At 56.5% G+C, this 56406-nt stretch carries 59 protein-coding genes and 1 pseudogene (1 of these 60 only partly in view); 38 read left to right on the top strand and 22 right to left on the bottom strand.

All coding sequences use genetic code 11. The features are described 5' to 3' along the window. Positions 1–167: the 5' portion of a GNAT family N-acetyltransferase gene (locus PLU01S_RS11280; protein ID WP_074825509.1), read on the bottom strand. 385 nt of this gene lie to the left of the window's left edge; only the first 167 of its 552 coding nucleotides appear in the window; it begins with the start codon at positions 165–167; its stop codon lies off the left edge, out of view. Positions 168–235: 68 nt separating this feature from the next. Continuing rightward, entirely contained in the window at positions 236–1021 is a 786-nt protein-coding gene (locus PLU01S_RS11275) for an exodeoxyribonuclease III (RefSeq protein WP_010798139.1), read from the bottom strand. Positions 1022–1231: 210 nt separating this feature from the next. Between PLU01S_RS11275 and PLU01S_RS11270 the strand changes: the two genes are divergently transcribed. After that, positions 1232–1927, top strand: a complete 696-nt coding sequence (locus tag PLU01S_RS11270; RefSeq protein WP_074825511.1) for a TerC family protein — start codon at positions 1232–1234, stop codon at positions 1925–1927. 706 nt (positions 1928–2633) lie between these two features. Here the strand turns inward: PLU01S_RS11270 and PLU01S_RS11265 are convergent. Continuing rightward, positions 2634–3215 carry an acyl-homoserine-lactone synthase gene (locus PLU01S_RS11265; RefSeq protein WP_074825513.1) on the bottom strand — a complete coding sequence of 194 codons (582 nt, stop codon included), beginning with the start codon at positions 3213–3215 and terminating at the stop codon, positions 2634–2636. 80 nt (positions 3216–3295) lie between these two features. Beyond that, complete coding sequence (locus PLU01S_RS11260) at positions 3296–3712, bottom strand: DUF4902 domain-containing protein (RefSeq protein WP_083397884.1); 417 nt, start codon at positions 3710–3712, stop codon at positions 3296–3298. Between the two features lie 120 nt (positions 3713–3832). On the opposite strand from PLU01S_RS11260, the gene PLU01S_RS11255 reads away from it, so the two are divergent. Beyond that, positions 3833–4546, top strand: a complete 714-nt coding sequence (locus PLU01S_RS11255; protein ID WP_074825515.1) for a LuxR family transcriptional regulator — start codon at positions 3833–3835, stop codon at positions 4544–4546. 33 nt (positions 4547–4579) lie between these two features. On the opposite strand, the gene PLU01S_RS11250 is transcribed toward PLU01S_RS11255, so the two are convergent. Next, positions 4580–5278: a nucleoside/nucleotide kinase family protein gene (locus tag PLU01S_RS11250; RefSeq protein ID WP_074825517.1), complete on the bottom strand. Its 699-nt coding sequence runs from the start codon at positions 5276–5278 to the stop codon at positions 4580–4582. Between the two features lie 231 nt (positions 5279–5509). On the opposite strand from PLU01S_RS11250, the gene PLU01S_RS11245 reads away from it, so the two are divergent. Both PLU01S_RS11245 and PLU01S_RS11240 read left to right on the top strand, forming a co-directional pair. Continuing rightward, positions 5510–6484, top strand: coding sequence for a Gfo/Idh/MocA family protein (locus PLU01S_RS11245; protein WP_074825519.1), 975 nt, complete (start codon positions 5510–5512; stop codon positions 6482–6484). 136 nt (positions 6485–6620) lie between these two features. Next, the gene (locus tag PLU01S_RS11240) at positions 6621–8582 is read left to right on the top strand and encodes a glycoside hydrolase family 3 protein (RefSeq protein ID WP_074825522.1); all 1962 of its coding nucleotides are present in this window, start codon (positions 6621–6623) and stop codon (positions 8580–8582) included. A gap of 133 nt (positions 8583–8715) precedes the next feature. Here the strand turns inward: PLU01S_RS11240 and pip are convergent, their stop codons facing one another. The 8 genes from pip to PLU01S_RS11200 all read right to left on the bottom strand — a co-directional run bounded on the left by pip (position 8716) and on the right by PLU01S_RS11200 (position 18192). Beyond that, on the bottom strand, positions 8716–9702 hold the full coding sequence (gene pip, locus PLU01S_RS11235) for a prolyl aminopeptidase (protein WP_074825524.1): 987 nt from the start codon (positions 9700–9702) through the stop codon (positions 8716–8718). A gap of 245 nt (positions 9703–9947) precedes the next feature. After that, positions 9948–11912, bottom strand: coding sequence for a hybrid sensor histidine kinase/response regulator (locus PLU01S_RS11230; RefSeq protein WP_074825526.1), 1965 nt, complete (start codon positions 11910–11912; stop codon positions 9948–9950). Between the two features lie 220 nt (positions 11913–12132). Then, positions 12133–13416: a TRAP transporter large permease gene (locus PLU01S_RS11225; RefSeq protein ID WP_010798151.1), complete on the bottom strand. Its 1284-nt coding sequence runs from the start codon at positions 13414–13416 to the stop codon at positions 12133–12135. Position 13417: 1 nt separating this feature from the next. Further along, complete coding sequence (locus PLU01S_RS11220; protein WP_074825528.1) at positions 13418–13948, bottom strand: TRAP transporter small permease; 531 nt, start codon at positions 13946–13948, stop codon at positions 13418–13420. Positions 13949–14037: 89 nt separating this feature from the next. Continuing rightward, a complete protein-coding gene (locus tag PLU01S_RS11215; protein WP_074825531.1) occupies positions 14038–15021 on the bottom strand; it encodes a TRAP transporter substrate-binding protein in 984 nt (327 codons plus the stop codon). 65 nt (positions 15022–15086) lie between these two features. Then, positions 15087–15989, bottom strand: coding sequence for an SMP-30/gluconolactonase/LRE family protein (locus PLU01S_RS11210; protein ID WP_074825603.1), 903 nt, complete (start codon positions 15987–15989; stop codon positions 15087–15089). 58 nt (positions 15990–16047) lie between these two features. Next, positions 16048–16869 carry an NAD-dependent epimerase/dehydratase family protein gene (locus PLU01S_RS11205; protein WP_010798155.1) on the bottom strand — a complete coding sequence of 274 codons (822 nt, stop codon included), beginning with the start codon at positions 16867–16869 and terminating at the stop codon, positions 16048–16050. 399 nt (positions 16870–17268) lie between these two features. Further along, positions 17269–18192, bottom strand: a complete 924-nt coding sequence (locus tag PLU01S_RS11200; protein WP_010798156.1) for an AraC family transcriptional regulator — start codon at positions 18190–18192, stop codon at positions 17269–17271. A 363-nt stretch (positions 18193–18555) separates the two neighbouring features. On the opposite strand from PLU01S_RS11200, the gene PLU01S_RS11195 reads away from it, so the two are divergent. Then, on the top strand, positions 18556–19293 hold the full coding sequence (locus tag PLU01S_RS11195) for an SDR family oxidoreductase (protein ID WP_074825534.1): 738 nt from the start codon (positions 18556–18558) through the stop codon (positions 19291–19293). Between the two features lie 47 nt (positions 19294–19340). Next, positions 19341–19703: a putative quinol monooxygenase gene (locus PLU01S_RS11190; protein ID WP_074825536.1), complete on the top strand. Its 363-nt coding sequence runs from the start codon at positions 19341–19343 to the stop codon at positions 19701–19703. Positions 19704–19741: 38 nt separating this feature from the next. On the opposite strand, the gene PLU01S_RS11185 is transcribed toward PLU01S_RS11190, so the two are convergent. After that, positions 19742–21049 (bottom strand): alpha/beta fold hydrolase, encoded by a 1308-nt coding sequence (locus tag PLU01S_RS11185; RefSeq protein ID WP_074825538.1) that lies wholly within the window; start codon positions 21047–21049, stop codon positions 19742–19744. 710 nt (positions 21050–21759) lie between these two features. On the opposite strand from PLU01S_RS11185, the gene PLU01S_RS11180 reads away from it, so the two are divergent. The 8 genes from PLU01S_RS11180 (at position 21760) to PLU01S_RS11150 (ending at position 29163) form a co-directional block, all read left to right on the top strand. Further along, positions 21760–22728, top strand: a complete 969-nt coding sequence (locus PLU01S_RS11180) for a DNA replication terminus site-binding protein (RefSeq protein ID WP_074825541.1) — start codon at positions 21760–21762, stop codon at positions 22726–22728. Positions 22729–23309: 581 nt separating this feature from the next. After that, positions 23310–23471, top strand: a complete 162-nt coding sequence (locus tag PLU01S_RS25675; protein ID WP_010798161.1) for a hypothetical protein — start codon at positions 23310–23312, stop codon at positions 23469–23471. Between the two features lie 120 nt (positions 23472–23591). Then, the gene (locus PLU01S_RS11175; RefSeq protein ID WP_159435097.1) at positions 23592–24497 is read left to right on the top strand and encodes a SctD/MshK family protein; all 906 of its coding nucleotides are present in this window, start codon (positions 23592–23594) and stop codon (positions 24495–24497) included. 43 nt (positions 24498–24540) lie between these two features. Then, entirely contained in the window at positions 24541–24915 is a 375-nt protein-coding gene (locus PLU01S_RS11170) for a hypothetical protein (RefSeq protein ID WP_074825545.1), read from the top strand. Further along, complete coding sequence (gene sctY / locus PLU01S_RS11165; RefSeq protein WP_074825548.1) at positions 24912–25259, top strand: type III secretion apparatus assembly chaperone SctY; 348 nt, start codon at positions 24912–24914, stop codon at positions 25257–25259. Before PLU01S_RS11170 ends, sctY begins: the two co-directional genes overlap by 4 nt. Before the next feature lie 14 nt (positions 25260–25273). Beyond that, positions 25274–27373, top strand: coding sequence for a type III secretion system export apparatus subunit SctV (gene sctV, locus PLU01S_RS11160; RefSeq protein WP_074825605.1), 2100 nt, complete (start codon positions 25274–25276; stop codon positions 27371–27373). Positions 27374–27425: 52 nt separating this feature from the next. Further along, on the top strand, positions 27426–28784 hold the full coding sequence (locus PLU01S_RS11155) for a type II and III secretion system protein family protein (RefSeq protein ID WP_376748344.1): 1359 nt from the start codon (positions 27426–27428) through the stop codon (positions 28782–28784). Beyond that, the gene (locus PLU01S_RS11150) at positions 28774–29163 is read left to right on the top strand and encodes a CpaD family pilus assembly lipoprotein (protein WP_074825551.1); all 390 of its coding nucleotides are present in this window, start codon (positions 28774–28776) and stop codon (positions 29161–29163) included. The genes PLU01S_RS11155 and PLU01S_RS11150 overlap by 11 nt, the downstream gene beginning before the upstream one ends. Before the next feature lie 33 nt (positions 29164–29196). On the opposite strand, the gene PLU01S_RS11145 is transcribed toward PLU01S_RS11150, so the two are convergent. Beyond that, positions 29197–29985 carry a tetratricopeptide repeat protein gene (locus PLU01S_RS11145; protein ID WP_159435098.1) on the bottom strand — a complete coding sequence of 263 codons (789 nt, stop codon included), beginning with the start codon at positions 29983–29985 and terminating at the stop codon, positions 29197–29199. A gap of 244 nt (positions 29986–30229) precedes the next feature. Between PLU01S_RS11145 and PLU01S_RS11140 the strand changes: the two genes are divergently transcribed. Genes PLU01S_RS11140 through PLU01S_RS11080 form a run of 13 tightly spaced genes read left to right on the top strand, consistent with a single transcriptional unit; the run spans position 30230 to position 39355 of the window. Continuing rightward, the gene (locus PLU01S_RS11140) at positions 30230–30934 is read left to right on the top strand and encodes a type III secretion protein (protein WP_139208767.1); all 705 of its coding nucleotides are present in this window, start codon (positions 30230–30232) and stop codon (positions 30932–30934) included. A gap of 39 nt (positions 30935–30973) precedes the next feature. Continuing rightward, positions 30974–31183, top strand: coding sequence for a hypothetical protein (locus PLU01S_RS11135; protein WP_010798170.1), 210 nt, complete (start codon positions 30974–30976; stop codon positions 31181–31183). A 44-nt stretch (positions 31184–31227) separates the two neighbouring features. Beyond that, complete coding sequence (locus tag PLU01S_RS11130; RefSeq protein ID WP_074825553.1) at positions 31228–31629, top strand: hypothetical protein; 402 nt, start codon at positions 31228–31230, stop codon at positions 31627–31629. Position 31630: 1 nt separating this feature from the next. Next, complete coding sequence (gene sctJ / locus PLU01S_RS11125; RefSeq protein WP_074825556.1) at positions 31631–32413, top strand: type III secretion system inner membrane ring lipoprotein SctJ; 783 nt, start codon at positions 31631–31633, stop codon at positions 32411–32413. After that, complete coding sequence (locus PLU01S_RS11120) at positions 32410–33081, top strand: hypothetical protein (protein WP_074825558.1); 672 nt, start codon at positions 32410–32412, stop codon at positions 33079–33081. Before sctJ ends, PLU01S_RS11120 begins: the two co-directional genes overlap by 4 nt. Continuing rightward, on the top strand, positions 33078–33671 hold the full coding sequence (gene sctL / locus PLU01S_RS11115; RefSeq protein ID WP_074825559.1) for a type III secretion system stator protein SctL: 594 nt from the start codon (positions 33078–33080) through the stop codon (positions 33669–33671). Before PLU01S_RS11120 ends, sctL begins: the two co-directional genes overlap by 4 nt. A gap of 14 nt (positions 33672–33685) precedes the next feature. Next, positions 33686–35020: a FliI/YscN family ATPase gene (locus tag PLU01S_RS11110; RefSeq protein WP_376748343.1), complete on the top strand. Its 1335-nt coding sequence runs from the start codon at positions 33686–33688 to the stop codon at positions 35018–35020. Continuing rightward, positions 35017–35499: a hypothetical protein gene (locus tag PLU01S_RS11105; protein WP_074825564.1), complete on the top strand. Its 483-nt coding sequence runs from the start codon at positions 35017–35019 to the stop codon at positions 35497–35499. The genes PLU01S_RS11110 and PLU01S_RS11105 overlap by 4 nt, the downstream gene beginning before the upstream one ends. Then, positions 35499–36536, top strand: coding sequence for a type III secretion system cytoplasmic ring protein SctQ (sctQ, locus tag PLU01S_RS11100; RefSeq protein WP_074825565.1), 1038 nt, complete (start codon positions 35499–35501; stop codon positions 36534–36536). The genes PLU01S_RS11105 and sctQ overlap by 1 nt, the downstream gene beginning before the upstream one ends. Beyond that, positions 36529–37185, top strand: coding sequence for a type III secretion system export apparatus subunit SctR (gene sctR, locus PLU01S_RS11095; RefSeq protein WP_010798178.1), 657 nt, complete (start codon positions 36529–36531; stop codon positions 37183–37185). The genes sctQ and sctR overlap by 8 nt, the downstream gene beginning before the upstream one ends. A gap of 1 nt (position 37186) precedes the next feature. After that, positions 37187–37456, top strand: a complete 270-nt coding sequence (locus PLU01S_RS11090) for an EscS/YscS/HrcS family type III secretion system export apparatus protein (protein WP_010798179.1) — start codon at positions 37187–37189, stop codon at positions 37454–37456. A gap of 9 nt (positions 37457–37465) precedes the next feature. Continuing rightward, positions 37466–38278 carry a type III secretion system export apparatus subunit SctT gene (gene sctT, locus PLU01S_RS11085; protein WP_074825566.1) on the top strand — a complete coding sequence of 271 codons (813 nt, stop codon included), beginning with the start codon at positions 37466–37468 and terminating at the stop codon, positions 38276–38278. 33 nt (positions 38279–38311) lie between these two features. Next, positions 38312–39355 (top strand): EscU/YscU/HrcU family type III secretion system export apparatus switch protein, encoded by a 1044-nt coding sequence (locus PLU01S_RS11080; RefSeq protein ID WP_074825567.1) that lies wholly within the window; start codon positions 38312–38314, stop codon positions 39353–39355. Between the two features lie 128 nt (positions 39356–39483). Here PLU01S_RS11080 and PLU01S_RS11075 read toward each other — a convergent pair whose 3' ends face one another. Further along, complete coding sequence (locus tag PLU01S_RS11075; protein ID WP_010798182.1) at positions 39484–39861, bottom strand: RcnB family protein; 378 nt, start codon at positions 39859–39861, stop codon at positions 39484–39486. Positions 39862–39950: 89 nt separating this feature from the next. Then, a complete protein-coding gene (locus tag PLU01S_RS11070; protein ID WP_074825609.1) occupies positions 39951–40889 on the bottom strand; it encodes an AEC family transporter in 939 nt (312 codons plus the stop codon). Positions 40890–41078: 189 nt separating this feature from the next. Between PLU01S_RS11070 and PLU01S_RS11065 the strand changes: the two genes are divergently transcribed. The 5 genes from PLU01S_RS11065 to PLU01S_RS11045 all read left to right on the top strand — a co-directional run bounded on the left by PLU01S_RS11065 (position 41079) and on the right by PLU01S_RS11045 (position 44533). Beyond that, complete coding sequence (locus tag PLU01S_RS11065; protein WP_083397887.1) at positions 41079–41459, top strand: hypothetical protein; 381 nt, start codon at positions 41079–41081, stop codon at positions 41457–41459. A 144-nt stretch (positions 41460–41603) separates the two neighbouring features. Next, positions 41604–42068: a DUF2243 domain-containing protein gene (locus PLU01S_RS11060; RefSeq protein WP_010798185.1), complete on the top strand. Its 465-nt coding sequence runs from the start codon at positions 41604–41606 to the stop codon at positions 42066–42068. Positions 42069–42089: 21 nt separating this feature from the next. Beyond that, positions 42090–42911 carry a cytochrome c oxidase assembly protein gene (locus tag PLU01S_RS11055; RefSeq protein WP_074825570.1) on the top strand — a complete coding sequence of 274 codons (822 nt, stop codon included), beginning with the start codon at positions 42090–42092 and terminating at the stop codon, positions 42909–42911. Between the two features lie 79 nt (positions 42912–42990). Then, positions 42991–43305: a hypothetical protein gene (locus tag PLU01S_RS11050; RefSeq protein ID WP_083397888.1), complete on the top strand. Its 315-nt coding sequence runs from the start codon at positions 42991–42993 to the stop codon at positions 43303–43305. A 151-nt stretch (positions 43306–43456) separates the two neighbouring features. Then, a complete protein-coding gene (locus PLU01S_RS11045) occupies positions 43457–44533 on the top strand; it encodes an alpha/beta fold hydrolase (RefSeq protein WP_083397889.1) in 1077 nt (358 codons plus the stop codon). Between the two features lies 1 nt (position 44534). Here the strand turns inward: PLU01S_RS11045 and PLU01S_RS11040 are convergent, their stop codons facing one another. Then, entirely contained in the window at positions 44535–45314 is a 780-nt protein-coding gene (locus PLU01S_RS11040) for an IclR family transcriptional regulator (protein WP_010798190.1), read from the bottom strand. Between the two features lie 97 nt (positions 45315–45411). On the opposite strand from PLU01S_RS11040, the gene PLU01S_RS11035 reads away from it, so the two are divergent. The 5 genes and pseudogenes from PLU01S_RS11035 to PLU01S_RS26590 all read left to right on the top strand — a co-directional run bounded on the left by PLU01S_RS11035 (position 45412) and on the right by PLU01S_RS26590 (position 51651). Next, positions 45412–46944, top strand: coding sequence for an MFS transporter (locus PLU01S_RS11035; protein WP_010798191.1), 1533 nt, complete (start codon positions 45412–45414; stop codon positions 46942–46944). Then, positions 46941–47972, top strand: coding sequence for an HlyD family secretion protein (locus PLU01S_RS11030; protein ID WP_074825572.1), 1032 nt, complete (start codon positions 46941–46943; stop codon positions 47970–47972). Before PLU01S_RS11035 ends, PLU01S_RS11030 begins: the two co-directional genes overlap by 4 nt. Continuing rightward, a complete protein-coding gene (locus tag PLU01S_RS11025; protein WP_074825573.1) occupies positions 47972–49402 on the top strand; it encodes an efflux transporter outer membrane subunit in 1431 nt (476 codons plus the stop codon). The genes PLU01S_RS11030 and PLU01S_RS11025 overlap by 1 nt, the downstream gene beginning before the upstream one ends. Before the next feature lie 107 nt (positions 49403–49509). Then, positions 49510–50793 (top strand): annotated as a pseudogene (locus PLU01S_RS26595) (methyl-accepting chemotaxis protein); the annotation flags it as partial. Positions 50794–50895: 102 nt separating this feature from the next. Next, complete coding sequence (locus PLU01S_RS26590; RefSeq protein WP_376748345.1) at positions 50896–51651, top strand: methyl-accepting chemotaxis protein; 756 nt, start codon at positions 50896–50898, stop codon at positions 51649–51651. A gap of 59 nt (positions 51652–51710) precedes the next feature. Here the strand turns inward: PLU01S_RS26590 and PLU01S_RS11015 are convergent, their stop codons facing one another. From PLU01S_RS11015 to PLU01S_RS11000, 4 genes are all read right to left on the bottom strand, one after another. Beyond that, entirely contained in the window at positions 51711–52043 is a 333-nt protein-coding gene (locus tag PLU01S_RS11015) for a GNAT family N-acetyltransferase (protein WP_074825577.1), read from the bottom strand. A 156-nt stretch (positions 52044–52199) separates the two neighbouring features. After that, the gene (locus PLU01S_RS11010) at positions 52200–53381 is read right to left on the bottom strand and encodes an MFS transporter (RefSeq protein WP_074825579.1); all 1182 of its coding nucleotides are present in this window, start codon (positions 53379–53381) and stop codon (positions 52200–52202) included. Between the two features lie 56 nt (positions 53382–53437). Next, the gene (locus tag PLU01S_RS11005; protein WP_074825581.1) at positions 53438–54202 is read right to left on the bottom strand and encodes an SDR family oxidoreductase; all 765 of its coding nucleotides are present in this window, start codon (positions 54200–54202) and stop codon (positions 53438–53440) included. Positions 54203–54233: 31 nt separating this feature from the next. Further along, a complete protein-coding gene (locus tag PLU01S_RS11000; protein WP_074825582.1) occupies positions 54234–55031 on the bottom strand; it encodes an SDR family NAD(P)-dependent oxidoreductase in 798 nt (265 codons plus the stop codon). A 104-nt stretch (positions 55032–55135) separates the two neighbouring features. On the opposite strand from PLU01S_RS11000, the gene PLU01S_RS10995 reads away from it, so the two are divergent. Continuing rightward, positions 55136–56092, top strand: a complete 957-nt coding sequence (locus tag PLU01S_RS10995; protein WP_074825615.1) for a GlxA family transcriptional regulator — start codon at positions 55136–55138, stop codon at positions 56090–56092. The last annotated feature ends 314 nt before the right edge of the window (positions 56093–56406 follow it).

Below are 56406 nucleotides of genomic sequence, written 5' to 3'. Positions count from 1 at the left end.
TGAGTAGCGATCCATGATTCGGCCAATCCATCGGGATACGGATGGGGAATGTGCGCCGTTACATCGGCAATCAAGGGCGAATTGGCCAGCAACTGAATGCGTGGCGCATCACTTGGCAGGAGCGGGCTTAATAGCAAACGGTCCGATAGGAGGGTAGGCTGAGTCACGGTCTGTTTTGCGGCGATGGATAGATCCCGAATGTAGCATGGTGTCCATGACCGGATCGTGTCTTCGACTATGGAGCCTTGAGCGTAATCCAGGTAGGAGCGTGATCACTGGCATGGGGCTGGTCACGTACCCAGCGGTCTACACCGGCATCCAGCAGGCGTGGCGCGAGTGATGCACTGAGCAGGAGATGATCGATACGCATGCCCGAGTTTTTCTGCCAATGCTGGCGGAAATAGTCCCAGAATGTATAGATGCGCTCGTTAGGGTGGCAGGTGCGCAGGGCATCGGTCCAGCCTTGTTCTAGAAGCTGCTCGAAGCAGGCTCGGCTTTCCGGTTGCAATAACGCATCTTTCTGCCAGGAGCGCGTGCTATAGATATCCTCATCTGTAGGAATGACATTGTAGTCGCCCGCAAGAACGACCGGATGACCACTTGCCTGCAGCTGGGCAGCATGAGCATTTAGCTTTTCAAACCAATCCAGCTTGTAGTCAAATTTAGGACCTGGTTGTGGATTGCCATTGGGAAGATACAGGCAACCCACGACGACTCCATGAGCGACCGCTTCCAGATAACGGCTCTGGGGGTCGTTCTCATTACCCGGGAGGCCGCGTCGACTTTCCTGGGGCGTTTCGCCCTTTGCCAGGATAGCCACTCCATTCCAGGACTTCTGGCCCTGCCATAACGCACCGTAACCGGCATTCTGGATCTCATCGACAGGAAAACTGGCATCAGCCATTTTCAATTCCTGCAAACACACAATGTCAGGGGATTCACGGTGTAGCCATTCGAGCAGATGAGCACGTCGTGCCTGCAGGCCATTCACATTGAATGTGGCGATTTTCAGCGGTTCCAAAAGAGCTCCTTGTAGCGGTAATGTCATCCACGATGCGTTGTAGGGATAGGCGTATGACCTCGGCAGCAGGCGTTCTTTCCGGTCGTCTGCACTTCTTCATGAAACCTTTGGATACATTGAGGCTCCACAAGGGGTGTAAATCCTCACCGGCAGACTTCGCGTGTTCTGGCTCGGTACGTTGCGGCTGTCCTTGTTTCAAGGGAGATAATATTGAATGAGCTAATGAATAATCCTGATCTTTGGCTTGCTGTTGGACAGATCATCCTGATCGATATCCTCTTGGGTGGCGACAATGCCGTGGTAATTGCACTGGCCTGTCGAAAACTGCCCGAGGCGCAGCGAAATAAAGCCATTCTGGGTGGCGCGCTCGGTGCCATCCTGCTCAGGATCGTATTGATCTTTTTTGCTCTTGAATTGCTGACGTTGCCTTATCTCAAGCTAGTTGGTGCGCTGCTGCTCGCCTGGATCGGTATAAAACTGATGCTGCCCGAGGGTGAGGACGAACATGCTGATTTAAAGGCAAGCCCGAAACTGCTGGGCGCTATCTGGACCATTATCGTGGCAGATGCGCTTATGAGCCTGGATAACGTTGTGGCGGTGGCAGGGGCGTCCCATGGCCAGCTCGAACTGGTCATTTTTGGAATCGTGGTCAGCATCCCGATCATTATTTGGGGGAGCAAGCTGGTGTTGCGCCTGATGGAGCGTTTTCCAATCATCATCAAATTGGGCGCGGCGCTGTTGGGCTGGATTGCGGGTGGAATGGCGGTGGCCGATACCAGCCTGCCTGCCTTGCCTTCATGGGCGCATTACGCAGCAGGTGTAACAGGCGCGCTGATCGTTGTCGCGATAGGTACGTTGCTGGGGCGCTATCAGCAACATCGTGCGCTACGGTCAGGTGGTGCTTAAGGTGAGGTTAGCCTGGCGCCTGATAAAGCAGGCACCAGAAGTATTCACGAGAACGTGATAAGGCCGGGGATATCAGAGAGTGATAACCAGAGAAATGCAAGACCAGTGGTAAGAATCAAGAGAAAGTAAAAGACGCGCATGGCGAAAGCCTCTGAACATACAGGCACGCAAGGGCGAAGAAGCAAGCAAACATTGCAGCCTGTTAAAGATGACAAGAAGAGAGCAAAGGCAGAATCCAATTATAGATAATGCGGTGCTGTTGTCATCTGCGGTTCGCTTGTTTTTAGAGGGGATGAACGAGGGACGGGGGTACTGGGGTGTAGGGGTAAGCCTTGGGCTGTAACTGAAAAGATCCGGACCCGCCTTTATGGCGGAAGACAGGCCCGGATAAGAGTGCCTATTCGCGTGCTGCTGTCGCTGCGTTATCGGCGATCAATGAAATCAAGGCGTTCTGCTGACGTCCAGGAAGACGGACGACAAATTTGTCTGCTGTACGGCTGGAATAAGATCTGATTGCCTGAGTCATGAGTTTAAGTCATCTAAATGATTGGGAAGCGTATATTCAAGGTCAAGCTGGCTTTCAGGTGTTGAAAGGCAGGGATCACCTGATGTGTTTTTAAAGCCAAACTAGGGCCTTTTTATCAACGTCCTTTTATTGATTGGTCTATCCATCTTTTTATTAAGCACGCATGGCAATCAGGTCGTTTTATTGAAGACCTAATGCATTTCTTGTCTGGTTGTCGATTTCTATCCAGAAAGCGACGACCGGTTTGTTATCAATAAGATGTGGTTTGGAAATACGGTGAATATTCAGGCCGGCACGTTTGAGTAGTCTTTCGTTGCCCACGGCGGAAAAAGCGATCAGGCGGTGCGCTCCCCGAGCACTTGCAGCATCAACTACCTTTGACATCAAAGCGATGTTGTTTTGCCATGATTGCGCAGCGGTTAATACTTTATTTTTGGGGGTGCTCAAGGCAAAGCGAGACAGCTCCCAAATATCGGAAGAATGCGGTAAGGCCGCGCCTTCCATTAGTTCGGGGAAGACTTCACCCAGCAGATACGGTTTATGGGTAGGCAGTAAGCGGGCGCAGCCACAGACTTCGTTGTTGCTGTCATGTGCCACTACATAAAGGGTGTCTTCACGGTCGAACTCATCTTGTTCGTTACCTTCCTGACACTCGAGAGGCCAACCCATCTTTTCAACAAAAATGTTGTATCGATATACCGAAAGGGCCTGTGCCATGGCCGGTTTTAAATCTTTAACCGTCCCTGTTACCATATTAAGCATATCGCATCTCCGTAAGTGTCTTTACTCCATTACAAGAGAGCGACGTTTTTTTGGACAGCTGCCCATCTGGACAGGTCTGCTTATAAGGTGACTGGAATTCCGGACTGCCAGTTTTGTCGAGAGAGCCAGGATATTAGTAGTTCTTCTGTAGCCCGTGGTCCCAGATCGTAACCGGTTGCACATCGCAGCATCAGATTGGTGCTGATTCCACCGGGAGCAAGGTAGGGGCTTCCAATTGAACTTTGTCTGAACCAGGTCCAGCCAATGCTGATGGAGGGTGAATGTGTCGTACTGGCCCATTCGCAAAATCCGGCAGAAGCGGCGTCTATTCCAAGGCTGTGCAGCTCTTCGACGAGATCCATGTCCATCCAGGCCATGTATTGGTAAAAGGTGACGTCGCTGAACTCCTTGTAAGACATGCGGATGAAATGATCTGGTGCTAATAAAGACATGGCAGCGCCCTTGGGATGCGACGAAAGAATACCTAAATCGACCAAGATTCATCACCTTACAAGTTGTTTCGCAATAATTAAGTCATCACCAATAGATGATGGTACGGAGCCTGTTAGAAACAAACCACTGCCCATTTGGGCATCTTTTACAAGGGTTGAAGTAATGTGAAAGACTGGCGTGAGGATTATCTCTCTTTATGCTCCGCGGCTAAATCCGAACATCAATTGTTCAGTGAGCTTGGAAAGATCATTTCAGGTCTGGGGTTTCAATTCTGTTCTTATGGCCTTCAGGCGCCACTTCCTGTTTCTAGCCCAAAAATAGAACTTCTTACAACATTTCCTGATGCCTGGAAAAGTAAGTATGTAGCTAATAATTATTACTGTATCGACCCAACCGTACGGCACGGTATCCGGGAACAGTCCCCTCTGATCTGGTCAGCGGAGCAACCAGCGGTGGAGCATGATTTCTGGGAAGAGGCGATGCAGCATGACATTCGGCATGGCTGGTGCCTGTCGTCGCGAGGGCAGTTTGGGACGATGGGGCTATTGTCGCTGGTTCGTTCTTCGGAAAAACTTACCGTTACAGAACTCGACGAAAAAGAAGCCAAGCTTATATGGCTGACTACGCTTGTTCATTCTTCAATGGTGCGTTTTCTGGCTCCGAAAACCATGCCTGAATGTACGAGTGAACTAACTTGCCGTGAGCGGGAAGTTCTCAAATGGACAGCCGTAGGCAAGACGTATATCGAAGTTGGACTGATTCTTAATATCGACGAGCGTACCGTTAAGTTTCACTTGGTAAATGCCATGCGGAAACTTCATGCATCCAATAAGGCGGAGGCGGCGGTCAAAGCGTCTTTGTTGGGGATGTTATTCTAGTGACTACTGCCTCAAGGGCCTGTCTGAAACGCATCAGCCAGGTCCTTGATTCATTACGCAGCTCACTGACCGGGCCGGTCCATCAGACCAGGGAATCTGAAGATGGGCTCGATCCTTGTACTGGTCGATACGCAGAGCGTTGGGCTCATCGGTCTGCTCAACCCAGGCCTGAGCAGCTTCGCGGCTTCGCCCAAAATGCATATGGCGCTCGATCAGCCGGGTACGGCGCTCATCAGGGTCGACAGCAACGTACCAGCACTCGTCGAACAGTTCGGCCACGGGTTGCCAGGGGCCCTCATCAAGTAGCAGATAGTTTCCCTCACTGATGATCAGCGATACTTCGGATGAGACTGGAATCGATCCGGCAATGGCTTCCTCGATGTCACGATGAAACGAGGGCGCGTAGACCGTTTCGTCTGCCTGCTGGTGCCTGAGACGCTCCAGCAGGGCCCGGTATCCATACACATCGAATGTATCCGGTGCCCCTTTGCGTTTCGCGCGGCCAAGGCGAGCCAACTCCCGATTGGCCAGATGAAAGCCGTCCATGGGTACGACCAATGCTCGCGTGCCCAGCTCAGCCGCCAGCAGATCTGCCACGGTCGACTTGCCAGCACCCGGTGGGCCAGCGATTCCCAGCAGGCGACGACCACCTTGCTGCAAAAGGGCTTCGGCCCGCTCGATAATGGGTTTAGGTAGGGAGAGGCCCGCTACCGGGCGTTGGCTGCTGGTCATCGTGGCTCGCTTCTTGTTGCGGATGGATTGTCTATGCCGAACGTGCTGTATGCCTGGGCAGACGGTTTGTCACCGCGCCGTTACCAACTAACAGTTCGCAGCATAGGATGCAGTGACTACTATTCCGACACACCTGTTTTATACGGTAGTCCTGAGTCTGCGTGGTCGTATCGCACGAAGACAAGAGAAAAAGGTGCCGAACCTATTGATTCCTTGAACGGGAGAGAATTTATGGATGTTGTGCGCTGGGGAATGATTGGCTGTGGGGATGTGACGGAGCGGAAAAGCGGGCCAGCCTTTTACAAGGCGCCTGGCTCTGCGCTGGTAGCGGTGATGGGCCGCCGTGCCGAGGCAGTCACCGATTATGCGGCGCGTCATGGCATTGCGCGGATATACACCGATGCGCAAGCCTTGATCGATGATCCAGACGTGGACGCTGTTTATATCGCAACGCCTCCCGACAGCCATCATGCCTACAGCATGCAGGTGGCCACCGCAGGCAAACATTGCTGTGTCGAAAAGCCGATGGCGCTCAGCAGTACGCAGAGCGAGGAGATGCAGCAGGCATTCGACAAGGCGGGTCGCCATCTTTTCGTATCGTATTACCGTCGGTCACTGCCCCGGTTTCAGCGGGTACGCGAATGGTTGACGCAGGGCCATATTGGCGAGGTCAGGCAGCTGACCTGGAGCCTGATAAAGCCACCTTCGCAAAAAGATCTGGAGCAGCAGGCCAACTGGCGAACCGACCCGGCTGTCGCAGGGGGTGGATACTTTGCCGATCTGGCCAGTCATGGCCTTGACCTTTTCCAGTACCTGTTGGGTGATATCGTGGCCGTAAGCGGTTTCACCGCAAGACAGGCAGGGCTCTATGCGGCGGAAGATGCAGTAGTTGCAAGCTGGCATTTCTCATCCGGCGCGCTCGGCATGGGGTGCTGGAATTTTGTGGCTGACCGCCATGAAGATCGAGTCGAAATCATTGGCAGTCGGGGGCGTATTCTCTTTTCAATATTTGGCGATGAACCGGTCCGGCTGGACGCTGAAGAAACTGTCAGCGAGTACATCCAGCACCCTGAGCATATCCAGTGGTACCACGTGCTGGGTATGAATGCGCATATTCGAGGTGAGCGTGACTACGCTGCGCTGGCGCGGGAAGCCGTCAAGACGGACAGGGTAATGGACCAGATTCTGGGGCGCGCCAAGGCATAGATAAGCTTGTTGAAATACCTGCGCCAGACAAATCGGTGCGGTTAGCAAGCGGATTCGTAAAACCTGCTCTATAGTTCCAGTGCCCTAGATCATTAGTGCGCTACGTTAACCAATAACAAGGAAAAGAGAGGGTTCGATGAAAAAGGCCGCTGCTTTAATCAGCTTAGCCACACTGGCGACAGGAGTCTCGGCGCAAGGTATTTCTTCGCACGGTGTAACACTTGAGCAGAAAGACCTGCCTGTACTAACGGTGGGCGGCTTGCAGTTCAAGGACATGAACCGTAACGGTCGGCTGGATCGTTACGAGGATTGGCGACTGCCTGCCGAGGACCGTGCCCGCAACCTGGTCACCTGGATGACGCTTGAGGAGAAGGCAGGCGCCATGATGCATGGCACCTTTCCGACCGTAGCGGATGCCGGTGGGCTGGGTGGCGGTGCCGTCTATGATCAGGAGGCGATTGCCAAGACGATCGAAACCAAGAAGGTAAACACCTATATCACGCGCCTGGATACAGACCCCGAGAATTTCGCCAAACAGAACAATGCGCTGCAAGTTCTGGCTGAACAATCGCGGCTGGCGATTCCCCTGAGCATCAGCACCGACCCCCGTAACTCTTTCCTCTACACACCAGGCGCCAGCAACCAGTCCGGTTCGTTCTCCAAATGGCCGGAAGCCTTGGGGTTGGGCGCCATTGGGGACGTTAAGGTCGTCAAAACCTTCGCCGAGGTCGTACGCGATGAGTATCGCGCGGTAGGCATCAACGTGGCGCTATCTCCGCAGGCGGATCTCTATACCGAGCCGCGTTGGCCCCGTGGCAGTGGTACCTTCGGACAAGATGCCCAGTTGGCCAAGCGTCTGGTTCGCGCCTATGTTCAAGGCATGCAGAATGGCAATTTCCTAAACCCTGGCAGTGTGGTGACTGTGGTCAAGCACTGGGTAGGCTATGGAGAGGCGAAGGATGGCTGGGACAGCCACAATGCCTATGGCAAATACGCGGACTTCTACGGCAAGGACATTCGCCAGCACATTGTTCCGTTCATAGGGGCATTCGAGGCGAATGTAGGCTCCGTCATGCCGACCTATTCGATTCTGCAGAACGCCTCTCACCAAGGACGGCCGATCGAAGAGCAGGTGGGAGCAGGATTCAATCGCTTCCTGTTGCAGGATCTCCTGCGGGACCGCTATGGCTTTAAGGGCGTCGTGGTGAGCGACTGGCTGATCACCAAAGACTGTAACGAAGCTTGCCAGAACGGCAGCAAGCCGGGTGAGCCGTTCTCGCTGGGAATGCCCTGGGGGGTCGAGTCGCTGACAGAGCTTGAGCGTACCGCCAAGGCTATCAACGCCGGGGTCGACCAGCTTGGCGGAGTGGATGACAGCAGTCTTGTAGTAAGTGCGGTCAAGCAGGGGCTCGTTTCTGAGCGTCGCGTGGACGAGGCGGTCACCCGCATTATGAAGCAAAAGTTCGAGCAGGGGCTCTTCGAAAATCCGTATGTGGATGAAAGCAGGGCCGCCGAGGTTGTAGGCAGTGCAGAGCATCAGCAACTGGCAAATGACGCGCAAAAGAACTCGCTGGTACTGCTGAAGAACAGCAAGTTGCTGCCTATTGGCCAGGGACGAAACGTTTACCTTTATAACGTCGATGCCACGGCGGCGCAAAAAGCCGGCCTCAATGTCGTGGATTCGCTGGACAAGGCTGACGTTGCCATCATGCGTTCCTCAGCGCCTTACGAGCTGTTACATCCGAACTATCTGTTCGGAAGCACGCAGCATGAGGGTTCGTTGGACTACCCGGAGGACAATCCAGACCTTATCCAGATCAAGGCTGCCAGCGCGAAAGGTGTACCGACCGTTGTAAGTGTGTACCTGGATCGTCCGGCCATATTGACCAAGCTTCAGGGAAAGGTAGGCGCCCTTATCGGCAATTTTGGTGTGTCTGACGAGATCCTTCTGGACGCAGTGGTCAATCCGACCCGCTTCAAAGGCAAGCTACCGTTTGATCTGCCGCTTTCCATGGAACAGGTAATCAACCGTCACTCCACCAACCAGGAAGGCAACCGCAAACCTCTGTACCCGATGGGGTATGGATTGATGTTCTAACTGCTCTCTGGAAAGGTCTGCCGTGTGGTTGCCAGTGCGGCAAACCCTGCCAGCAGCCTCGACCACGCCACAGGTCTTGTGTGGCGTGGTCTATTGCAAGCGCTCCAGCGGTATCTGTGTCGTGACAGAGCTATCAAGGCTGGCGGAAGTCGCCGGTCTTCTTGAAGACCTCGAACGCCTGGATCAGCCCACTCAGCGTTCCGGGTTCCATTGGTGAGTGGCCTGCATCAGGCACCATGTTCAGCACGGAGCCTGGCCAGGATTTGTGCAGCCGATAGGCAGCATGAGGCGTTGCGATCATATCGTGCCCACCTTGCACAATGGCGCACGGCAGGTGGTTGATACGGTCAATGTTACGAAGCAACTGGTCATCTTCCAGAAACATGCTGTGCTTGAAGTAATACGGATCCAGGATACCCATGCCCATCATGGTCGTATCGTCAGCGGCTTGCTCTTCAACGCCTTCAGGATCATGGCGCAGCAGCGCACAGCTGCCGGAATACTTTACCCAGTAACGGGCTGCCTCCCTCCGGATGTCTTCGTCTTCGGAAATCACCCGCTTGCTGTAGGCTTCCAGCAGATCACCTTGTTCTTCTTCTGGCAGCCATTTGACGAAGTCTTCATGGACCTTTGGGAAAAACAGGCGCATACCGTAAACGAACCAGTTGATCTCATCGGTTGTGCCCAGAAAGATGCCACGCAGGACAAAGCCTAAGCAACGCTCAGGATGGGCTTCACCATAAGCAAGTGCCAGGGTGGTTCCCCATGAGCCGCCACAGACAAGCCATTTGTCAATGCCGAGCATCTCCCTCAAGGTCTCGATGTCGTCGATCAGATGCTGGGTCGTGTTGTTTTTAACCTCGGCCAGGGGAGTGGAGCGTAACGCGCCACGCTGATCGAAGAGGATGATGCGGTAATAGTCCGGGTCCCAGAATTGGCGCTTGGAGGGCGGGGCCCCTTCGCCAGGCCCGCCGTGCAGATAGACGACGGGTAACCCCTCAGGATTGCCGGACTCCTCCCAATAGAGTTGATGGGTGTCGTCAACCTGAAGCATCCCGCTTCGGTTGGGATTCTCGATTGGAGGGAAAATTGAATAACAAACTTCACACTGAGCATCCATAGATAACTCCGCAAGACAGATTTAATGCTCTATTCGACTGTGCGGCTTCCTGCTGAATGTGAGGCGATACTTGCCATGTCAGGTTAAGGCGAATGAGGTATGAGCTGAGAAGGGGGTGGTAATCCAGATCAGGTTATTGATTCGGATACGTTTTATAGGAGCTGTTTCGCTGGTGTGGAGTTTCTATTGAAAGGTATCGAGCCGATGGAAGGCCGGGTGCGCGATGGCCACCCGGCGTGGGAGCATCAAGCCGAGGCTATGGCGTCCGGACGCATGGCCTGATCAATGGCCCTGGCCAGCTCTTCCAGGCGGAAGGGCTTAGCTAGCTTGTGCAGATCAACCGAAAGCGTCGCTGGCAATTCGGCATAGCCTGATGCGAGCACTATGGGAAGCTCCGCCCAATGAGCCCGTATGGCCTCTGCCAATTGAGTGCCGCTCATGTAAGGCATGGCTTGGTCGGTAATGACCAAGTCCACAAGAGGGTATGCCTTCCTCAATATATCAAGCGCCTGGGCACCACTGGAGGCCTTGTAAACGGTGTTTCCCAGGTCTTCCAGCATGGCAGCGGTACTGGTCAGAACAAGTGGGTCATCGTCTACCACCAGGATATGAAAGGTATTTTCGGGTTTGTCTGTTGAGGGCGTGGGTAGGGAGTCGTCAGTGGTCTGCATGCCTGCATCAGATACGTGTGCGGCGGGTAACCAGATTTCGGCTGTAGTACCTTCGCCCAGCCGGCTTTTGAGAATGAGCCTGCCACCGGATTGTTCGGTAAGGCCGTGCACCATGGACAGTCCAAGCCCCGTTCCCTTGCCGATGCCCTTGGTGGTAAAGAAAGGCTCCATGGCGCGGGACAATGTGTCTTCATCCATTCCCTGGCCGGTGTCCTGTACCGATAGGCAGACGTAGGCCCCCGGTTTCAAGTGGCTGGGATGGCCTTGGGAGATCAGTTCATCACGGGCCGAGATGATGATGGAGCCGCCCTCTGGCATGGCGTCTCGTGCATTCATGGCCAGGTTGAGCAGGGCCAGCTCCAATTGATTGGTGTCGGCGTGGGCGGGTCTGAGAAGCAGCGGAAAGCGGGTTTCGATCTTGATCGACGGGCCCAGAGAGCGCTGAAGCAGTTCGGCCATACCGCGGACCAGAGTAGGCAGTTCAATGGTCTCCGGATTCAGTTCCTGACGGCGTGCGAAGGCCAGCATGCGCTGGGTCAAAGACACGCCTCGCTGTGCGCCCTGGATGGCATTGTCGAGCAGCGGTGTAACCTTGGGATCATCCGGCACACGCTTGCGAACCAGCTCAAGGCAGCCAATGAACACCATGAGCAGGTTGTTGAAGTCGTGGGCAATCCCACCGGTCAGCTGGCCCAGGGCTTCCATCTTCTGTGACTGGAACAGGGCCTCCCGGGCTTGCTCCAGAGCCAGGTGGGTTTCCCGTTTCTCGGTGATGTCACGGGTGACCTTGGCGTAGCCGAGGAGGGTGCCGTTGTCGTCCCTTATTGCATCGATGACAACATTGGCCCAAAAGCGTGTACCGTCCTTGCGGATTCGCCAGCCTTCCTTTTCAAAACGACCCTCACGTTGAGCCGTTTCCAGCCCCTGATGCGGCAGGCCTGCTTCCCGATCTTCAGGGGTGTAGAAGCGTGAGAAATGCTGACCGATGATTTCCTGTGGGGTGTAGCCCTTGATCCTCTCGGCACCGGCATTCCAGCTGGTCACCTGACCGGTCGGGTCCAGCATGTAGAGGGCATAATCGGAGACGCCTTGAACCAGCAGGCGGAACTGCTCTTCACTTTTTCTCAAGGCGTCTTCCGCCGCCTTTCGCTCGGTAAGGTCGCGCGTCACCTTGGCAAAGCCCAACAGCGTGCCTTGTGCGTTACGGATAGGGTCGATTACGACATGCGCCCAGAAGCGTGTGCCATCCTTGCGTACACGCCAGCCTTCCTGCTCGAACCGGCCTTCACAGCGGGCCTGCTCAAGTGCCCGACCGGGCAGGCCGGTCAGCAAGTCCTCAGCGGTATAGAAACACGAAAAGTGATGGCCGAGGATTTCTGCTGTCTCGTACCCTTTGAAGCGGCGAGCGCCGGGATTCCAGCTTGCTACGAAACCGTCCGGATCCAGCATGAAAATCGCGTAGTCAGAAACGGCTTCCACGAGCAGACGATACTGCCCCTCATCGATGAGAGCGGCAGGCAGCCGTTCGGCATGTTGCATCAAGGCATCCTCCAGGTGGGGCTTTATCGTTCTTATAGGTTCAACAGGCTCAGGCCATTAATGCAGGCAGTAACGTACTGAAAGGCTATCAATAATGGCACGTTCACTATAGAAAAAATTGCAGGGAAACGAAGCGAATTGCAGGGGTGATCCGATGAGCTGCCAGTCGGCAGTAGAGAGGGGCTGCTGGTCTCGATGAGACCAGCAGTCATGCGATGGTTCAGTTACCCATCAGGCTGGGCAGGAAGAGAGAGATTGCGGGGATATAGGTTACGGCCATCAGGGCAGCAAACAGGGCTACATAGAACGGCAGCAGCGCCTTTACGGTTTGCTCGATAGTCACCTTGCCTACAGCTGCGCCCACGAACAGCACGCCGCCTACCGGTGGGGTGATCAGACCGATACCCAGGTTGACCAGCATGATCATGCCGAAATGCACGGGATCTACGCCAATGGAGATCATGACCGGTAACAGGATAGGCGTCAGGATCAGGATTAGCGGAGCCATATCCATTACCGTACCCAGGATCAGCAGCATGATGTTTACGCACATCAGGATTACATAACGGTTTTCCGAAATGGTCATGAGGGCGCCGGTGATCTGTGCCGGAATCTGCATGAGCGTCATGATGTAGCCAAAGCTTGAGGCAAAGGCAATCAGGATCATCACCACAGAGACCGTACGTACGGTTCGATGCATGAGCTTGGGCAGTTCATTCCACTTGTAATCGCGGTAGATGAACATTGTCACGAAGAATGCCCACAGTACGGCAACCGCAGCAGATTCCGTTGCTGTAAAGATGCCGGAGATAATGCCACCGAGAATGATCACCATGGTCATCATGCCCCAGAGCGCCTCGACGCAGATCTTCAGCGCCTGCTTCATGGGAATGACTTCACCTTTGGGATAATTGCGCTTCTTGGCGAAGAACAGGCACATCAGCATCATGATGGCGCTGAGCAGAAGCCCCGGTCCAATGCCGGCGATGAACAGCGAGCCGATGGAAACAGTGCCACCCGCAGCCAGCGAGTACAGGACGGAGTTGTGGCTGGGTGGAGTCAGCAGCGCCTGAACCGAGCCGCTGACCGTAACGGCAGTGGCATAGTCACGCGGATAGCCCTTCTTTTCCATTTCCGGAATCAGTACCGAGCCTACCGAGGCGGTATCCGCCAGGGAGGAGCCGGAAATTGCACCAAAGAAGGTCGAAGCCAGGATGTTGACCAGCGACAGCCCGCCGCGAATGAAGCCTACCAGTACGTTGGCACACTCCACCAGCCGCCGCGACATACCTCCTTCGGCCATGATGGCCCCCGCCAGTACGAAGAAGGGAATGGCCAGCAGGGAAAACTTGTTGATACCCCCAGCCACCTGAATCATCAGCGCATCGAACGGAATATCAATCCACCAGGCACCGACGAGCGCCGCTAGGCCCAGTGCGTAGGCAACCGGCATGCCCAGCAGAATCAGCAGTATGAAACTGCCTAATAATACGAACGCGTCCATATCAGGCAGCTCCTTCAGCGGCTTCTTCTACCGTGTCGTATTGCACGACGCGGCGATGGCTTTGATCACCAAAGATGATTCTCTCGAGTACGAACCAGAGCGTCAGCGCGCCTCCGATGGGAATAGGGGAATAAGCAATCCCTACCCGGAGCCAGGCCAGGTCACTGGTGAACTGGTACCAGGTCGCCATGCACAGCTTGATACCCCAGATCGTCATGAAGAGGCTGATGGCAGTCATCAGCAGATTGACCAGAACGGCATCGTATTTCTTGAGCAGTGGCGGAAGACGATCGGTAAACATTGCCACAGCCATGTGCGCACCGGCACGGTAGCTGGGCGCTGCGCCAATGAACGTGAAAATGGACATGAGCAGAATGGCGATAGGCTCCGGCCAGGATGAACCGGTTCCCATTACGTAACGGGTAAAAATACCCCACGGAATGATGAGCGAGATGACAAGAATTGACAGGCCCGCTATCCAGACACAGAGGGTATAGATGACATCGTTGACACGCAGAAGAGCATGTTTCATGAAAAGCTCCGAGCGGCCGCATGCTCGCTGCGAGAAGACCTCGGAGCGAGCAGGGCATGTCAGGTTGTTGTTGTAATGGCCGTCAGGCCTTATTGCACCGCTTCAACACGCTTGACCAGCTCGGCGAATTTGGGTCCGTACTGCTGGCTATATTTTTCACGTACCGGCGCGGTGGCGTCATAGAAAGGCTTGCGGTCAACTTCGATAAACTCAACGTTGGCAGCTTTCAACTTGGCGACACTTTCCGCGTTGTACTTGTCCCACAGCTCACGCTCTTCCATCTGCGCTTCGCGTGCAGTTTTCTTGACCAGCGTCTGTTGATCCGGCGTCAGCTTGTTCCAGGTGGCCTTGGACATGACCAGCATTTCCGGCAGGATCAGGTGACCTGTCTGGGTGTAATACTTGGCTACCTGGAAATGGTTCTGCGTAACCATGGTAGGCGGGTTGTTTTCCGCGCCATCAATCACGCCGGTCTGCAAGGCGCTATAGATCTCACCGGTTGCCATCGCAATACCGCTGCCGCCCATGGCGTTCAGGGTGTCAATGAAGATCGGGTTGCCGATTACACGGATCTTCATGCCGCCAAGGTCTTCTATCTTGCGCACCGGCTTTTTGGTGTACAGATGGCGAGTACCGCCATCCATCCAACCCAGGGCCACGAGATTGAAGTTGGAGTTGGTTACGGTATCCAGCAACTCCTGGCCTACCTCACCATCAATCACTTTGCGCATATGCGCTTCGTCGCGGAAGACGAAGGGCAGGTTGAACACGTTGACTTCCGGCACTACCGGGCCTACCGAGCCGATGGAAATGCGAGCCATCTGAATCGCGCCCAGCTGAACCTGCTCGACTACTTCCTTTTCGCTACCCAGGACGCCGCCGGGGAACATGCGAATGCTGAGTTCGCCGTCGGTCTCCTTCTTGAGTTTCTTGCCCATGTTGTCGACGGCAACGACCGTCGGGTAGCCCGCCGGGTGAACGTCCGAAGACTTCAGGGTGATATCAGCCAGTGCGATCGCGGGAGTCAGAAGCGCACAGCATGCAGCGGCCAACAGGTTACGTTTGAAATTCATGAGATAACTCCTTAGTACATCTTATCTTTGTTATGAGGAGTACAGCGGTAGTAGAAGGCGTTGTTCTATCCTCTGAACGTCGGCTCTTCCAGGCCTTTCACGCCAGGCCTCAAGGCAAACACACCGCCCGCCAGAGGTTGATCAGATAGATCACCGCCAGGTCGGATGGAGGTGACGAACAGCGTATCCAGGCCCGGTCCGCCAAAGGCGCACATGGCCGGTTTTTTTACCGGTACGGTCAGCGAACGATCCAGCTTCCCATCCGGGGTAAAGCGATGGATCTGGCCAGCATCATTACCGCAGATCCAATAGCAACCGTCCTCATCCACCGCGGCGCCGTCAGGGCGGCCTGGATGATTATTCATATCAACGAACAGGCGGCGATTGTGAGGGGTGCCGGTATCCGTGTCGTAGTCGAATGCCCAGATCAGCTGTGCATTGGGATGCGAGTCGGACAGATACATGGTCCGGCCGTCCGGGCTGAAGCCCAAGCCGTTGGGTACGATAAGGTCTTCCAGAATCGGGGTCAGGCCATTGGCTGCGGTCGAGTGTTGCTCAGGGAAGCGGTATAGCTTTCCCGCCGGTGTTGCAGCTGCCATATCCATGACCATGGTTCCCGCCCAGAAGCGACCCTGGCGGTCACAGCGTCCATCATTGAAACGCATGTTTCCGGTCGGGTGCGTCACGTTGGCCAGGGCTGTGGCTTGCAAGGTGTCTCCGTCGGAGATCTCTACCTTGAACAGACCACTCTCAAGGCCTGCCAACCATGCAGTGTCACTGCCGTCATAGCGTGCCACGCAGGCGATCATTTCCGGAGCCAGCCATGCGCGGGTGCTGCCATCGGCAGCACTCCAGCGGTTGAGGGTACGAGCAGGGATATCGACCCAGTAGAGCGCCTGTTCCCGTGGGTTCCAGACCGGGCTTTCTCCCGTACCGTTGCGGGCATCCAGAATCAGTTCAGCTTGCATCATTCTTATCTCTCTTGTTCAGTCCGATCGTCCTGATCCATCGCAAGCAACGGCGTACTTATTCAAACGGACCCGAGGCGACGAAAGCACCGCCCTGATACACCATGGACGGATCATCCGCCGCCGGAGCCGGCTCTGCTTCGACTTTCTCGCGGAACTGCTCGGAGGAGTCCTGTGGCTCCCAGCCCAAGTGAGCGGCCAGGCGGTTATCCCACCATACGTCACGGTTCTTGGAGGCTCCAAACACGACGGTGTGGCCAACATTGGGCGTGAACAGGGAGCGGGCGATCAGATTGGTCAGATCGTTGTAGCTCAGCCAGGTAGCCAGCATGCGGCGGTTCTGCGGCTCGGGGAAGGAGGAGCCGATACGGATGCTGACGGTTTCGATGCCATAGCGATCAAAATAGAAGCTGGCGACGTCTTCACCATAGGATTTGGACAGCCCGTAGTAGCTGTCTGGGCGGCGCGGCGAGCTGGCATCGATACGTTCGGTCTGCTTGTAAAAGCCGATGACGTGGTTCGAGCTGGCGAAGATGACACGCTTGACGCCATGGCGGCGTGCCGCTTCGTAAATGTGGAAGACGCCTTTGATGTTGGCTTCCAGGATTTCCTCGAAAGGACGCTCAACCGAAACCCCGCCAAAATGCAGAATCGCATCTACACCTTTGACGAGTTCATCGACGGCGGCTTTGTCAGAAAGGTCGCATGGAACGACTTCTTCATGGGGGCCTTCGGCGGGTGCCATGTTGGCGATATCGGAAAGCCGAATCACTTCAGCGTAAGGGCGGAGGGCTTCGCGGAGTACCTTCCCGAGACCGCCTGCGGCGCCGGTGAGAAGGATACGGTTCAAACGCTGATTCTCTACAGAACTGGTCGCCATGTCAGTTTCCTAGTTATTAGTATTATTTTGAGTCGTAAGACATCATACGACTAGATGGCGAAATTTTTAACAGTGCTTACCTGCGATGTCAACGACGCCTTTTTCTTGGAGGCGGTAAGTTGTCGTATCTTACGAGTTTCGCCAAGACTCCTGTAAGGAAACCCTTCGCTGGAAACATTCTCTTACAAGCTTTTAAGGGTGTCGATTAAGCTCAAAGCCAGGGTACAAGCGCCCTATAGTGGCGTAATGACCTGATTGATAAGAGCGGAGCAGAGAAATGCTGGGTTTGACCGATAGGTCATTGCTGTTGGTTAGACAAAGGTCTAATCCCGCCGGGGTAGTCTGCCGTGCTATGTGCGCGCAAGGTTCTAAGTGCGGGCGGTAGGACGTCAGGTGTTACTACGCGCTCGCTCTTAAGCGGGCCATATCTTTCATGGGTGGTGCTCCAAATAACCGGCTGTATTCGCGGCTGAATTGGGAGGGGCTTTCATAACCCACCCGGTGCGCTGCCGACGAGCAATCGATGCCCTCATGGAGCATCAGGCGCTTGGCTTCCTGAAGGCGTAGCTGCTTCTGATATTGCAGTGGGCTCATCGCAGTCACCGCCTTGAAGCGATGATGCAGCGTTGAAGGGCTCAGATTGACGCGCCGGGCAAGCTCATCGATCTTCAACGGTTCGATGTAGTTCTGATTCAACCAGTTGATGGCGCGATTCACACGGTGGGTTTGGCTGTTCGTTATTGCCATTTCGTACAGTCGATATCCCTGGGGGCTACGCAGTAACCGATAATAGATCTCTCGTAGCACCAGAGGGGCCAGCATTGCCGCGTCACGCGGGGTGTGCAAGAGACGAACCAGTCGAGTCACGGCATCGAGCATGGCATTATCCACGCGCTCGACGTACAGGCCCCGGTGGGCTGGTACGACGGGGACACCTGTCGGGCCGGCGTCGGCTATCAGGCGGGTAATTTCTGCCGGGTCCAGGTTGATCCGAATACAGAGATAGGGGCGCTCGGGGGTAGCCTCGATAATCTGGCCAGTTACAGGAAGCGAGACGGAGCCCACCAGGTAATACAGCGGGTCATAGGTAAAGCATTCATCGCCAAGCGTAACCTGCTTGCGACCTTGTGCGATGACACAAAAGCTGGGGTTGCTGATCCCATGCACAGGGTCTGAGGGCTGGCTTGCACGCATCAGGCAGAGACCGTCGATCCGGGTGGTATGAGCGCCATCTGTCAACGTAAGCTGATCGATCAGCGCTGCCAGTTCCTGCTGCAGAAGCGTGTCTCGACTATGAGTGGATTCATGCGTTACACAGTCCATGCTGATCCCCTGAAGCTTGCGGTTCCCATTGTATCGGCGTGCACAGGCGTACCGATCAAGTCAGGCGTCACGATAACCAAAAATGGCAATGCAGGGTTATATCAATTCTGCTGACTTCTTGCCTGATCCTGTCATGGTATGCCCGCGGTCCGCAGGATTGTGAAAGCCAGCGTAGTCCAACCTTGCCTGCAGAGCGCGAATAATCGTGTTGGACAGGCGCTCCCTGGCCCACTGCATTCTTCTCCGTGCAGGATCAGGCAAGAAGCGAGCAGGATCCGTCTAACGTCTGAATGCCTTTCGGCTCTAGCCTTGTCACTAACGCGGCAACACCGGCCGCCCTCACTGACAGGCAAGGAGATTCGTATGAAAGGTCTAGAAGGCAAGGTCATCGCAATTACCGGCGCAAGCAGTGGCATTGGCGAAGCAACCGCACGGTATCTGGCGGCACAGGGCTGCTTCGTCATTCTAGGGGCGCGTCGTACAGAGCGGCTTGAGACCCTGGTAGCTGAAATCAGGGCGCAGGGCGGCAAGGCTGACTACCGCCGGCTCGACGTTACCGCATTGGAGGATATGGAGTCGTTTGTGCAGTTCGCTCAGCAGCAGGGCGGACGTCTGGATGTATTGGTCAACAATGCGGGTGTAATGCCGCTTTCCAAGCTTGAAGCGCTCAAGGTTGACGAATGGAATCGCATGATCGATGTAAACATTCGGGGCGTGCTCCACGGGATTGCGGCGGGCTTGCCGGTCATGCAACAGCAGCGTAGCGGACAGTTCATCAATCTGTCTTCGATTGGCGGGCATGCTGTCAGTCCTACTGCCGCGGTTTACTGTGCAACCAAGTTTGCCGTCAGGGCCATTTCCGAAGGGTTGCGTCAGGAGGTAGGAGCCGATATCCGCGTCACTGTAATCTCGCCCGGGGTAACGGAGTCTGAGCTGGCTGACACCATCACCGATCCAACCGCTCAGGCAGCCATGGACGCGTTTCGCCGAGGGGCTATTTCACCGGAGTCCATCGCGCGCGCCATTGCGTTTGCAATTGAACAGCCTGCTGAAGTGGACGTAAGCGAGATTATCGTCAGGCCGACCGCGAGCCCTTATTAAGGGGCTTCTGGTTTCATCCCATGGCACTTCATCTCGGAGGAGGACTCATGTCCGCATCGCCTTATATATCGTTGCTCTTGATCCATGCCCGTACCGGGCGCTCCGCAGCCCTCAGGGCATGTCTCAGGGAATTGCCTTATCCAGGGCAGACGTGTCTCACCTTTACCGTCATGCCATCGCCAGAAGAGGAAAACTGCTGGTTGGTGTATGGCCAATGGCAGTCGCAGTCGGATATGGACAGCTACTTCAACACGCTTCCAGCCGAGCTGTGGATGCGCCTGGTAAATGGCTCCCTTGCGGCCCGTATGGAGTTCATGACGTTCGAAGGTAACGAGTTGCCCAACGCCTATCGTTGGGCAACTCCACGGTTCAGCTCGCCTGGTTGCGGCTCCTATGCCTGTTGTGGCTAGGCGCAGGCGCCATTGTAAGTTGTGAGCTGCGTTTTACGTCATTGGGAGTAGGTGTTCTCATCGGCGGTAGCGGGGTGGTAGTCCGTAGGAGCGCAGAGGCTCAGGTTTTGCACCGGCACCAGGCGAGCCGGGCCCATTGGAACTCGTGTTGCCGCCACAGCCAGCAGATTGAACGTACCTTGAGCCGCAACGGCCCAGCGTCCGGTTACAGGCTCGCCGCGAAGCAAGGTAGCGGCGGCCAGAAGGAGCTTCAATCCGCTGCAGGTATCGATATTGAGATGAACCGTCATGGGCAGCTTGCGCACCAGACCATACTCGTAGTTGGTCAGAAGGCTGTAGGTTGCGGTTGAAAGACCTGCAACGGCAAACAGTTGGCGGGTGCGCGGTCCCCACTCGTTGACACCTGCCAACGCCAGACAGAGGCCTGCTGAGGCATAGTCCAGAAGGCCGTGCATGCGAGGTGATAATAACTTGGCTGGCGCCAGCCGATCACGACCCTGATCCATTCCGGAGACGACAATTTCATTACTCATGTCGGTTGCTCGGGTATCGAAACGACCGGTGATGAACCGATGGGCCAGCTGCGACATGAGCGGCGCGGCGGTGTAGTGCGTGTTGTGCGCCGCGCCTTCTACAACCACCAGTTTGCCGTTGGGAAGTAGACTGGTGAATTCCTCTGCCCACTGCTGGGTAAGGGTTTTGTCGTATTGGCCACGGATTACAAGGGCAGGAACATGCACGTGGGACAGACGGTTTTCTATGGGGTCGTCCACCATTCTGCGAAGCTGCTGAACCATGCGCGGTAGGCCATTGGAAAGATACTCCATGTGCATCAGCGGGTTGATCGAGGGTGCCTCGAACGGCATGTTCAAGACGAGGCGGGCGTACTGCCGCGCCGGTGTCCGATAGGCCGGGTCTGGCGTAGGTGCGATCAGGATCAGGCGCTCGACTCTATCCGGAAAGCGTGCCGCAATTTCAACGGCGATTTGTACGCCTACGGAGTTGCCGCACAGCACTGCCTTGTGGATTCCGTTGGCGTCCATCCAGGCCAGCAGATGATTCGACTGCTCTCTGACATCCGGACCTGCTGGCCACTTGGACATCCGCGGCGCAGGCGAGCGCCCGAAACCGGGTAAATCGGGTGCCATGACGTCATGACCCATCGATGCGAGACGTCTCCCCAGCGGGACCATATAGCGGCTTGAAAGCGCCAGGCCATGAATCAGGATGATTGGAACCTGATGTGGATCGTCTTCATGGGCTAGCCAAGTGCGGGCGTGCATGCGAATGCCGAGCGAAGGAATAGTCGTCCAGGTTTTGTAAGGGGCGTAAGCGAGTTTGAACATAAGGGACAGCTCCCATGTATATCGAGCCTTGTCCAGGTCGCAGCGTGCCTGAAGGCATCATGAGCCAATCATGCGGCATGCGCGGGCTCCTGGGCGTGAGCATTGTAAATGTCGTCTGAATATGCAGAAAAAAGAAGGCCCGCAGAGCGGGCCAAAACGAGCTTTGAACAGCTCGCTGCCGCGAAAGGGCCCGTTCCATCAAGGGCCCAGAGGGGAAGTTATTGCCGGGAAGTAATCAGTGATGATGAGCAGGTTCCGCAGTGAATAGCGGCTGAAATAAATGGGGCTGCACATCTCAAGACTCCTCATGTCACGGCGTATCACCATCGGTCTGAGCATAAGCTCGTACCGATTCGAATGTGAAAAGGGCAAGGTCAGCAAATATATGCCTTGCTTAATGACCGATAGTTTGGAAAAGAAAAAGTGCCTTGGAAGCGACGAACGTAAGTACCTTTTATCCCTTGCAAAACGATGACGGAGCCGATCGAACGATACGTTGAAGCTGACTAGAGAGGTAGACGGAACCCTGTCTTGTAATACCAGCCTGACAATAAGTAAGCGAGCCGAATTTCCAGCCTGTTGCAGCTTAGTGCAAGTTAATAGGCGCATCGACAAGGGCTTTATCTGATTGTGAATATGTTTAATCGGCCAGATTGGGATGAGACGGCTATAATGAATGTTGGTATTACTTATTGAGGAAAGAGGTGCTCATGATCACTGACGTGCGCGAAGCGTGGCAGGAAATGGTAGAAGCTCAGCGAGCCTTCAACGCAACGTGGCCTTCGGCGGTGGTTCATGCACAAGTCTGGTTGCTTCCCATCAACAAGGAGCCTAAAGGCCAGACTATAATCACACCGATGGAGCTAGTGGGCGAGCCTGCCATCGAGGCTGCGAAAAAGGCCATCCTGCAATTCGAGCAGGAGGAGGGGCAGCACCCTAGTACTGTCATGCGGCTCCCAGGGTGGATCGGTGTTTCGCAGTCAGTGCTGGAGTACGCCCGCGAGGCCAATGCCGCGCGTGATCGTTTTCTTGAGGTTCTGGCTCAGGAAACGGCCTCCATGAACCTGAAATCGCTATCCAAGGGAAAGCATCTTCGGAGCATTCTCAAGCTGCCGATCGTCATCAAGCAGATCGAGCGCCATATCCAGGTGTTTGAAGGGGTGCCACGGCGTATCCTGTTCACCTGGGCGGGTAAAACGGCGGCCCCGGAAAGCATCCCTGTCAAGGATGTGATCGAAAAGATCGAAACGCAGCTGGCTGATGCCGTGGCCAAGGCTGATATGGATAAGGAACGCAATCTGAGGCTTGAGCTCAAGGCGTTGGGGTTTCTGGATGCGAAGGCCGAACTGCATCGCTACCGTCCTATTGCGCCCCATCCGCGCGTAATGCTGTATTTCTCCAAAAGCCCTCGTTATGACGCCATGCCTCACGCCAATCTGCCGATTTTTGTTTCACTGGATGAGAAGCAGCCGTGGCCGCGGGTCGATGCGCTCGAAGAATTTGATGCAGAAAACGCTCAGGCTGAGCGCTCGGATAAGGTGCCCCGCCAGGAAATCATTCCGCGCCTGGGGCTGTACCTTAAAACCGCGCCCGACCGTAAGCGCAGCCCCAGGACGGCCCGTGGGGACTCGACTGCCGTGACGCGAGCGTTAGTCTCGTCTACTTATCAAAAGCGTTGAGTGGTAAACGGACACTCACAATATGTACGCAGAAGGTGGATTAAATAAGGGTCAACAGACTAACGCATTGGTTGAATGGAATATGTTCCGTTTCGATGACTGAAAGACTCTATTTTCAATTCATATGCGGGGCATTGCCAAATCTTATTCATATGCTGTTTGCTAAGCGAGTAATGCTTTATACAAAGCAATACTCGCTCAGCTCATATATAAGCATCTGCTTGTTAACGGTTATTTACAAATATTTACTCAATTAACTGTTTGAATATGCTGCTTAGTGAATCTGTTCTCATAATTAGTGCGTTGCAATCTTGACCGATAAAGTGACAAAGAATTCTTAATTTCTTGGAAATCATGGCGTTAAGACATTAAAGCTCATTATATGAAGGGTCGGTTTGCAGCTATTTATAACTCTTAATATTCGTGTAATTAAATGTTCATGCCTTGCGGGGCAACATTCACTCGTCTGGCAGCGATTGGGGTTCGAAAGAATCAGGACGTTGCTGGAAATATGCTCTTCTCTGCAGCCGTGTAGTAGCAGTTGGCGCATGTCTAATTTCTTTCAATAAGGAGATATTGATATGAGTAATGTTACTCCGACCAGCACCAGTTCTTCCGACGCTGCTATCGACAAAATGACTGCCGCTTTCGATGCCGCTATCGAAAAATCCGCGAAGATCACTGAGATCACCACCGAGAAGAAAACTGAGCTTGACGCGACCAAACAGCGTCCTCAGAACTAAGGTGTGGACGGGCGGCGCCTTGTGGCGCCGTCTGTTTGTTCAGACAGCTTTCCAGATTGGACCTGCATGCAGGCTGGCCTTGCCATGCGTGCCGGGTCAGGCAAAACAATGATGTCCGCAATGTCTTCTCTTCCCGGCTCAAAACCTGCAGTGCCTACTCTTGAGGTCATTGCGGGACTGCATACCGGCGTATCGGTATCGCTGGATGAACCTGCCTATTGCCTGGGCGCCTCCGACGAGGTGGATCTGGTGCTCAGGGATGCAGGCGTTGCGCCTCGCCATGCCGTGTTGCGTCTGGAGAAAAATACAGTTGCCGTTGAGGCAATTGGAGGCGATATACTCACGGCTGAAAAACGAATCCCTTTGGGCAAGGGGCTGCGCCTGCCATTACCGGTCGAGTTATCTGTTGGAGAGGCTCGAATCCGCTTATCTGCTCCGCTGACAAAGTTGGTTGCGCCTCCCAAGCGATGGCCTATTACCCACGCCGGTATGATGGCACTTTTTGGCGCGGCGGTATTGCTAGGCCTGTATACGTTGATCGGCACCAGCGAAGCCGAAGATCGTTTATTGCCTGTTGCGGACGCGCCGACTAGCCCGGCACTCGACAGCGGCGCTGGTCAGGAGCCCGTAGTGCGGGACGATCAGGTTGCCCGGCAATTGCTGTCCCGACTTGAGGCCGCTGGACTTTCCGCGCTGCATGTGAAATCACAAGGTCGCCATTTCATGCTCTCTGGTGAAATTGATACTGCTCAGCAGCCAGCCTGGGTCGATATCCAGAAGTGGTTCGACGGTGAGTATGGCAGCAGCCATGTACTGGTTAGCTCGGTCACGCTACGCAAGGCGCCGGTTTCTCCTCGTGTCAGGTTTCAGGCGGTATGGCTGGGACAGGATCCTTATGTGGTTAGTGAGTCTGGTACACGTCTTTACCCCGGCGCATCGCTGGACGATGGCTGGGTGCTCAAGGGGATAGAGCCGCAGCGGATTGTCCTGAGTCGCAACGGCCACGAGTTTGCCCTGACCCTATGACGCTGCCATTGCTTACACAACCCCTGGGTGGGAGGCCTTTTCGATGAGAATCGATACCAGCCGACCGCTGGACCTGCAGCGGCCTGAAGAGGCGTCCAGCGAATCCCTGCGTCGGACCGGCTCGGTTGCCAGGGCCAGGCAGAGTGAGGTGTTCGAGTCGCTGCTGCGCCTGCGCAACCGGACTCCATTCAAATCCCTGCGTAACGAGCTGGCGGAGCTGATCGGCCCTCCCGTTAACGACCCTGGCATCTTCAGCCCTGGCCACTCGCTTCAGGTGCTGGAACACATCATTGATACGGTGTTGCCTCGGCTGGACGCCGAGCCGGAGATCAAAGCACTTGCTGCTAGCCTGCTTGAGCAGGAGATCCAGCAACGTCGGGAGCTTGGGATGCGGTTGAGCGAGATCGACGATTTATGAACGTACAGGATCGCAAGGCAGTACAGCTGCTGCACTCGCTTGGCGCTCTGTATCTACGCAGCGGACAACAGCGACGAGCGTTGATCTATCTGCTTCTGGCTATTCAGATCGACCCGGCAGATACCGCTTTGCTGCGTACGCTCACCAATGGCTTTATTGCCACTGGTGATGGGGAGCGGGCACTGGCTGCTATCGGAAGGCTGGAGCAGCTTGAAGGGTCAAGCATGCCGCTCAAGTTTCTGCGTAGCCGCGCATTATGGGCGTTGGGTGCCAAAGACGAGGCACGACGCTGTTTTCGTGAATATCTGGATAGTCGGAGGGCCGTAACGTGCTCGCCAGATTGAACCGCCTGGCTGTAATGGCCTCACAGCGTACCGATATCGTCATTGCACTGTTCATGATGCTGGCCATCGTGATGATGATCATCCCGCTCCCCACAGTAATGGTCGATGTGCTTATCGGCACCAATATCGCGTTCAGTCTGCTGGTTCTGGTCGTTGCGTTCTACGTGTCGCATTCAGTGGATTTTTCGGCACTCCCGCCGGTAATTCTGCTCAGTACGCTGTTTCGCCTGTCGCTTTCCATCACCACGACCCGGTTGATCCTGCTCAACGGAGAAGCGGGGGATATTGTCGAGGCATTTGGCAATTTCGTGATTGCCGGTGAGGTGGTCATTGGCCTGGTGGTTTTTCTGATCATTACCGTGGCGCAGTTCATCGTTATCACCAAGGGCGCCGAGCGAGTGGCCGAGGTGGCGGCTCGCTTTACTCTGGATGCGATGCCAGGCAAGCAGATGAGTATCGACAACGATCTGCGTAATGGTGACATCGATCAGGCCGAAGCCCGTCGGCGTCGCTCACGCCTGGAGCGGGAAAGCCAGCTCTATGGCGCCATGGACGGTGCCATGAAATTTGTGAAAGGAGATGCGATCGCCGGATTGGTCATCCTGTGCGTGAACCTGCTGGGTGGCTTGCTGATCGGTATGATCAAGCGGGGCATGCCCTTTGGCGAGGCGGTGCATACCTATTCGCTATTAACCGTAGGCGATGGGTTGATCGCCCAGATTCCTGCCCTGTTGATTGCGGTTGCCGCAGGCACGGTAGTCACGCGCGTCACAACCGATGCAGAGACGGATCTCGGCACGGAAATTATTAGTCAACTAGGCGCCAACCAGCGGGCTCTGGCACTGACGTCTGCCATTCTGCTGGGCGTTGCGTTTATTCCGGGATTCCCGGCGCCTGTATTCATCGCCATTTCGCTGGTCCTGGGCGGAACGGCCTTCTACATGCATCGGCGTAAACAGATCGCGGAACAAGTTCCGGCTGCTCAGGAGGAGCCGGAACCACGTGAGGTTACGGCTGAGCCAATACAAGACGTGGAGGACACGGGTCATTTCCGCATTACGCTATGGATTAGTGAAGCCCATGTGGCACAGCTCTCGCTCAATACGCTCAGGCAGCGATTGGACAGTACTCGTTACGAGATCAGTGAGGACTTGGGTGTCGAGCTTCCCCGTATTGGCTTGCGCATTGACCGCAACGCCGTGGCGGAGCGGTTCAGGATTGATCTGGAGGGCGTGCCCGTCATGGAGGGAGCTATCCGCCCTGATGCGGTGCTGCTGCAGGACGATGAAGTTCATCTCGAACTGCTGGCAATCGAGCATACAGCCTCGGCTCCGTTGTTACGCCGTAAACCTGCCCTGTGGGTGGATGCACAACAGGCCGCCACGCTGGTAGAGGCTGGGGTAGGGCATCTGGATCTGGCGCAGACGTTTGACGCCTGCATGGATCAGACCTTACGCCGCTATGCGGCTGAATTCCTGGGTATCCAGGAGGCCCGTCAGATCCTGACCGAGATGGAAGAGCAGTATCCCGAGCTCGTTAAGGAGGCTCTCCGTGTGCTGCCCTTGCAGCGAATCGCGGATGTGCTGAGGCGGCTGGTCAGTGAGCATATTTCCATCCGCAACCGCCGCGCCATTCTTGAGGCGATTGTGGAGTGGGCACCGCGTGATCTGGATACGCCCATTCTGACCGAGCACGTCCGTGCTGCGCTAGCCCGGCAGATTTGCTATGCGTACGCCGACAGTCACCGCGTCATTTCGGCCTATGTCTTTTCCCGGGACCTGGAGGAGGCACTACGGGCGCCACTGCGCCGCAGTGATAAAGGCCGCCCTACGGTACTGCCACCCGAATTGACCCGCACCATTACGATCCAGCTTCAGCACGCGTATGACGCTGCCAGTCATGATCTGAATCCGGTGGTCATGGTGACGGCGGACATCCGTCGCCCGCTCCGGCAGTTGCTGACCCGGCATGATCTGGATGTTCCCGTGCTGTGCTACCAGGACCTGACCCGGGAATTCACCGTGCAGTCGCTGACGACGCTCACGCTACCGGAGGCCAATGCGGCCTTGCCACACACCGTAACGGAATCGTTGACGGCTCCACAACCGTTGTAAGGGAACAGAAAGGATGGTGAGGGTGTTTGAAAATTACCGGCAGGCAGGGTGTGTGCCGAGACCGACGTTAAGACAATGGCTGATTATTGGTTTCGGTTGTCTTTTACTGTCCGGCGGCTGGCTGGCTCCCGGGCGGGCCGTTGCGCAACCTGTTGAGGGGGTGAGTTCTGAGGGGCGTGTGCTTTACCTCGCCTCGGGGGAGGGCCAGATTGTGAAATTCAAGGCGCCGGTAGAGTCGGTATTTGTCGCTGATCCTGCCATTGCCGATCTGCGCGTTGTCTCGCCGGGAGTGGTGTATGTCTATGGCAAGACCAGTGGCGAAACTAATCTGATTGCCCTGAATGCAAACGAGGACATTCAAGGCACCTGGCAACTCAAGGTCCAGCCCAATGTCGGGCCGATCAAGGAGGCCGTACAGGCATTACAGCCAGGCAGCAGCGTTTCGGTGGCGCAATCCGGCAAGCGGCTGATAGCCAAGGGAGCCACCCAGGACGTTGCGTCGGCGCTGGATGTAAATGCATTACTCGATAGCCAGACACCAGCCGGTGGCCCGCCACCCCTGAACACCACGACTTATCCTGAATCGCCCCAGGTCAATATCCGGGTACGTTTCGCCGAGGTGTCACGCGAGCAGTTGCTGCGGTATGGGGTGAACTGGAATGCGCTCATTACCCGTGGTTCGTTTTCGTTCGGGCTGGTGACAGGCGGTCCGCTGGCGCAGTCGGCAGTAGCCGGGGCCACGAATCTGATCTCGGCAGGTTACAGCTCCAGCAGCGCCAATATCGATGTGCTACTCGATGCGCTGCAAAGTAACGGCATTCTCGAAATTCTGGCAGAGCCAAACATCACGGCGGTAACGGGGCAAACGGCCAGTTTCCTGGCAGGGGGCGAAGTGCCGGTACCGGTTCCTGTAAGTCGTGACTTGGTAGGTATTGAATACAAGCCATTTGGTGTATCGCTGCTCTTTACGCCTACGCTGCTTCCCAGTGGGCGTATCGCCATGCAGGTTCGCCCCGAGGTCAGCAGCCTTTCAACGACCAGTGCCGTGCAGATAGCGGGCACCAGTGTGCCAACGTTCCAGGTCCGGCGGGCCGATACGCGTGTTGAGGTAGGCAGTGGTCAGACATTTGCCATTGCCGGTCTTTTCCAGCGCAACAGCGCGCAGGACATGGACAAGCTTCCCATGCTGGGTGACGTTCCGATCCTGGGCGCATTGTTCCAGTCTAAACGCTTTCAGCGCAACGAAACCGAACTGGTCATTCTGATCACGCCGTACCTTGTCGAGCCTGAGTCCGACCACACGCTGGCTACGCCACTTGATCCGAGCGCGTCCAATCCTGCACAGCACTTGGCGCGAACGTCTACCACGCCCACCAAGCCTTACTCGGAGTTCGGGTTTTATGTGGATTGATTCGAGACACTCCCTTGCTGTGCTCGGCGCGGCTGTCATGCTGCTGGCGGGGTGCTCGCTGGAGCCGGTGTCCTATGCATCGGATTATGTCCGTCTGGCTGATCGCAACGGTCAGGCGGTATGGGTGCCCCGTGCGTGCTTGAGTCCCGAAACGGCGGCAGCGCCCGATCGTTTACCCATGGGCTGCGCCAATGCGCTTAATCTGGCCAGAATGATCGAGCGACCCTCTGACCTACAGCGTGGTCGTCCGATGGGACCCGCCATGGCCGCTCCGGTAGCGCGTGCGGCAGAAGCTTATATCACCGGCCACACCGCCGATGACATCAGGCGGCAACAGCTCGAGCAGGAAGCGGCAAACCGTAACGCTGCCGGAATGTGATGATGTTCGTCAGATCAGATCTGGCGAGCATTTTTAATTGGGATGAGTGGCGATAAGCCCTACCGCCTGGGCGCGTTGCATCGGGTCGCGCAGGGACTTGATCTGCCGGGCCTGTTCGAGCAGCCGGGCTTTTTGAGCCGGTGTCGTTTGGGGAATGACCAAGCCCGTAGCCTCCTGCTCGTGACCGGCCAGTACCAGTGCCAGAAGCAGGTTGCGGTAATGGCCTGGCATGGCCAGAGGGGAGCGGGTGACTTCACGCAGCCGTGTGACGGCACGATCCGGTGAGCCTCCCAATGCCATGGCGACGGCCTGATTGCTTTGGATGTCCAGATTGCCGGGCGCCAATTCAAGCGCCTTGGAAAAGGCTGTTTCCGCTGCGGCTGACTGGCCCAACAGACTGTAGGCCGTGCCCAGCTTGCTATAGGTACTGGCCGTTCTCTTGAGCGGGGCAACTTCCTTCAGTGCATTGGCCGCACTGCTGGCGTTGCCGAGTCGTAGCTGAGCACTACCAAATCCCAACAGCGCGTCGGGATTATGGGGTTCCTTTATCAAAGCCTCGCGAAAGGCCTGGGCGGCACCGTTGGCATCTCCGCTGCCAAGCCGGGCATTACCCAGACGAATGAACGCGGGAGCGTCCTGCTGCTGTTGAGCCGCGCGTGCATACAGGGCCGACGCGGTGGCAGGGTCGCCCCGGCGTTCGATGTCGGATGCCAGTTTGTCCAGCTGAAGATCAGAGTGGGGATTGGAAGGTGCAGAGCTGCAACCGGCCAGCCAGGAGCACAAAACAGCCAGGGCGAGCCGGGTAGGGCGGGAGGTAGGCAAAATCACACTCCATGTTTTGACTGCAAAGAGCCACATCCTGCGCATTTGGCCGGACAAACATGACAGCGCGATGACAGCGCCCGGCTGTGTTTGAGGCTTGTCCTGTACCGCCCTGGTTCTGTGATACAGACAACACTCATTGGGTGACTTGCAACGGGCTTGTCACAAAGCCTCACCATACTCGGGGCATCGAGAAAGTGTCCGAACGTTCTGGATAAAGGATAAGCCGGAGTCGTCGTTTGGTTTGCTTCGTACAGGGATGGATCACTGTCTGCCATCGGTTCGAGTCGTATGTGGCATCGAGCCGGGTATGGAAGAGATGAAGAAGAACGAGCAAGCCATGCCGTTGCCTGTTTTTACCGCTCGCTGTTTACGTTCACTGTGTTGCCTGCTTGCGCTTGCAGGGGTGGTGCTTGATGGCTGGGCACAGACAGAGAAACCTGTCTGGCTGGACCAGCCCTATCACTACGTTGTGATTGATCAGGATGTACGCGGCGTACTGATGGAGTTCGGCCGCAATCTGTCATTGCCCGTGGTCTTGTCCGATCAGGTCAAGGGCCGGGTACAGGGCCATGTGCGGGCGGAGCACGCGGGTGAATTTCTCTCGCGTATCAGCGCCACCCAGGGGCTGGTCTGGTACTACGACGGCAGCGCCCTGCATGTGAACGCCAACCGCGAGCTGATCAGTCAGGTCATCGATACCCGCCGGTTCGATCAGAAGGCTTTGAGAGGCGTGCTCGACCAGCTAGGCCTGGTAGGCGAGAACGTATCGATACAGCTCAACCCCGGCCGCTCGGTTCTGAGCGTATCCGGGCCGCCTGCCTACATTGGCTATGTGCAGCGCAGTCTCGAAGGCCTAGAAAGGCCCGTTATTTCGAGGGGAAAAAGCCAGGGCATTCGTATCTTTCGGGGCGGCGCGGAAACCGAAGTCTTTAGCGGACAGGGTTGAACATCTGGCCTTTTGGCCCTCACAGACAAGGAGAAGGACATGGCAACAGCACCCATAGATAACAGCAGTACCGGCAGCGTCACTAACAGCGAGCAGACATTCGACGCTGCGCTCGAGTCGTCCGATACCGGCATGACCGATGAAGAGTTCACCCAGCAGTTAGTGGACGGTGCGGTGACCGTCGCCGGGCAGATGATCATCATGCCCCGTGCGAACGAAATCCTGAATGAGGCGATGTCGGACGAGTAAGTCTGGCGGCCCTGTGCATTATCGATGTGTGTCTGGAGATATTCATGACTGTCAGTATTCCTCCTGTAGCCCCGCAGCCTATGCCGGAACCTGCCGCGCAGGCTGCCCAGAATCTCTTCGAGCACATGGCGATGCATGCCCAGGGCCTTCCTCAGGGAGCAAGCCCGGCTCAACTGAGCCAGGGATTGATAGAGCGGCTGGATGGCTTTCTGGATCGTTCCCATCGCTTCGCTGAACGGGCCAACGGCGGGGTCGATCAGACGCAGACCTTCAGTCCGGTGCTCCGTAGCCCCCAGGCCGAAGGCACGGCGCTTCCGGACAGCCAGATGGACAAGGTTGTCACCGCACTGAGCCGCATGTTCGATCATTCGATCGAAACCCAGATGGTTGTCCGAGGCGCGACTCAGGTTTCCGGGGCGGCCAACACCCTGCTGCGTGGTCAATAAGATGACCGGTTGGAACGGATGGTTTGCAAAAGCGGTAATACTGCTCACGCTGATGGCGTTGCTGCAGGGATGTAAAACGGACCTGTATACCAACCTCTCAGAACGCGATGCGAACAGCATGGTGGCGGAGTTGTTGCGGCGCGGCATTTCTGCTGAACGCGTCGTTCAGAAGGACGGCCGTCTTACCGTCAAGGTAGACGAGGCACGCTTTGCCGAGGCCATGCATATCCTCGACGAAGCCGGCTTGCCAGGGCAATCCTTTGCCAACCTGGGCGATGTATTCAAGAGCAATGGGCTGGTGTCTTCGCCTGTTCAGGAGCGTGCTCAGATGATCTATGCCCTGAGCGAAGAACTCTCGCATACCGTATCGCAGGTCGATGGAGTGCTGTCGGCCCGGGTGCATGTGGTATTGCCCGATAATGACCTGCTTAAACGCAATGTCACGCCATCTTCCGCATCGGTTTTTATCCGGTATGAACCGGGGCTCGATATCAATCCGCTGATTCCACAGATCAAGACCCTGGTCGCTAATGGCATTTCGGGCCTGACTTATCAGAACGTTTCAGTCGTACCGGTCGAGGCGGTCAAGCGGGTCGAAGGCTCCCAAGAGGGCGAACCCCTGGCTTCGTTCATGGGGGTCTGGATGCTTCAATCGAACGTCGGCAAGGCCGCTTGGATCATGGGCGGGCTGCTTTTCCTCGTGCTGGCGCTGGCCACTTCACTGGTTTACGTGGTGTGGCAGTCCCGGCGTACTCAACCCTACGAATTGGTGCCATTGAAATGAGCCTGACACAGTCTGCAGAACTGCCGTTGTTTCGTGGTGAAAACGGGTGGAACCTCTTCAAGACCAACCCTTTGCGCTTCGTACACGACAAGCACGTTGCTGAGTGCTTCAGTGAGTGGGGCGAGTATTCCATCGTGGCCGCCATCCAGGCCGAACAACGGTTTCAGTCTCGACTTGAGCGTTTGTTCCAGGATCACTTCGCGCTGCCACCGTTAAATGAGGTAGAGCCGCCCGTTGAAGAGGACTTGGCCATTGCGTTACTGGCGCCGGAACACTTTGCTGCACTGGTGGTGCCGTGTGGTGTGGTCCTTCATGGACGCTCCTTCACCCAGGAGATCAGAGCGTCGGCCTTGCGTACGCTGAAAGCGCGCTTTGGTGAGGACTTATTCGCCCTGGCCGTAACCAATGCCGATCTGGCCAGCACCTCCACCGTTTTGACCGATCTCGATGAACTGGAGCGGGCCGTTCAGTTGGATGGAGAGGCCTGTATCGCCGCCTGGCTGGCTGCTCAACCTACCTCGCTCGCCGCCTGGCTGCGACTGAAGGCGACGGATGAGCCTGTCTACAGCCGCGCACTTTCGACGGACCTGCTGCAACGCGGGCCCGCCATCGTCAGGCGTATAGCGCCGCACGTTCAGGCCTATGCAACAGTGAGGAAGGCTTCTTGAGCGAACTGCCCCGTCAACCTACCCAAACCATTCTTCGGCAAGCTGAGGCCGCCCAATGGATGGATGGCTACACGTTTCTCGAGCAGGCCCGACAGGAAGCGGATGCCCTGCTGGCCAGTACACAGGCGCAAGTCGATGCCGCCCGCACTCAAGGCTACGCTGAAGGCCAGCGCGCCGGCATCGAGGCGGCAAACAAGATCCTGGTGAATACCACCCACCAGATGGACCGGTATCTGGCCAGTCTGCCGGAGGCTTTGACCGACCTCGCTCTGGATGTGGTCCGCCGCGTTCTGGGCCAGTTTGAGCCCGGCGAGCTGGTGGCCCGTCTCGCTCGCGAAGCCCTGACGACCTTTCGCGGTCAGCACACAATAACCGTGAGGGTAGCGCCAGAGCATGTGGCCCACGTGGAAGCAATGCTGCTGGAGGGGGCTGGACCATCAGCCTCGTTTCGCGTCGAGCCCGATGCCCAGCTCACAGCGACTCAATGCGTTATCGCCAGTCCTGTCGCTGTGGTGGATGCCAGCCTGGACATGCAACTGGAGGCGCTTCGTATCGCCTTGGTCAGCCCTGGTGAGTCTGAGGCGGTGTAATGCAGGAGTCGGTGTTGGAAACGTTAGATCTCCAGACGATTATCCCCAGCTTGAAGGCGCGCCTGGATCGGGCAGAGGCGCGTCCGGTACGCGGACGTGTGAAGTGTATTCGCGGGATCATGGTGCATGCCATGTTGACCCAGGCGCGGGTTGGCGAACTTTGCTACCTGCGCGACCCGCTCACGGGACGCACGATCCCCGCTGAAGTCATCGGCTTCGAGCATGACGAGGCGCTGCTGACACCGGTGGGTGAGTTGGAGGGTATGTCGACCCGGACAGAAGTCATCTCCACCGGTCAGGCGATGACAATCACCGTAGGTGACCATTTGCTCGGTGCGGTTATCAGTCCGACCGGCGAGCGGCTGGATCGTGTCGAAGGAACAGCTGATGGGCATGATACGCGCCGCTATCCGCTTCAGGCCGAGCCGCCAGCGCCGTTCGAGCGAAGCCTGATCAAGGAGCCCTTACAATTAGGTATTCGCGCCATTGATGGACTCATGACGGTTGCCCGGGGTCAGCGCGTCGGGATTTTTGGTGAGCCCGGTATCGGCAAGTCTTCTCTGTTGGCCAGTATTGTCAAAGGCACCGAGGCGGACATCATTGTTCTGGGATTGATTGGCGAGCGTGGCCGCGAAGTACGCGAACTGCTGGATGTTCAATTGGGCAGGCGGGCACGGACGCGTACCGTAGCGGTGGTGGCTACCTCGGATCGGCCTGCCATTGAGCGCGTCAAGGCCGCCTACGTGGCGACCAGCGTTGCCGAGTATTACCGTGACCAGGGCAAGAATGTATTGCTGCTCATGGACAGCATTACCCGGTATGCCCGTGCGCAGCGGGAGATCGGCCTGGCGGCAGGGGAGCCGCCTACTCGACGAGGCTACCCGCCATCCTTCTTTGCCGCATTGCCACGGCTGCTCGAACGGGCCGGCCCCGGGCAGCACGGAACGATCACCGCGTTGTATACCGTCCTGACTGAAGGGGACGGCACCCTTGATCCCGTCGCCGAAGAAACCAAGTCCATTCTGGATGGACACATCGTGCTGAGTGCAGAGTTGGCGCAACGCAATCATTTTCCAGCCATCGATGTGTTGCGTAGTCGTAGCCGTTTGATGGACACGGTTGCGTCCGAGGCGCACCGCCGATGGGCGGGCCAGGTACGTGAACTGATGGCGCGCTATGCCGACATAGAGTTGCTGCTCAAGGTGGGTGAATACACGACTGGCAGCGACGCCATGACAGATCAGGCCATTGCGCAACAGGGCGCGATCGAAGCCTTTTTACGGCAGCCTACCGAGGAACGCGCGGCGTTCGCCGAAACCGTGCGGCGCTTGGCGAGCCTTGCATCATGACCCATTCCAGAAGCCGTCTGAATGTGTTGATTGCGTTGCGCACACGGCGTGAAGAACGTGCCATGGCAGCACTGGCAGCTGCTACACAGCGCTCCAGCGAGGCGCAGGAGGCTGCTGCAAATGCCCGGAAACAGCATCACGCCCATTGCGTCGACCAGCGTCAGCAGGAGGCGCAGCTGATGGCTACTCTGGCTCATGGAGCCTTTGGGCATCGTGAAGTACAGCAGGTGGACGAGGCGCTCAAGGTATTGACCGGCCGTCGGATGGATCTGGAGGACGAACTCCGCCGACTGGACGAGCAGCATGCCATGGCGCTGCTCAGGCGTAGCGAAGCCCTGCAGACGCGTAACCAGTGCTGGAAAGCGAGGCAGGCCGTCAGCCTTCTACTGGCCAATGAGCATAAAAACGTGCGTCTTGCAGAAGAGATGCAGGCTGATATCGAGACGGAAGATCGCCCGCAAGCCAGGAAGACCCCGTGATGTGGATGACCGATACATCAGCTGTTGATGAGTTTTGCACGAGTGAAGAGGTTGCCCCTCTGGTGTTTCCCCTTGTCACACTCGAAGACGTCAGGCTTGCCAATCGTGTGTATCGCTCGCGTGAAGACTGGCAGGGAAAGATTACAGGTCATCCCGTCAGCGTTCGGCTTGCATGGAACTCCCAGCCCATCCAGTCCGCCTTGTCGTTTCCGCTCATGTTCGATGAGCAGCCAGCCTGTCTGCAGCTGCCATCATCGCTGGCTCAGGCACTTGGCGGAGCGCTACTGGAGGGCATCGGCGCTCCAGCGCGTTTTCGGGCCTTGCTGATCGAGCAGGCGCTCCTGACCTCTATTCAGCCCATTGAGCAATCCACCGGATTCCCCATTCGGTTCGCAGCCGGTCTCGTGGACATTCCTCATCCCATACGGCTCTCGTTTCAGGTAACGCTGCGGGACAAGACCTATCCCGTGATGCTGGATCTTTCAGCCACAACCCTTAGTCCGCTCTTGCCATGCCTCGATCAAACATTTCCTGCCAGTGATTTGCCTCTTTCTCAGCTGCGGCTCCCCGTAACGCTCTGCATCGGCAGCCAGCAGGTGCGCCTGAGTGAACTGCAAGGTTTGCAGCTTGGTGATGTGGTGATGCTGCGCTCGAACCAGGGCGCCTGGATATCGGTTGAAAACCGGCTCAGGGCGTCTCTGGCAGTAGTGGCCTCGGGATACCAGCTGCAAACCGGATTGGTTTTAACGTCTGTCAGTAAGGAATGGGACATGAGTGATACGTCCATGCATAAAACAACCGCCGAGGATGATCCATTAGGGGAGGTGCCTATTACATTGGTATGTGAGGCGGGGCGGCTGGAGTTGCCGCTAGGTGAGGTCAAGGCGCTATCGGAGGGGAGCATCCTTGCGTTTCCGGACTCGACTGATGAGGCCGTTGAGATCACTGTGAACGGCCGCCGACTCGGCCGCGGTACCTTGGTCAGGATTGGCGAAGGGCTAGGCGTACGGATCACGAGCCTATCAACACATGGATGAATTTCAGCCCAACCTGATTGAGATCATCATTGTTGTTGCGACGATCGGGCTGGTTCCGCTTGCAGTCGTCACGATGACGGGATTTCTCAAGATCTCTGTCGTCTTGTTTCTGATCCGCAATGCCTTGGGCATTCAGCAAACGCCGCCGAACCTCGTCTTGTACGGTATTGCTTTGATTCTGACCGTGTATGTGACCACTCCGCTGGTAGGTGAGATGTACCGGCAGCTGGAGCATCAACCGATCAGTTTGGAGAGCGTGGACGGTGTCAAAGCAGCCGCTGGAGCGCTTCGCCAGCCATTGCAGAACCATCTTTCGAGGTTCGCCAATGATAATGAGCGCGCATTCTTCATGCAGGCGACAGAGAGCATCTGGTCGGAGGAAGCGCGGGCAGACTTACGGGACGATGATCTGGTTGTACTCATTCCCGCCTTTGTCAGTTCGGAGCTGACCCGCGCATTTGAGATCGGCTTTCTTTTATATATCCCGTTTCTGGTGATTGACCTGATCGTCTCCAATGCCCTCATGGCCATGGGCATGATGATGGTGTCGCCTACGTTGATTTCCATTCCCCTGAAAATTTTCCTGTTCGTGGCGGTTGAAGGATGGTCACGCCTGATGCACGGATTGATCATGAGTTACGGAGGCTGAGGTGGGACAAGATCTGTTTCTTTCCTTGATGAAGGAGTCACTGCTTACCGTGTTGCTCCTGTCGGCGCCAGCCCTGATCGTCGCCATCGTGATCGGCTTTGGGGTAGGGCTCATGCAGGCTCTTACACAGATTCAGGATCAAACGCTGCCGCAGGCCGTTAAGCTGGTGGCTGTGCTGCTTGTGCTGATCCTGGTCGGCCCGCTTCTGGCCGGGCAAGTGGGGCAGTTGGCCGAACGGATGCTCGATAATTTCGCAGCCTGGACACGGTAAGGCACTGACGTGAATTTTGCCGTTGCCCAGGCGCTTCTGGACTATGTCTACCCCTTCCTCGCGGCCTTTGGCCTGGCAGTGGCACGGGCGTTGGGCATGGTCGTCATCAGTCCGGCATTCAATCGCCTGGGATTGACCGGCATGATCCGTTCGGCAGTAGCCGTCGTGCTGGCCATTCCGGTGGCGCCAGTCATCTATGCCGGGCTTTCGCTGGCAGACGCACCGACTGGTTTTGCCATTGCAGGGTTACTGATCAAGGAAATGGCGATTGGCTTGGTGATTGGTCTTGCCTTCGGTATTCCGTTCTGGGCTGCAGAGGTTGCAGGTGAGCTGGTCGATCTTCAGCGTGGGTCTACCATGGCCCAATTGGTAGATCCACTGGGCGCCGGTGAGACGAGCATTTCCTCCACGCTTCTGACGGTTACCCTGATCACACTGTTTTTCATGTCTGGGGGCTTTACGCTCATGGTGGATGGGTATTACCGCAGCTATGGCCTCTGGCCGACCCTGACCTTTAGCCCGATCGTGGTAGAAAACACGGCGCTGGAGATCGTGCGGATACTGGACCGTGTGATGCAGATCGGGGTGTTGCTGATCGCACCCATTGTCGTGGCGCTGCTAGTGGCTGACATGATGCTGGCCTATCTCTCCCGTATGGCGCCCCAGCTGCATGTATTCGATCTGTCTCTCCCGGTAAAGAATCTGCTGTTTTCGTTCTTGATGGTGCTTTACGCATCCTTCCTTGTGCCGCTCATGTTATCGGAGCTGGGTAGCCTGTATGAGGTATTCGACTGGTTGGAACAGGCCGTCTCTGAGGGCTAGGGCAATGAACAGGTGCTTTCAGGTAGTGGTGTCATGAGTCAGCAGACTGAGGAAAAATCCCTTCCGGCCTCAGCCAAGAAACTGCGTGATGCACGCAAGAAAGGACAACTGCCCAAAAGCCAGGATCTGGTAACCGGTATGGTTATCCTGGCCTGCACCCTGTGCGTGGTCGTGATAGCGCCCGATATCGAGGCGCGTGTGGAGGCGCTGTTGCTTGAGGCAGGTCGAATCTACGTCGAGCCATTCACCCAGGTCTGGCCAAGGCTGCAAATGCTGGGGCTTGATGTCCTGATGGCCGCCACGTTACCGCTGTTTGCTGTCACGGTAGTCACAGTGATTCTGACTAATATTGTGGTCATGCGCGGTATGGTCTTTTCGGCCGAGCCGGTGAAGCCAACGTATGAGCGGATCGATCCGGTTGCTGGCTTCAAGCGTATTTTTTCCATGCGCAGCGTTATCGAATTTCTGAAGGCGCTTATCAAGCTCTGCGCAATGGCGGTGGCGTTCATCATCGTTTACCGGCTGGGGCTGCAACGGCTAATGGAGTCTTCCTACTGCGGTACCTCCTGCCTGTATGCCACGTTCCTGGGGCTTCTAAAACCGTTGGTCATCACGGCTATCATCGCTTTTTTGATCGTAGGCGGTTTCGATGTGCTGATGCAGCGCTGGCTCTTTGCTCGGGAAATGCGCATGACCAAGAGCGAACAGAAGCGCGAACTCAAGGACACTGACGGCAACCCGATGGTCAAGCGTGAGCGCCAGCGGTTACGCCGCGACATGCAGAGCCTTTCAGCCAAGCGTGGCCTGCAGCATGCCTCGCTCATTATTGGTGCGCCTGGGCAGTGGGTCGTAGGGTTGAGGTATGTCAGGGGCGAGACACCGGTGCCGGTCATCGTCTGCCGTGCAGAACCCGAGCAATCCCACCAGATGATTCAGGACGCACAACAGTTGCGGCTCCCTTATGCAGTCAACGGAGGACTGGCTGAGCGCATTGCCCAGCGGACAGCCGGAGAAGGGGTGCCGGAAGCGACCTTTCAGGCCGTGGCGGACATTCTGGTAGGTGCTCGCCTGATTTAGCTGATAGACAAGGGCGCAGGCTAAGGAGTAAGTCGATAAAGGCCAAACGTATGAAGAGTGCAAACAATAAGGGCCGGTAACTGTTCCGGCCCTTATGCGTAGTACTGACAGGCTTGATCAGCCCGCGGTTACTTCTTCGAGTCCTGCCCTTTGACGATCTTGATGATCGCGCCTTCGGTGTCTTTCAGGAGCACATAATCGTTACCGATCTTGACCCAGTGCTGGTTCTCTTCGGGAGCGCTCAGGCCGTGGGCTTTCCAATCCTTGATTCGGTAGGTATCACGCTGATATTTATCAGGCGCTTCGCTGCCTACCTTATATTCGTTGTTGCTGTTCGGGTCCTTGACGGTGGCATCTTCTGACTGATTAGGTGCCTTTTTCATTACTTCGGACTGGTACTTGCTGTTGGAAGGCTGGTGATCGCCAGCGGCTTGCTGGGCGAAGAGGGCACCGCTTGCAAGGGATGCGCTGATGGCTACAACGGCCGATAGTGCTTTGATATTCATCTCGTCCTCCAATGATCGAGTCTATACATGAGACCTGCATTGGCTCCTGGATATCCCCAAGGCGCTTTATTTTCCGCTGCGGCCCCGCGTCACGGTGCAGGGCTGATAAACATGAGCAAAGCACTGATTGTAAAAAACGAGGCAGTTGTGGCTACCATGAGCGCAGCCGCGCAACGGCCTTCCAGTCCATAGCGTTGTCCTATGATCGGATAAATACTCATCATCGGCGCGCTGGCGAACAAAACGGCTGCGAGCTTGAGCGTTGGATCAATGGAGGGCAGCATCAGGGTCATCACAAAGACGGCCAGCGGATGCAGAATGAGTTTGCTGCCCGCAATCCGGCCGACGTCGACCAGCATGCCTTTTGCCTTCAGGCCATACAGCGTGGCGCCAATTACAAAGAGCGCAGTGGGCGCCGAGGCGTGGGCCAGCATGTCGATCACCGTATAGATCGCGATAGGCAGTTTGATCTGTAGTGCCGACAGCAGGAGCCCGACAAGAATCGCGATGATCATTGGGTTCTTGCCCAGTCGCTTGACGATGTCCAAGAGCACTTTCAACACACCGCCTTCGCTGGAGCGACTGGCTTCAGCCAGCGCCAGCGCTAATGGAATCATCAGCATGTTTTCCACCAGCATGTTGAGGGCCAACGCTACCGCAGCCGGTTGTCCCAGTACCAATACGGCAATCGGATAGCCAATGAAGCCACTGTTAGACACCGACATGCCCATGCCTGTAATGGCGCTGACATCCAGGGTCTGTTTGAGCTTGTAGCGGGTAAAGCAGAAGCCGCCGGTGAAGACTAGAAGCGATCCTACCGCGTAAGCGATGAGATAGGATTTATTGAACACCTGATCGATCGGGCTTTCGGATAACGCCCGGATGATCAGGGCCGGCATTGCGAATGTGATGACGAAGCTACCCAAACCACGGATCTGCTCCCGCACCAGAATGCCGCTCTTGGAAGCAAAAAAGCCAAGACCAATCAGGATGAAGATAGGGGTCGTGATGGACAGTATCTGTAGCACGGTAACCGCTGCGTCCTTGTTGTTTTGACTCATCATGGCAGCTTGGCAGGATCAGGGCCAGGCTCGATGCCAGCGTTCTTACGGCTAAGATCCGTACCGCCTTTCTTAATTCATTCAAATAATGATTAATTGCATCGAACCTGCTGCATAGAACACTGTCATAGCGCCATCATTGCATGGAGCGACTTAATGGCAACCCCAAGGAAACACCCGAATCACAGGCTGAAGGCCGCGCAAACCCTCATGTTAAGCCTGGCTTTTTTGGGTGCCTCTTTCTCCTCGATCACAGTGCATGCGGCTGAAGTTTCGTTTCGTGAAGCAGGTCCCGAGCAAACCTGGCATGTGCAGACAGACAATGTGTTGGTGCGTAAATGGCCTGTTGTGTATGACACGGCAGCGGCTCGGCGGGGGAATGTGCAGACTCGTCTGGCAGCTGGCACATCCGTACGGGTAGTGGATACGCGTGAATACAAGCGCTGGAAAAAGGTCCAGATCTCTACGGGTGATCAGCAGCCGGTAGAGGGATGGATTGAAAGCAAGGATGTGCATTCCGCCATACGAGTAGAGTAATAAATTGTCTGACAGGTAATTCCTGCCTGCGCTGAACCATTGGCTTTCCTCGAACGATCCCGCTCGTCTTGCGTCTTACTTCACAGAGGCTTGTCCAGACCACTGGATAAGACGAGTGAGTGACCGAGACAAGAAGGAATGCCCATGGCTACCGGAACATCAGCCACGCTACTGGCGCGCCGATCCCTGACAGCTGCGTTGCTTATTGGGATCGGCTTCATGGCCGCCATCGATGAAATCATTTTTCACCAAGTCTTGGCCTGGCATCATTTTGTGGATCGTGGCACGGGTGCTTTCGCCTTGCTTTCCGATGGCATCCTGCATTCGGCCGAACTCATTCTGATTATTGTCGGGTTTTTCATGGTGGCCGAACTGCGGGAGCGTAAAGCCTTTGCCAAACCTCAGGCCTGGGCCGGCTTCTTCATGGGGATGGGGGCATTTCAACTGTTCGATGGCCTGATTGATCACAAAGTCCTGCGCCTGCATCAGGTCCGATACGTCGACAATTTAATGCTGTATGACCTGCTCTGGAACCTCGCGGGTATCGTATTGCTGCTGATTGGCCTTTTATTGCTGAGAAGAGCCCGACGCACCTACGTCAGCCCATAACCCCTAGGAGCCTTGCTGATAATGCATGCCTATTTCCTGGGGCCGGGCCACGTAGCGGTATTCCCGATCCTGCTGGCTATCATCGTCTGGTTGTTCTACTGCTTCGGTGTAATCTGCTTGCAGCGGCAAGGGCGGACATGGTCCGGCTGGCGTACGCTCAGCTTTGCGGTTGGCATCGTCCTGATCGTGGTCGCCTTCATGCCACCGGTATCGAGCTTTGCTCATCAGGACCTTCGCGGACATATGCTCCAGCACCTTCTGCTGGGCATGTTTGCGCCGCTGGGCCTGGTATTTGGCGCACCGGGTACGCTGGTGCTGCGCACTATACCCATTGATACGGCACGGGTACTGGTTCGCTTGTTGGCGACGCGCTTCATGCGTGTGCTGACTCATCCGATTACGGCGGCGCTTCTGGATATAGGCGGTATGTATGTTCTGTATCTGACCTCATTTTTTGCGCTAAGCCAGACCAGCCCATGGGTTCATACCTGGCTGCATCTGCACTTTATCCTGTCGGGGTATCTGTTCACCTGGGCCATTGCCGGACCTGATTCCGCGCCTCATCGGCCTACGCTGCGCCTGCGACTGGTCGTGCTGTTCATCGCTATGGCCGCCCACGCAGGGCTGGCCAAGATCATGTATGGGTTTGGTTATCCCCATGGGCTTGGTTATGCGCGTACCGAAATCGAATCTGCCGCTCAATGGATGTACTACGGTGGTGATTTGGCAGAGGTGCTACTGGCCGTTGCGTTCTGCAGGGTGTGGTTTCGTCATCGCAAACGCCTCCAGGCCCAAGCGTACAGTCATCAGCCGCTGGTTTATGGGCTGACCAGGACAGGATAAGGAGAACCTGCACATCCTTTCAGTTATCGAAGCGTTAAAGACATGCTAGATTCGCGTTCCCACGGCTAGAGGTCCCGTTGTGAAAGAAGATAAAAGCCCCCATATCCATCTCAATACCGACGAGCCCGAGCCGCCGCCCAGTAAGGCCGGCTGCCTCTGGATGACCGTCGGTGCCATTGCCTTTGCCTTCGCACTGTTTGGCGGCATGATCTATCTCTTTACCCGCGGGCCTTCGCCTCAGGTTGAAGCCAACGAACGGAGTACGATCGAAGCCTGTCATCAGCGCGCTGATGCTGCCGCCGCTGGCTCAGGGGATCGTCTCTCGATCCAGCAGTCCTGCCAGGAAATGGAAAAGCAGTTCATCAAGAAATATGGCCACGCGCCTAACCAGTAAGGTCCTACACGGCGCCTTTCAGCGTTAGGCTCCGATTATTCAGAGGGTGTTGTCTGCCTTGCCAGTACACGCCCTTTGTCGTCTCTCTGGTTTTGACCGGAACCTCCGGTCTCATATTGTGGCCCACACCTTGAACAGGTTTGGAGGTCACATGAACAAGTCATCTTTCAATTTCGACAAGAAACGCTTGATCTTGAGTAGCGTGGCGGCGGCCTGTGCACTGGCCATGCCCCGTGGAGGGCTGCGCAGTATGGTGTCGGCTGCAGCGGCGTTGGGGCTGGGTAGCGCGTTGCTCAAGCCGAGTGCCAATGAGGCGTCAATCGATGCGAATGAGCAGGCAGCGCCCGAGCTTATTCGTACAGCCCTCGTCAATGGCATCACTATGCGGTGGGAGGAGCACGGTGATTCCGACCCAGGTGCAATACCCGTCATTATGGTACATGGTATTCCTACTCATCCACGTCTGTGGCGTTATGTGATTCCGCAGGTCTGCAAGCCGGGTGTGCGTTGCCTTGCCTGGGAGCTGGTGGGCTTTGGCTGGTCGATGGAAGAGGGCTTTGAGCGCGACATTTCGCTCCCCAAACAAGCGGACTACCTGTACGACTGGCTGCAGCACATGAACATCACCCAAGCCGTCTTCGTCGGACATGATCTCGGCGGGGGCGTACTTCAGGAACTCCTGGTCAGGCATCCTGAGCTCAGTAGCGGATTGGTGCTAGTCGATAGCGTCGCGTATGACAACTGGCCTGTTCCTACGGTGCGCCTGGCCAAACTCAAGGCGTCGGTCATCGAACAGCTTCCACCCAGTCTGTTCAAGCCACTCTTTTTAAGCGGTGTGTACAACTTGGGACACGATAATGAGGCTCGCCGCCAGGAGTCGATCAGCCTGCATTGGCAGCCGTACTCGCGAACCATCGGCCCCAAGGCCTTTGCGCATCAGATCAGTTGTCTGGACTCGAAAGACACCCAGGCACTGGCGGGGAAACTGTCCATCATCCGTGGGCCCAAGCGGATCGTCTGGGGAGATTCGGACTCCATTACGTTCGCTTCGGGCCAGCAGTTGGCAGCTGAGCTGAACGCCTCTCTGGTATCCATTCCCGGCGGGCGACATTTCAATCCTGAAGACCACCCGAGCATTGTCAGTCAGGCAATCAGCGAGGTGCTTCAGTTGGCCGACAAAAATGCTGGAGTCGATCCATTGGTTGCAGAAGGTGCAGAACTCGCCTGACTCATCCAGCCGGCGGATGATCGACCTGAGGGCTACGCAGCGCGTCGGCTAGTGCGTTACGGCAATCTGTTAACGCGCGGCGCAGGCCCTCGTCATTTGCCTCCATCCGCCAGGCAGGGCCAACCAGGGAAATGGCATACCTGCCCTGAGGCGTTTCAATGCCGATAGCCATGGCATGGACACCCAGCATGTGCTCTTCGCGATCATAGGAAAAGCCATCTTCCCGAATCTGCTGCAATTCATCGAGCAAGGCGGGCAGGGTGGAAAGGGTCTTGTGAGTAAGCACTTTTAGCTCGGGTCCAAGCAGCTGGGTTACTACGCCGTCCGTCATGCCCGACAGCAGCATTTTTCCACCCGAAGTAGCGTGAATGGCCAGAAAGTTACCGGGGGTGGGTGCTACTCGTAGTTCCTGACTGGATATAACCGAGTGCAGCACCATCAATTCAGCGCGATTGGCATGCACCAGTACAGCCGTCTCGCCGGTGTGCTTGGACAACTCTTCCAGAAAGGGGCGCACCCGCTGGGTGATATCGCCATGGCTCCGGGACGCCAACCGGATCAGGGCTGGTCCTAACCGCACGCCGCCAGCGCCATGAACCTCGAGCAGCTGCTCCAATGCCAGTGCATCCACTAGCCGCTGCACGGTGGAGCGGGGCAGGTCGATGCGTTTGGCGATAGCGCCAAGGCTAAGCCCTGCGGGTTCATTTTCAAGGCAGCGAAGGATGGCCGCGGCCCGTGAAATAACCTGAATGGCACCACGTTCCGGCTCAGAGGTCGTCATGGATATTGTCCTGTGTATCACTGTTCGGTACACTGTACCGCATATTGTTTCTGCACCATAGGCTCAGTTTCGAGTCCTTTTCGTTTTTGGAAATTCTATGTCTCCTACTGCGCCACCGGCGCCAGCTCCAGCACCCTTTGGCTGGCGTTTGGCTATTGGACTTATCGGCGTCCTGATTGCAGCGTTGACTTCAGGTCTCAATGACCGCGTAACGGAAATCGCCCTTGCAGATATACGGGGCGTATTTGGAATCGGTCATGACGAAGGCACCTGGATCAGCGCATTGTACGGAGCCGCCGAGGTGTCGGCGATGCTCATTTCACCGTGGCTGGCGGTCACGTTCTCGCTGCGCCGATTTGCTATCGGGGTAACACTGGCGTTTGCCTTCCTGGGATTGCTGTGTCCGTTTGCACCAGATCTGCCGTCGCTGCTGTTTTTACGCGTCCTCCAGGGATTGGCCGGAGGGGCGCTGCCGCCGCTCCTGATGACGGCGGCGCTACGCTTCCTGCCCTGGCATATCAAGTTGTATGGTCTTTCAGCCTATGCCCTGACCGCGACGTTCGGCCCAAACCTTGCCGTACCGCTGGCTGCCGTCTGGACGGATTATCTGGACTGGCATCTGGTGTTCTGGCAGGTGGTGCCTTCCTGCCTGATCGCCGCCGCCTGTATCGCTTATGGCTTGCCGCAGGACCCGCTGCGTCTTGAGCGCTTCAAACAAGCCGACTGGCTGGGTGCACTGCTTGGGTGTGGCAGTGTGGCTATGTTTGTGATTGCCCTGATGCAGGGGGAGCGGCTGGACTGGCTGGCTTCGCCACTGATCCGCACGTTGTTCATCGGCGCTGCCATCCTGTTTCCTCTGTTTCTGATCAACGAGTGGTTTCACCCGCTTCCGCTGGTAAAGCTGCAACTGCTCAGTCGACGCAATTTCTCATTCGGCATCGTTACGCTGGCCAGTTTTCTGATCCTGGGCATGTCGGGTGTGGCGATTCCGTCCGCTTATCTTGCCCACGTGCATGACTACCGTCCCCTGCAAACCATGCCGATTGCTCTGATGATCGCCTTGCCACAGCTTCTTATGGCGCCATTGGTAGCCACTGTCATCAATCGCAACTGGGTGGACTCCCGTTGGGTCATTGCCTGTGGCCTTGGCCTGATGACGCTGGCTTGTCTGGGTGGCTCCCAACTGACAAGCGATTGGATTCGGGACGATTTCTATACCTTGCAAATCCTGCAGACCCTGGCGCAGCCGATGATTGTGGTTCCGCTGCTCATGTGCGCCACGGGTGTGGTACAGCCTATTGAAGGTCCTTTTGCCTCCGCCACCGTCAATACCGTACGGGGTCTTTTCTCTGTAATCGGTGCGGCGCTGCTGGAGCATTTCATCACGGTGCGTGAGCACTTTCATTCTAATGTCCTGCTTGACCGGCTCGGGTCGGCGCAGGCCCAGCTATTACCTCTGCTGACCAACGATTCGATGTCGGCCTTGAGCCACCGCGTTCGCGAGCAGGCCTTCGTTCTGTCGTTCAGCGACGCCTATCTGGCTCTGATCGGCGTCGCGGCATTCATGCTGCTGGTCCTGCTGACCCTGCCCAAGCGGGCTTATCCACCTCAACCTCCGGTAATGCCATGAGTCATAAAACCGCGTTTTCTCTTGTCGGCGTCGCCGTTGTGCTTGGCGCCCTGTATGCCTGTGTCCATGTCGCCCAGAATGATGGAACGCAAAGCACAGACGATGCTTTTATCACCGCTGATTCAGTACTGGTCGCGCCCAAGATCGCAGGTATGGTGTCCGAGGTGCTCGTCTCGGATAACCAGCCAGTCAAGGCAGGCCAATTGTTGGCCCGTATCGATGACCGGGATTTCGTGGCGGCGCAGGCTTCGGCTCAGGCGGCGGTGAAGGCTGCTGCGGCCGAGGTGGCCAACCTGACTGCTGAAATCGATCGTCAGGCTGCCATCATCGATCAGGCGGCGGCGACGGTGCGTGCCACCGATGCATCGCTTACATTTGCCCAAGCCAATGCCAAGCGCTATCGCAACCTGTCCAAGGCAGGGGCCGGTACCGTCGAGGAGCAGCAGAAGGCTGAGGCCGAACTCCTGCAATGGCAGGCCGCCAGGGATCGTGACAGTGCGGCCCGCGTCGCTGCCCAGAAGCACTTGGCTGTACTCAGGGCGCAGCGTGATGTCGCGATGGCCACTCAGGCAAAGGCCGAAGCCGCACGCGAACAAGCCGATCTGAATGTCTCTTATACGCACATCGTGGCCCCTCGCGATGGCGTGATTGCCCAACGCTCGGTTCGGGTAGGTGCCTACGTAGCGCCGGGCAAACCGTTGCTTGCCGTGGTACCGGTCAGTGAAGCCTATGTGGTTGCGAATTTCCGTGAAACACAGCTGGGAAGGATGCAGGCCAATCAGCCGGTCGATGTGCGGGTTGATGTTTTTCCGGACCAAGTCCTGCATGGCCATATCGACAGTCTCGCACCCGCTACGGGGCTTGCGTTTTCAGCGATTGCACCCGATAACGCTACCGGCAACTTTACCAAGGTCGCCCAGCGAGTCCCGGTCAAGATCGTGTTCGAGCCTGATCAGCCAGCCGTTGCCAATCTGCGTGTAGGGTTGTCGGTGGTGGCGACTGTCGATACGCAGGGAGAGGTTCACTGATGCGCCGCTCCCTATTGGCTATCACGTTGGCCGTGCTTTCCGGATGCAGCGTGGGACCTGATTTTCATAAACCTGAGGCGGTCCTGCCCAAGGCCTGGCAAGGCCCATCACAGGCCGTTGGCAGCGTGACGGTTAGCCATCCCATTGAAAAGGCGTGGTGGACGCAGTTCAACGATCCACTCCTGACCTCACTTGTTGAGCGGGCCGCCTCCACCAACCTGGATCTGGCCCTTGCCAGCAGCCGCTTCGAGCAGAGTCGTTCGCTGCTGCAGGTTGCCGGTGCCGATGTACTGCCAGACGTCTCGGCCACAGGAGGCTACCAGCGTGCACGCAACAGCGAGCAAGGCCTTATGGATGCCTCGGGCAATAATGGAAAGTCCGACTTCAATCTTTGGCAGTACGGCCTCAAGGCGAGCTGGGAGGTAGACCTTTGGGGCCATGTCAGGCGTACCCTGGAGGCTGCCAACGCAGGCGTTGCCTTGAGCGAGGCTGAACGGAATGGCGTCGCCTTAAGCATTGCGACAGAAACCGCAGCGGACTACCTGCGCCTGCGGGGTATTCAGGCAACGTTGGCGGTTACCCGGCAGAACCTGGATATTGCCAGGCAAAGTCAGGCACTTACCAAAACCCGTTTTGAGAATGGTGTAACAACCAACCTGGATACTGCCAACTCGGCTGCCCAGGTGGCCACGATCGAAGCCCGTATTCCGTTGCTGGAGGCAGAGGAGGCCCGTCTCATCAATGCTTTGAGTTATCTGCTTGGCCAGGAGCCCCATGCGCTCGGCCAGGAGTTGGGGCAGCCGCGAGACTTGCCAGAGCCGCCGTCGGCCGTACCGGTGGGGTTGCCGTCGGAGCTTGCCCGTCGTCGTCCGGATATCCAGAAGGCCGAAGCAGCTCTGCATCAGGCTACAGCAGCCGTAGGCGTAGCCCAGGCTGATTTCTACCCACGCATCAGCCTGGGCGGCAATTTTGGCTTCCAGGCACTGGAAGGCTCTAATCTCGGGTTATGGAGCGCCCGCCAGTTCTCGATCGGCCCCAGCCTTTACCTCCCTGTTTTCCAAGGTGGACGCCTGACTGGCACGCTGGAGTTGCGCGAACGTCAGCAGCAGGAAGCGGCTTTGAATTACCGACGCACCGTATTGGCTGCCTGGCATGAAGTAGACGATGCACTGACGTCCTACAGTGCTGAGCAACGTCACCATGCGGCGCTTGCACAAGCGGTCAGTCAGAACCGTATCGCGCTGGAAACAGCCCAGGCGCGTTACAAGGAAGGCGCCATTGATTTCATCAACGTGCTGAATGTCCAGCGTGAGCTGATCCAGACTCAAAGCGCCTTGGTGGACAGTGCTACCCGCGTCTCGACGGATCTGGTGCAGGTGTACAAGGTATTAGCCGGTGGATGGCCGAAGGCTTCGGGCCATCAAGGTTAAACCGTAACCCTGCAACAGGAATGTTTAAATCCTTCATAGGAATAATCTAATCAAGCGCAGCGGGAGTAGGCCGATAGCAAAGGCATCAATTTAATCAGGCCTTTACTATGTTCAACCGTCTTTCAATCCAGCTGAAGATCACTGCGCTGGCAGGCTTATGCCTGCTGGCTATTGTGACACTGCTGGTCGGTGCGTCTCTTTACCAGGCCAAGCGTAGCGGTGAGGTGGTCAAGCAGACCAGTTCCAGCATGCTTGAGCAGTCCGCGGAGCTTCGCTTGCAAACCTCAGGCGAAGCCCAGGCGTTGCGCATCCAGCGAGACTTCATGAGTGCCTATCACTACGGACTGGGCCTGGCAGGCCAGGTCAAGCTGCTGAGTGAGCAGCAGGCAAGAGGGGCTATCAGTGCCCGTGAATTGCGTCAGGAGCTGGTTGAGGTAGTGGGCAACGCACTCAAGGCACGCCCTGACCTGTTGGGGCTGTACATTGCCTTCGAACCTAACGCACTAGACGGACAGGACAGACAGTTCATCAATGCGGAAGAGGAAAGCAGCAACGCAAGTGGCCGTTTTGCCTTGTACTGGTCTCAAGGGGAGCCGGGAACATTCGATTTCGAATCGATGACCGAGGAGGAGCTTACCAAGACGACTCCCGGGCCGAGTGGTGCAGCCTATAACGCTTGGTACACTTGTCCTCGTGATACGCGTAAGGCCTGTCTGCTGGATCCTTATTTCGATGAGGTGAATGAGCAGCAGGTCCTGATGACCAGCATCGCCCTACCTATCGAGCAAAACGGCAAGGTGACCGGTGTTATCGGCATTGATATCAGCCTGAACACACTTCAGCAGATCGCCGAAAAAGCCAGCGACAAGCTGTACAAGGGGGAGGGCGAGGTCAGCATCATTAGTCCAGCTGGTCTCCTGGCGGGTCATAGCCTGGATGCCAAGCGGTTGGGAGAGTCCCTGGACAAGATCTATGCCAGCCAGGCAGGTGAGCTGAAGCAGGCCTTGGCGACAGGCGAGTCTGCCATGTTGTCCCATGATGATCTGGTACGTGTCATAGAGCCGATCAGGCCCATCCCGGAAGCCAAGCCGTGGGGCATCCTGCTTGAGGCGCCCAAGAAGCTGGTTCTGTCCCGTGCCATTCAACTATCCGATGAGCTGGACGAGCGGCGCGTTTCCGACAGTGTGTTCTCGGTTGTGGTGGGCCTGATTGCGGTGCTGAGCGGTCTGGTATTGATGTGGTTCGCTGCCCGCAGCGTAACCCGGCCGATTCTGGCCGTTGCCGCCATGCTCAAGGACATCGCCAGTGGTGAAGGTGACCTGACCCGCCGCCTGGGATATGCCAAGCAGGACGAATTGGGACAGTTGGCGGGCTGGTTCAACCGGTTCCTCGACAAGCTCCAACCCATTATTGCGGATGTAAAGCGCTCGGTTCAGGATGCGCGTACAACGGCGGACCAGTCTGCGGCCATTGCGACTCGTACAAGTGAGGGCATGCAGCACCAGTTCCATGAGGTGGAGCAGGTTGCAACGGCATCTCACGAGATGAGCGCCACGGCCCACGATGTCGCGCGCAATGCTGCGCAGGCCGCAGAGGCTGCGCGTGGCGCTGACCATGCGACCCATGAAGGTCTGGACATCATTACCGAGACCACGCGCAGCATCGAAAAGCTGGCAGCTGATATGAGCGCGTCCATGAGTCAGGTCGAGGGTCTGGCGGAAAGCAGCGAGCAGATTGGCAGCGTTTTGGAGGTCATCCGGGGTGTTGCCGAGCAGACCAATCTGTTGGCGCTGAACGCTGCTATCGAAGCGGCACGGGCTGGTGATGCGGGCCGAGGCTTTGCGGTCGTGGCCGATGAGGTGCGTGGCCTTGCCAAGCGGACCCAGGAGTCGGTCGAGGAGATTCGTCAGGTGATCGAAGGGTTGCAGAAGGGTACGCGGAGCGTAGTGGATTTCATGCACGATGGTCACCGGCAGGCTCAGGGTAACGTCGAGCATGTAGGTAAAGCCGTGTCGGCCCTGCGTCAGATCGGTGACGCCGTCTCGGTCATTACCGAAATGAACCTCCAGATTGCCAGCGCCGCTGAAGAGCAGAGCGCCGTGGCAGAAGAAGTTAACCGTAACGTCAGCGGTATCCGTGAGGTAACAGAGTCGCTTTCAGAGCAGGCGGAAGAGTCCGCTCGGGTCAGCCAATCGCTGAATGCTCTGGCCAACCATCAACAGACCCTAATGGATCAGTTCAAGGTGTAACCGCGAAGGCCGCCCTCCGGGGCGGCTTTTCATTTTTGACCGTCTTTTACGGTGCCGTACTATCCCGCCTGCATCTCGTACACAAACTCCTGCTCCCCGGTTATAGAAAGGCCGAGCTGTTCGTAGAGCCGCTTGGCTGGATTGTTCTTGAGGACGGTCAATACCACCGGGATGGATGCACATCGCGCTTCACTCAACAGATTCGTCACCAAGGTAGTGGCGATGCCGTTGCCCTGTTGCTCCGGGATGATTTGGAGCTGAAGCAGTTTCCACACACGGTCCGATTTCACTACCTTGATGAGCCCAATGGGTGTGTTCTCAAGCACTACCAGTTGACCATTTTCAAGGTGCGCCAATACCCGGGCCTTATATTCTTCCTCGGAGCGCTGCATACCGGCTGCTACTTCGTGAGGTACGAGCGCGCGTCTCCTCAAATCGAGAAAAAAGGCAATCTGCTTCTGAAGTCGGTTTGAGTATCATCGTATCCATACGGCTCTCCCACGGTAGGTCTTACAGGGTGGGTGTTGTGTTCAACCTTTCATACGGATTTACATTACTGGAATAGCAGCCTTAGTCTGACTGTACGACACCGCAAGGCAGACAGTTGCCATAACAAAGAACAGTAATGAGGCGCTTAGCACGCCCGTATAGCCATAGACAGGATAGACCCAGCCCGCCACCGCCGATCCAAATCCAATGCCGCAAAACATGAAGGAAGCCGTCAGCGCCAGGGCGATACCGCGTCGTTCCGGCATACGCTCGACCACCTGCCGTTGCTGTGAAGGCCATACCATGTCCGTAGCGAATGCCCACAGAACCAGCACAGGCAGCAGCCAGCCGAGGCGAGCGGGACCGTATCCCAAGAGTAGAAGCGTTACGGCCAGGAGGCTGATTCCGGACAGAAGCATATGCTCTGCACTGTAACGTCCGGCAGCCCGTGTCACGAACAGGTTGCCTGCTACGCCCGCTATGCCCAGCACGGCCAGGGCAACAGACACGTCTTCTGGCCCACCGTGATACACATCGCGGATGATGGGGGACAGAAACGCATAGGTAGAAAACACGCCTGAAGTGATGAAAAACACCACCAGAAAGGCACTAAGCGGACCAAGGCGTGTGAGCAGGGATACAACCGTTGAAACCGCAATGCGCTCACCTTGCACATGGTCGGGAACGAATCGGGCAATCAGAAGGGCAGTCATGAAGCCCGCGACGCTCAGCATCAAATAAAGCGAGCGTACGCCCCAATGCTGAGCAATCCAGGCGGCCAAGGGAATGCCTGCCATCCCCGCCACGCTCAATCCCAACAATACAATGGCAATGGCGCGGCCTTGCTGGGCCCGGGCAACCAGGGCTGAGCCCAGTGCACCCAATACCGGACCGATAAAGCCTGCGCCCAATCCCATAAGAACGCGAGCCAGCACCAGCACGCCGTAATTTGGCGCCAGTGCGAAAAGAAGCGAAGCGCTGCTGAACAGGCCCAGGCCAAGCAGAACCTGCCGCCGTCTGGGAAGGTGTCCCAGAACGACCTGCAGCAGGGGCGCAGCCAGGGCAAAGGTGATGCCGAAGAGGGAGATCAGGTACGCGCTTTGGGTATCGGTCAGCAACCATTCCTGGGAAATCTGCTGCAGACAGCCAACCACGGACAAAGCACCTACCGCCTGGACGAAATACGCAAAACTCAAGGATCGTAATGCAAGCAAGGTGGGTGGCGCGATAAGACCTTTCATGAGCGTCTCCAGTGAATCACCCAGGCCACCCGTGGCGAGTAGCCTGATTAGCGTATTCAGCCGACAGGAATAGGGTTGGCAATCAGGGCTTGGTTGAACTGCTCTACCAACGCATGCTCATTGGGACCAGGATTGGCGCGGAAGGCCGCAACACGGTCGACAATGACTTCCGTTTCAGCGCTTTGCAGCTTCTCCAGAATCTCTGTAATGAATTCATCCAGCGGCATGGCGCGTGGATCACCACTCTTGTGAATGAGATCGGTATCGACCCACGGGGGTGCGATTTCCAGCACCTTTACTGACGTATCCCGAAGCATGAAGCGCTGCGACAGGCTATAGGAGTGAATCGCCGCCTTGGTGGCGGAGTACAGTGCGGTAACTGCCAGCGGTACATAGGCCAGAATCGAACTGTTGTTGATGATGTACGCTTTGGGCTGCCGCTTTAGATGTTCTACAAATGCAGCACTGACCCTGACCGGACCCAGGAGGTTGGTCGTGAGCAGCTGCACCGCCTGTTCATCGTCCAGTGCGCCGGAGGCCGCATTATCGAACGGCATGACGCCAGCATTGTTGATGATGACGTTAAGGGTAGGGTGGCGCTCGATGACTGTTTGGACGACGGCTTTGATCTGTTCCGGATCGTTGATATCCAGCGCGATGGTATCGATACCGGGATTAGCCCTGGCGACTTCATCGAGCAGTGCTTGGCGCCTGCCCGCCACGATGACCTTGTTCCCACGTTGATGAAAGGCTTCGGCCAGTGCGCGACCAATACCAGACGTACCGCCAGTGATGAAGATAGTGTTTCCGCTTAGGTTCATGGTGAAGTCTCCTAGGTGAATGTAGAGGTGATCAGTAAGTGGCGTAGCGGGAAGCAGGCGTATTGCTGGAGAGCTGCGTGGCCAGGGCCTGGCGGGCCGCTTCAAGGGCTTCCCAGCGTTCGAGGGCGTGCAACGAAGGAATGGTGATCAGCTCGCCCTGGTCAAAGCCGGCCAGCGCTGCTTTCACCAGGTCTTCCGGTGACATGACGATGCGTTTGTCGAGGTTTTCCAGCGGCAGACCGCCGATATCCCAGAATTCAGTGGCCGTAGCGCCGGGCAGGACGGCCTGTACGCGGATGCCTTTGTCGGCCAGCTCATGGCTCAGAGACTGAGAGAACGCCGTCACGTACGCCTTGCTGCCGCCGTAGACGCCATTGAGGATCTCTGGTGCAAGGCTGACGATGGAGGAGATATTGATAATGGCGCCCTTGCCGCGGTGGACGAATCCCGGAACGGCAGCGTAGGTAAGGCGAGTGAGTGCCGTCACATTCAGGTCAATCATTCGCACCATCTGCTCGACATCGCTCCCGAGCAATGGGGTGTGAGTACCGATTCCCGCGTTGTTCACCAGAAGAGTGATGCTGGCGTCTTCCTTGAGCTTTGCCTCAACGGCTGCTAAAGATGATTTATCGTTGAGATCGGCAGGCAGGACCTCCACGGCTCGTCCGGTCAGCGTGGCAATGCGCTCGGCCTGAGTGTTGAGTCGCTCACGGTTGCGGGCAACCAGAATCAGGTCATAACCGCGACGGGCCAATTGCTCGGCATATACCGCGCCGATACCGGAAGAGGCGCCAGTGATGAGTGCAGTGCCTTGATGAAGAGTGTTCATGATGCTGCTCCGTTTGGGTGGGTGTGGAGGCATCATGCAGTGAATTGACCGCGACCTAAATGACGTTTATGGTTCGTTTTCAGGACATCGTCAGGGAGACGATCATGCACCGGGTAGGTTACATGCTGTCAAACGGGTTCCAGATCCTTTCACTGGCGACGCAAACGGTTTTCGAATATGCCAACGTGGTGGCAGGCGAGCCGTTCTACGAAGTCGAGAACTTCTCGCTGGAGGGCGGTGAGGTCCGCTCCTCGCTTGGCCTGATGGTGGGTTCCCGGGCACTCGGGCCCAATAGCCAGGCGGATACCTGGATCGTGGCGGGGGTAAACAACCCACTGGCTGCACCATCACCTGACGCTGTGCTTGGTTTTATTCAGGACGCCAGTACCCAGGCGCGCCGGATGACCGCTATTTGTACCGGTGGCTTTGTGCTGGCGGAAGCCGGGTTGCTGGCAGGGCGGCGTGCAACCACCCATTGGGCGTATGCGCGGGAGTTGCAGCGGCGTTACCCTGATATCCGTGTCGAGGAAGACCGTATCTATATCACGGACGGTCCGATGTGGACGTCAGCCGGGATGACGGCAGGGCTTGATCTGACACTTGCAATCGTGGAAAAGGATTTGGGTAATGAGGTTGCCCGGTCGGTAGCGCACAAGCTGGTCATGCACCAACGACGTGCCGGTGGTCAGAGCCAGCATTCCGAAATGCTGAACCTGGCACTTAAGTCTGATCGTATCCATAACGCCCTGAACTATGCCCGACAACACCTGAGCCGCCCCCTGAGCGTGGAAGAGCTGGCCGAATCCGTTCACCTCAGCCCGCGTCAGTTCAGCCGTGTCTTTACTGCGGAAACTGGCCAATCACCTGCCAAGGCTATCGAGAGTCTGCGCCTGGAAGCGGCTCGGCTCATGATCGAGCAAAGCCGTCACTCGTTGGATGTGATTGCCAAGGAAACCGGCTTTCGTGATCGCCGCCATATGCGAGAGGCCTTTATACGCGGCTTCGGCATGCCACCACAGGCAATACGGCGAGGTAATGCGATGACTGAAGAGATGCTCTGAAGGGAAGGGCGCATACAGCCGTGCGGCAAGATGCTTGGCAATATTCAATCGGTTGGAAGCATAAAAAGGACTGGGAATAAGCCAACTCTACCGATTTGAATAAAAACGGTTAGGCTCTTCATGCAGCCAAGCCATGACGCCTATTGGCCCTGTAATTGTAAGAAATTGTTCTGTTGTTTCAGCCACTTGCTCTAGGTTGCGCCTTTCCAGTCAGACATAGACTCTTATCTAGGTTGCACTTTACTTTCTATAGTCATACGATGTCGTACAACAAGTAGCAGTTATTCCTTAGCCACGTACGCCATCAAGCAAGG

Source organism: Pseudomonas luteola NBRC 103146 (genome assembly GCF_002091675.1).
Taxonomy (GTDB): Bacteria; Pseudomonadota; Gammaproteobacteria; order Pseudomonadales; family Pseudomonadaceae; genus Chryseomonas; species Chryseomonas luteola.
This window is presented reverse-complemented; position numbering and strand designations above follow the sequence as displayed.

What these genes read in the sequence shown, in the direction of transcription:
- PLU01S_RS26590 (WP_376748345.1), top strand. Translation starts at nt 50,896, where the DNA reads ATGCAGCACCAGTTCCATGAGGTGGAGCAGGTTGCAACGGCATCTCAC.
- PLU01S_RS11240 (WP_074825522.1), top strand. Translation starts at nt 6,621, where the DNA reads ATGAAAAAGGCCGCTGCTTTAATCAGCTTAGCCACACTGGCGACAGGA.
- PLU01S_RS11000 (WP_074825582.1), bottom strand. Translation starts at nt 55,031, where the DNA reads ATGAACACTCTTCATCAAGGCACTGCACTCATCACTGGCGCCTCTTCC.
- PLU01S_RS11030 (WP_074825572.1), top strand. Translation starts at nt 46,941, where the DNA reads ATGAGTCATAAAACCGCGTTTTCTCTTGTCGGCGTCGCCGTTGTGCTT.
- PLU01S_RS11135 (WP_010798170.1), top strand. Translation starts at nt 30,974, where the DNA reads ATGGCAACAGCACCCATAGATAACAGCAGTACCGGCAGCGTCACTAAC.
- PLU01S_RS11200 (WP_010798156.1), bottom strand. Translation starts at nt 18,192, where the DNA reads ATGGACTGTGTAACGCATGAATCCACTCATAGTCGAGACACGCTTCTG.
- PLU01S_RS11265 (WP_074825513.1), bottom strand. Translation starts at nt 3,215, where the DNA reads ATGCTTAATATGGTAACAGGGACGGTTAAAGATTTAAAACCGGCCATG.
- PLU01S_RS11045 (WP_083397889.1), top strand. Translation starts at nt 43,457, where the DNA reads ATGAACAAGTCATCTTTCAATTTCGACAAGAAACGCTTGATCTTGAGT.
- PLU01S_RS11015 (WP_074825577.1), bottom strand. Translation starts at nt 52,043, where the DNA reads ATGCAGCGCTCCGAGGAAGAATATAAGGCCCGGGTATTGGCGCACCTT.
- PLU01S_RS11250 (WP_074825517.1), bottom strand. Translation starts at nt 5,278, where the DNA reads ATGACCAGCAGCCAACGCCCGGTAGCGGGCCTCTCCCTACCTAAACCC.
- PLU01S_RS11035 (WP_010798191.1), top strand. Translation starts at nt 45,412, where the DNA reads ATGTCTCCTACTGCGCCACCGGCGCCAGCTCCAGCACCCTTTGGCTGG.
- PLU01S_RS11185 (WP_074825538.1), bottom strand. Translation starts at nt 21,049, where the DNA reads ATGTTCAAACTCGCTTACGCCCCTTACAAAACCTGGACGACTATTCCT.
- PLU01S_RS11120 (WP_074825558.1), top strand. Translation starts at nt 32,410, where the DNA reads ATGAGCCTGACACAGTCTGCAGAACTGCCGTTGTTTCGTGGTGAAAAC.
- sctR (WP_010798178.1), top strand. Translation starts at nt 36,529, where the DNA reads ATGGATGAATTTCAGCCCAACCTGATTGAGATCATCATTGTTGTTGCG.
- PLU01S_RS10995 (WP_074825615.1), top strand. Translation starts at nt 55,136, where the DNA reads ATGCACCGGGTAGGTTACATGCTGTCAAACGGGTTCCAGATCCTTTCA.
- PLU01S_RS25675 (WP_010798161.1), top strand. Translation starts at nt 23,310, where the DNA reads ATGAGTAATGTTACTCCGACCAGCACCAGTTCTTCCGACGCTGCTATC.
- sctJ (WP_074825556.1), top strand. Translation starts at nt 31,631, where the DNA reads ATGACCGGTTGGAACGGATGGTTTGCAAAAGCGGTAATACTGCTCACG.
- PLU01S_RS11220 (WP_074825528.1), bottom strand. Translation starts at nt 13,948, where the DNA reads ATGAAACATGCTCTTCTGCGTGTCAACGATGTCATCTATACCCTCTGT.
- PLU01S_RS11005 (WP_074825581.1), bottom strand. Translation starts at nt 54,202, where the DNA reads ATGAACCTAAGCGGAAACACTATCTTCATCACTGGCGGTACGTCTGGT.
- PLU01S_RS11150 (WP_074825551.1), top strand. Translation starts at nt 28,774, where the DNA reads ATGTGGATTGATTCGAGACACTCCCTTGCTGTGCTCGGCGCGGCTGTC.
- PLU01S_RS11105 (WP_074825564.1), top strand. Translation starts at nt 35,017, where the DNA reads ATGACCCATTCCAGAAGCCGTCTGAATGTGTTGATTGCGTTGCGCACA.
- PLU01S_RS11210 (WP_074825603.1), bottom strand. Translation starts at nt 15,989, where the DNA reads ATGCAAGCTGAACTGATTCTGGATGCCCGCAACGGTACGGGAGAAAGC.
- PLU01S_RS11055 (WP_074825570.1), top strand. Translation starts at nt 42,090, where the DNA reads ATGCATGCCTATTTCCTGGGGCCGGGCCACGTAGCGGTATTCCCGATC.
- PLU01S_RS11075 (WP_010798182.1), bottom strand. Translation starts at nt 39,861, where the DNA reads ATGAATATCAAAGCACTATCGGCCGTTGTAGCCATCAGCGCATCCCTT.
- PLU01S_RS11230 (WP_074825526.1), bottom strand. Translation starts at nt 11,912, where the DNA reads ATGCAACATGCCGAACGGCTGCCTGCCGCTCTCATCGATGAGGGGCAG.
- PLU01S_RS11190 (WP_074825536.1), top strand. Translation starts at nt 19,341, where the DNA reads ATGTCCGCATCGCCTTATATATCGTTGCTCTTGATCCATGCCCGTACC.
- PLU01S_RS11025 (WP_074825573.1), top strand. Translation starts at nt 47,972, where the DNA reads ATGCGCCGCTCCCTATTGGCTATCACGTTGGCCGTGCTTTCCGGATGC.
- PLU01S_RS11205 (WP_010798155.1), bottom strand. Translation starts at nt 16,869, where the DNA reads ATGGCGACCAGTTCTGTAGAGAATCAGCGTTTGAACCGTATCCTTCTC.
- PLU01S_RS11215 (WP_074825531.1), bottom strand. Translation starts at nt 15,021, where the DNA reads ATGAATTTCAAACGTAACCTGTTGGCCGCTGCATGCTGTGCGCTTCTG.
- PLU01S_RS11175 (WP_159435097.1), top strand. Translation starts at nt 23,592, where the DNA reads ATGTCTTCTCTTCCCGGCTCAAAACCTGCAGTGCCTACTCTTGAGGTC.
- PLU01S_RS11245 (WP_074825519.1), top strand. Translation starts at nt 5,510, where the DNA reads ATGGATGTTGTGCGCTGGGGAATGATTGGCTGTGGGGATGTGACGGAG.
- PLU01S_RS11040 (WP_010798190.1), bottom strand. Translation starts at nt 45,314, where the DNA reads ATGACGACCTCTGAGCCGGAACGTGGTGCCATTCAGGTTATTTCACGG.
- sctV (WP_074825605.1), top strand. Translation starts at nt 25,274, where the DNA reads ATGGCCTCACAGCGTACCGATATCGTCATTGCACTGTTCATGATGCTG.
- PLU01S_RS11010 (WP_074825579.1), bottom strand. Translation starts at nt 53,381, where the DNA reads ATGAAAGGTCTTATCGCGCCACCCACCTTGCTTGCATTACGATCCTTG.
- pip (WP_074825524.1), bottom strand. Translation starts at nt 9,702, where the DNA reads ATGGATGCTCAGTGTGAAGTTTGTTATTCAATTTTCCCTCCAATCGAG.
- PLU01S_RS11080 (WP_074825567.1), top strand. Translation starts at nt 38,312, where the DNA reads ATGAGTCAGCAGACTGAGGAAAAATCCCTTCCGGCCTCAGCCAAGAAA.
- sctQ (WP_074825565.1), top strand. Translation starts at nt 35,499, where the DNA reads ATGTGGATGACCGATACATCAGCTGTTGATGAGTTTTGCACGAGTGAA.
- PLU01S_RS11195 (WP_074825534.1), top strand. Translation starts at nt 18,556, where the DNA reads ATGAAAGGTCTAGAAGGCAAGGTCATCGCAATTACCGGCGCAAGCAGT.
- PLU01S_RS11225 (WP_010798151.1), bottom strand. Translation starts at nt 13,416, where the DNA reads ATGGACGCGTTCGTATTATTAGGCAGTTTCATACTGCTGATTCTGCTG.
- PLU01S_RS11065 (WP_083397887.1), top strand. Translation starts at nt 41,079, where the DNA reads ATGGCAACCCCAAGGAAACACCCGAATCACAGGCTGAAGGCCGCGCAA.
- PLU01S_RS11060 (WP_010798185.1), top strand. Translation starts at nt 41,604, where the DNA reads ATGGCTACCGGAACATCAGCCACGCTACTGGCGCGCCGATCCCTGACA.
- sctY (WP_074825548.1), top strand. Translation starts at nt 24,912, where the DNA reads ATGAACGTACAGGATCGCAAGGCAGTACAGCTGCTGCACTCGCTTGGC.
- PLU01S_RS11180 (WP_074825541.1), top strand. Translation starts at nt 21,760, where the DNA reads ATGATCACTGACGTGCGCGAAGCGTGGCAGGAAATGGTAGAAGCTCAG.
- PLU01S_RS11170 (WP_074825545.1), top strand. Translation starts at nt 24,541, where the DNA reads ATGAGAATCGATACCAGCCGACCGCTGGACCTGCAGCGGCCTGAAGAG.
- PLU01S_RS11130 (WP_074825553.1), top strand. Translation starts at nt 31,228, where the DNA reads ATGACTGTCAGTATTCCTCCTGTAGCCCCGCAGCCTATGCCGGAACCT.